The following is a 53010-nucleotide window of genomic DNA, read 5'->3' as shown; positions in this document are numbered from 1 at the left end:
ACCCGCCTCGCCCGGACAGCCCCGTCGTCACCCTCGTCAAGCCCACCAAAACAGCCCCAACCCCACGGACGAAGCCCTAAAACACCGGTATTGCGGTTAGCCGACTCAGCCGGCGGGCCGGGAGCTGGCCGACCGACCGGCGAAATCAACGGCCCGCGGGTCGGCCGGCGGGATCGGTCCGGACCGCGACCGCACCCGACTCGCGCCCGCGCCCGCACCCGCGCCGTCCCGCCATCCTTTCCGGCGGGGCGGCGCGGGTGTCGGTCTCCTCACTCCCCGAAGCGCCGCCGCCAGCGGACCTCGCCGTCGTGCCATTCATCGGTGGGGCTCAGCCCGGCCGCCGCAGCGACCGCGCCCGACACCCGGTGCCCCGGATGGATATGGGCGATCACCGTCCCCACGCCCTGCTCCTCCAGCCACCGGACCAGCCCCCGCGCTGCCTCCGTGGCGAACCCCCGTCCCTGCCACGGTGTCCCCACCACCCAGGAGATCTCGGCGACCGTCTCGTCCCGGAGGGTGCGGTGCGGGGTGACGGTCGCCTGGACCGTGCCGACCAGCCCGCCCGGCCCCTGCCGCTCCGTCAGTACCCAGTTGCACCAGGAGAAGGCCGGGTCGGGTGAGCCCGCGACCATCCTCGTGTACCGCACGCGCAGTTGCTCCGCCGTCGACGGCCTGCCGCCGATGAACGTGTGCAGGTTGGGGTCGGAGAGCACCCCCGCCATCTCCGCCGCGTGCTCGACGCGCAGCGGCAGCAGGGTCAGCCGCTCCGTCTCGATCACGCCGGTCCGTACGGAGCTCACGACGGCTCGCCCGGGCCCGGAGGGCGGAGCCACGACCGGGTCAGGACCGTGGGCAGCCGCCCGTGCCTGATCGCGAACTCCGGCAGGGAGATCCCGAACTCCTCGGAGAGGGCGTCGAGCGCCTCGTACTCGTCGTCCGGATCCAGCCCCGGATCCTCCGTCCCCGAAGTCCCGCCCGCGTCGAACCGTCCGTCGTACCCCTCCTCATAGTCCTCCTCGTACTCGGGGAACAGCTCCTCCGGATCGAGCGCGGCCGGAAGCTCCCCCCATTCCTCGATCTCCTCGCCGCGCACCGTGAACCCGTACACCCGCTCCCCGTCCTCGGCGTACGAGAGGTGGAACGCGCCCGGCGGCGCCGACGGCCCGCCGCCGCGCTCGCACCACACCGTGACCGACTCACCGCCCACCGACGCCGATTCGCCCAGCCCGCTCAGCCGGTCCGGCAGGAACGCCTCGGAGAGATGGGCACGGCTCTCGTAGACGAAGCTCCAGCCGTCCCCGCAGCGGCCCACCCGGGCGACGCGCCGAGGCTCCCCGCCCTCCGGGCCGAACAGGGCCGCCGCCACCTCGTCCTCACCGGCCGGCGGCAGCAGCGGCCCCTGGCCGATCAGGCCGGCCAGTGCCTCCGGCGAGAGCTCCCGTGCGAAGACGAAGCGATACGCGCTGTCCCGCCCGGCGCTCGCAGAGACGCCGGAGCTCGCAGAGAGACCGGAACGCCCGGAGTCCTCGAACTCCGGGCAGCCCTCGGAGTCCTCGGAGGCCCGGGACGCCTCGTCCGCGAGCCAGGCGAGCCCGTCGTCCCACGACGTGGCCCCGTCCTCAGCGGCGCCGGCAGCCTCCGCGACAGTTCCCGCTCCGGCATCCCGCCCCTCCGCGCCCCGGGGCGTCTCCAGCAGATACCGGCCACGCTCCGGAGTGATCACCGGCCCGAGCAGCGGATCGGTGAGCAGCCCGACCGGGGCGATGTGCTCGTCCCCGTACGGCTCCCAGTCGGCGACCGCGGTGGCGAGGGTGTGCCAGGCCGCTTCCGTGTCCCCCCAGCGTGCCTGTTCCCGTGCCGCGTCCACCGCCTCGCCGAACGGCCCGGACGCCTCGTACCGGAACGTGCGCCCCACGGTCGCCCACGGCGCCTCCCCGGCCGCGTACTCCCGGAGGAAGTCCTCCTCGTGCTCCCGCGTCCGCCCGCCGCTCAGCAGCGCCTCCATCTGGACGCGCAGATTCCGCGCGCGGGGCCTGCCGCACTCCTCCGCGTCCGTGAACACTTTCAACGAGCCGTCGACGGCCTCACCCCGCAGACAGGCCAGCCGCGCCTCCTCGACCTCCGCGTCCAGCTCGCGCGTCGTGTCGTTCCCGAACCCCGGCGTGTCCCGGTTCCCGTGGTGGAAGCTCCGGAACAGGGCCTGCATGAGGTCCATGAAGGACTCGTAACGGTCCGGGGAGTCGCCCGGCCGGCCCCGGTGGAGGTACGCGGCCCACTCCCCGTCGGCGTTCACCTCTCCCGGGTCGAGCAGGACCTCCGGCCCGTCCGCCGCCACGGAGAGCCGGAGCGCCCTGCCCCACAGCCCGGCCCGCAGCGCCGCCTCCTCCGTAGCCTCTTCCTCCGTCGCGGCCTCGCCAGGACCGGCCCCCTCGGTCCCCTGAGGGCCGCGCGGGCCCTCATACCAGCGCGTCCCCTCCGTCGTGCCCAGCAGCGGGACGTCCGTCCCGGCGGGGCGCCATCCGTCCGTGACGGCCAGGAACGACCGGAAGGTCGGCGGCAGCACCACATCCGGCCCGAGCCGCCGCTCCAGCGCGCCGATCCGCTCCGGATCGGCGCCCGCGAACCCGAGCCACGGCTCGCGCGGCACCTCCGTGGCCGAGGCCCCGCCCAGGCTCGGATCCGACTCCGCCCGCGCACCGGGGGAGCCGGCCCAGTCCGCGCTCCACCGCTCAAGGAAGGGACGCCAGTTGTAGGTCTTCATGCCGTTCATGGTGCCAGCGACCACTGACAATCACCCCGCGCCCGTCCACAGCCTGGGCCCGCTCGGCTGGCCGCGCCGAGCCCCCTCCCGTTAATCTGGTCGGGAGTACGAAACGGCGGTGGGGCCCGCCGTACCCGAACCGCGGTGCGACCACCGCCAACGGTCCCTACTCGCGATGGAGCGCGCCCCGACGCGGGCGCCCGGCGAGTGGGAGAGAGTGCCCCCGTGATGACCGAGCCCACAGATCCCGACGCCGAGGTCACGGCCACGACCGACCGGTCGGCACCCCCGCGCCGCCGCGGAGGGCCCACCGCACGGATATCGCGTACCTCGCTCCCCTCGCTGATCTCACCGGCGGTGGCCGTGGTGGCGCTGGGCGGCGCGATCGGCGCGTCGGCCCGCTACGGCGCCGCTCTCCTCTGGCCCACCGCCCCCGGCACCTTCCCGTGGACGACCCTCACCGTGAACGCGGTCGGGTGCGCGGTGATCGGCGTGTTCATGGTGGTGATCACCGAACTGTGGGCGGCGCACCCCCTCGTACGGCCCTTCTTCGGCACCGGCGTCCTCGGCGGCTTCACCACGTTCTCCACGTACGCGGTGGACATCCAGCGCCTGGTGGCGGACGGCCGGGCGGGCCTCGGCATGGCCTTGCTGGGACTGACGCCGCTCGCCGCGTTCGCGGCGGTGTGGAGTGCGGTGTGGGCGACCCGCCGCGTACTGGCATGGAGGCAGACATGACCGGACCGACCGGTACGGCGCTCCGACTGACGATCTTCCTCGGCGAGAGCGATCTGTGGCACCACAGGCCCGTCTACACGGAGATCGTCCACCGAGCCCACCGCGCGGGACTCGCGGGCGCCAGCGTCTTCCACGGCGTCGAGGGATTCGGCGCCTCCTCGATGATCCACACGCAGCGGCTGCTCTCGCTCAGCGAGGACCTCCCCGTGGCGGTCGTGATCGTCGACACCGAGGAACGGATCAGGGACTTCCTGCCCCAGCTCGACGAACTGGGCGGCGGGGGCCTGGTGACCCTGGACCGCTGCGAGATCATCCGCCACAAGGGCCCGGAGGCAACGGGATGAACTGGCTCCTGGTCGTCCTGGGCGCCGCGGTCGGCGCGCCTCTCCGCTATCTGACCGACCGTTCGATCCAGCGGCGCCACGACTCGCTCTTCCCCTGGGGCACCTTCACCGTCAACGTGACCGGCTGCCTCGTCCTCGGACTGGTGACGGGCGCGATCATCGCGGGCGCGGCCTCCTCCTCCGTACAGCTCCTCCTCGGTACGGGCTTCTGCGGCGCGCTCACGACGTACTCCACCTTCAGCTACGAAACCCTCCGCCTCACCGAGGACGGCGCTCACCTCTATGCCGCGGCCAACGTCCTCGCGAGCGTGGCGGCGGGCCTGGGCGCCGTCCACCTGGGCATCACGCTCGCGGAAGCGCTGTGGTCCTAGCCGCTCCCCCCGCAAGCTTTGCCCGCGCGCTACGGACCTCGCCAGATGTTGTCGAAGGCGGCGTCCTCGATGGCGCGCCGCTGCCGTACGGCCTCCAGCTCCATCACCGCGTCGTTGACGGCGGCGAGCACGGTCACGACCGAGTCGTCGGCGATCTCCGGCGCGTCCTCGCCCGGCGGCTCCCCGATCCCGAGCGCACCGGCGAGCGCGACGAGCACCGGCTCACCCGCGGCCCAGCGCCGCGCCGCGTGGCGCCGCTCGGGGGAGTCGGCCAGCGCGGTCCGGCCGGTGTCGACGGGGATCCAGCGGTGGCGCTGCCGGGTGAGCTGTCCCCCCGCCTCCAGAGCGGCGAAGTAGACATCGGCCAGCCCACGCCCCCGACGCCACAGCCAGTCCTCGACGGCCTCGTACGGAGCCTCCCGGACGAGCGCCGCCGCGGCCTCGTCCAACAGCCGGTCGGACAGCGTCCACCGGGCACCCGGCACGATGCGCTCGTCCTCCAGCGTGAGGGCCTGGACCTCGATCAGGTCGATCACCTCGGCCCCGGCGAGCACGAGCGACAGATCCCCCCGCTCCACGGCCCGGCCGGAGCCGACATCCAGGGTGACGGTCAACAGGTCCCGCGATGTGGTCATGAGCGGCTCCGTGTCAGAGGCACTGTGGCGATCCTGGCCGACTGTAGTGTCCCCGAGAACTTCCCGCGGACAGGGAACAGCCCCTCCGAACGGGGCTGTTTCGCCTGTTCGGAGGGGCTGTCGACAGCTCTTCGGGCGCCTTCGGCCTAGATGTCGAAGTACAGCTCGAACTCGTGCGGGTGCGGACGCAGCTGGATCGGCGCGATTTCCTTCGTGCGCTTGTAGTCGATCCACGTCTCGATCAGGTCCGACGTGAAGACGCCGCCCGCCTGCAGGTACTCGTTGTCCGCCTCCAGCGCGTCCAGGACGGCCGGGAGGGAGGTCGGGACCTGGGGGACGCCCGCGTGCTCCTCGGGGGCCAGTTCGTAGAGGTCCTTGTCGATCGGCTCGGCCGGCTCGATCTTGTTCTTGACTCCGTCCAGGCCCGCCAGGAGGAGCGCGGAGAAGGCCAGGTACGGGTTGGAGGACGGGTCCGGGGCGCGGAACTCGACGCGCTTGGCCTTCGGGTTGGAGCCCGTGATCGGGATGCGCATCGCGGCGGAGCGGTTGCGCTGCGAGTAGACCAGGTTGACCGGGGCCTCGAAGCCGGGGACCAGTCGGTGGTACGAGTTCACCGTCGGGTTGGTGAAGGCCAGCAGCGACGGGGCGTGCTTGAGGATGCCACCGATGTAGTAGCGGGCGGTGTCCGAGAGGCCCGCGTAACCCTGCTCGTCGTAGAAGAGCGGCGTGCCGCCCTGCCACAGCGACTGGTGGACGTGCATGCCGGAGCCGTTGTCACCGAAGATCGGCTTGGGCATGAAGGTCGCGGTCTTGCCGTTGCGCCAGGCGACGTTCTTCACGATGTACTTGAAGAGCATCAGGTCGTCGGCGGCGGCCAGCAGCGTGTTGAACTTGTAGTTGATCTCGGCCTGGCCGGCGGTGCCCACCTCGTGGTGCTGGCGCTCGACCTGGAGGCCGGACGCCTCCAGCTCCAGGGAGATCTCGGCGCGCAGGTCGGCGAAGTGGTCGACCGGCGGGGCCGGGAAGTAGCCGCCCTTGTAGCGGACCTTGTAGCCGCGGTTGTCCTCGACCGCACCGGTGTTCCAGGCGCCGGCCTCGGAGTCGATGTGGTAGAAGCCCTCGTTCGCGGTGGTGTTGAAACGCACGCTGTCGAAGACGTAGAACTCGGCCTCGGGGCCGAAGTACGCGGTGTCCGCGATGCCGGTGGAGGCGAGGTACGCCTCGGCCTTCTTGGCGATGTTGCGCGGGTCGCGGCTGTACTGCTCGCCCGTGATCGGGTCGTGGATGAAGAAGTTGATGTTCAGCGTCTTGTCCCGGCGGAACGGGTCCACCCGAGCGGTCGACAGGTCGGCGCGCAGCGCCATGTCGGACTCGTGGATGGCCTGGAAGCCGCGGATCGAGGATCCGTCGAACGCCAGCTCCTCGGCCGGGTCGAACGCCTTCGCCGGGATCGTGAAGTGCTGCATCACGCCAGGCAGGTCGCAGAAGCGGACGTCGACGAACTTGACGTCCTCGTCCGCGATGAACTTCGTGGCCTCGTCGGCGTTCTGGAACATCCAGCTCCTCCTCCTCCCGACCCGGGGAGGGGCGGGGGTTATCGGTCGTGCGGCCAGTGCGGTGGCACACGCTGGACCCGACCTTAGGTTTCCGGGATTTCTCCAGCATGACCCATTTGTTTCGTTGAAGTTAACCAGCCCGGGTGTGCGCCGGGCGTACGACGGCTCCGCCCGGGTACCCCGTACCTCCGGCGCCAACCCCGTCACGGTGCGCGGACACCGCCGCAGTACCGTGGACGGGTGGACAACAGGCAAGCAATCGGATCGTGGCTCTCGGGGCCCCGCGCGGCGGCCGAGAACATGGGCGTCGACTTCGGCTACCGGGGTGAGCGGCTCGGTCTGCCGGAGCACGGGCCCGGCTCCGTCGCCCCGCTCGGGCGGCGCTTCGGGGCGCTCTTCGTCGACTGGGGGGTCTGCGTGCTGATCGCATACGGCCTCCTCGCCGACGGTGACTGGCAGGCATCGGGGAACTGGGCGCTCGGCGTGCTCCTCGTCCTCAGCGTGCTCACCGTCGGCACGGTCGGTTTCACGCCGGGCAAGCGGCTGTTCGGCCTGCGCGTCATCGCGGTGAACGGCGGCCGGATCGGCTTCGGCCGGGTCCTCGTCCGTACGGTGCTGCTCTGCCTGGCCGTCCCCGCGCTGATCTGGGACCGCGACGGGCGCGGGCTCCACGACCAGCTCGGGCGCGCCGTACAGGTGCGTATCTGACCAACAGCAACAGGCGGCAACCGACAACAGGCTTGAACGACACGACAGGCTTGAAGCAGCAGGAGAGGGCGGCCCGGAGAGATCTCCTGGCCGCCCTCTGGTGTCTCCGGTGTGTCGGCTAGCGCATCTTTCCGCCGCGAGGCATCCGCATGCCCTTGGGCATCGGACCCTTCGGCAGCGGCATGTTGCTCATCAGGTCGCCCATCGCGCGCAGCCGGTCGTTGGCCGCGGTCACCTGCGGACCCGCCAGTACCCGGGGCAGCTTCAGCATGGTCGTACGGACCTTCTTCAGCGGCACCTGGCCCTCGCCGTCGCCGACGATGATGTCGTGCACCGGCACGTCCACCACGATGCGCGCCATCTTCTTCTTCTCGGCGGCCAGCAGGCTCTTCACCCGGTTGGGGTTGCCCTCGCCCACCAGGACGATGCCCGCCTTGCCGACCGCGCGGTGGACGACGTCCTGGCTGCGGTTCATGGCCACCGCCGGGGTCGTGGTCCAGCCGCGGCCGACGTTCTCCAGGACCGCCGCGGCCGCGCCCGGCTGGCCCTCCATCTGACCGAAGGCGGCCCGCTCGGCGCGCCGGCCGAAGACGATCGCCATCGCGAGGAACGCCAGGATGAATCCCAGGATCCCCAGATAGACGGGGTGATTGATCAGGAAGCCGATCGCGAGGAAGACACCGAAGGTGACGATTCCCACACCACCGACGACAAGCCCGACCTTCGAGTCGGCCCGCCGGGTCATCTTGTAGGTGAGAGCGATCTGCTTCAGTCGCCCCTGGTTCGCAGCAGTGTCTGCGTTGTCCTTCCTCGCCATGCCCAGAAGTTTACGTGGCGTGGGAGGTGGCGTCCGACACCGCCTCCAGTACGTGCTCCGTCTCGACCCGGTCCTTGGCCCTGCGGCGGTCCTCCAGGACGGCCGTCCAGGCGTTGCGGCGTGCCGTGCGCTGGCCGCCGCTCAGGAGCAGGGACTCCACGGCGCGCAGCGCGCCGGCCACGGAGGGCAGTGCGTACGGCAGGGCCACGGAGGCGCGCTTGGGTGTGGCTGCCGTCATCGCCTCGGTGACGGTGGTGGATCGTACCGGCGCGACCTGCATGATGGCGGTCCCCTCAGGAGCGATGAAGGCAGACAGGCGACCGAACGCGTGAGCGAACGGGTGGGTGGTGAGTGAGACGTCTGTTCGCGGAGTGTGCGTCCAGCGTCACTCATTGGTGTTACCAGGGTGTGACCGACCGGTCAAACGCGGATGAAACCCTGGGGAGAGGGAAGAGCGCGGGCCTCGAACAGGCGCGCGGCCCGTACCCCACCTCCGACCTGCGAGGAGCGTACGGACCGCGAACCGCCGGGCGCTACCGGCGAGTAGTCACTTGTGCGCCGATTCACACGGCCTGGGCGGCGGCGACCACCGCGTCACGCCGCTCGTTCGCCTGCTGGTACAGCCGGCCCGCGCGGTACGAGGAACGCACCAGCGGCCCCGACATGACCCCGGAGTAGCCGATCGCGTCGGCCTCGTCCTTCAGCTCCACGAACTCCTGCGGCTTCACCCAGCGTTCGACCGGATGGTGACGCGCGGAGGGCCGCAGGTACTGCGTGATCGTGATCAGTTCGCAGCCCGCGTCATGGAGCTGCCGCAGCGCCTCGCTGACCTCTTCGCGGGTCTCGCCCATGCCGAGGATCAGGTTGGACTTGGTGATCAGCCCCGCCTCGCGGGCCCGGGTGATCACTTCGAGGGAGCGCTCGTAACGGAAGCCGGGGCGGATCCGCTTGAAGATCCGCGGCACCGTCTCGACGTTGTGCGCCAGCACCTCGGGACGCGAGGAGAAGACCTCGGCGAGCTGCTCGGGCACGGCGTTGAAGTCCGGGATGAGCAGCTCGACCTTGGTGTGGCCGGTCTCGCGCTCCGCCGTGAGGGTGTGGATCTGGCGTACGGTCTCGGCGTACAGCCAGGCGCCGCCGTCCTCCAGGTCGTCGCGGGCGACGCCGGTGATCGTGGCGTAGTTCAGGTCCATCGTGACGACGGACTCGCCCACGCGCCGCGGCTCGTCGCGGTCCAGCGGCTCCGGCTTGCCCGTGTCGATCAGACAGAAGTCACACCGCCGCGTGCACTGCTCGCCACCGATGAGGAAGGTGGCCTCGCGGTCCTCCCAGCATTCGAAGATGTTCGGACAGCCGGCCTCCTGGCAGACCGTGTGCAGACCCTCGCTCTTCACGAGCTTCTGCAACTGTTGGTACTCGGGGCCCATTTTCGCCCGGGTCTTGATCCACTCGGGCTTGCGCTCGATGGGGGTCTGGCTGTTCCGGACCTCCAGGCGCAGCATCTTGCGTCCGTCGGGTGCGACAGCGGACACGTCCGGCACCTCTCTCTGCTGGCGCGGCATTCGATTCTTCGGCGAACACCAGGTTACGCCCGTTATTTGCGTGGTCTTACGTCTGCCCAACCCCGGGGTGAAGGGGTGCATTCCCCCGTACGGCCGGGGCCGGCGGGGCAGGGCGTGCTCGGCGCGTGCTAGGCGCTCACCTTCAGTGTCCCGCCGGCGGCCGGCGCGGTCTCCCGTACGGGCTCATCCACGGTCTCCCGTACGGGCTCACCCACGTTCTCCCGTACGGGTGCGCGCTCGATCACCCGCGGCGCCGGCTCGGCCCGCTCCAGGATGTCCCGCAGGTGTTTCTCCACCACCGGGACGACCTCCGCGACCGTGATCTCGCGGCCCAGTTCGTACGAGAGCGACGTCACGCCCGCGTCCCGGATCCCGCAGGGCACGATCCGGTCGAACCAGGTGTTGTCCGGATTCACGTTGAACGAGAAGCCGTGCATGGTCACGCCCTTGGCGACCCGGATCCCGATCGCCGCCAGCTTGCGGTCCTCGCGGCGCTGGCCCGCGTTGGACGGGGCGTACTCGGGACCGTTCAGCCGTGGGTCGAACTCCTCGTCCGCCAGCCGGGGATCGGCCCCGGCGCCCGTCCCGGGCGCGAGGTCCAGCGACAGCCCGCCGTGCGGGGAACCGTCCAGCGGGGCACGCTCCGCCACCGGGTCGCCGAGCACCCACACACCGCTGCGTCCCTCGACCCGGCTGGTCTCCAGGCCGAATTCGGCGGCCGTACGGATCAGCGCGTCCTCCAGGCGGCGCACATGCGCGACGACGTCCACCGGACGCGGCAGCTTCAGGATCGGGTAGCCCACGAGCTGCCCCGGGCCGTGCCAGGTGATCTTTCCGCCGCGGTCCACGTCGACGACGGGGGTGCCGTCGAGCGGGCGCTCGCTGTCCACCGTGCGCCGTCCGGCCGTGTACACCGGCGGATGCTCCAGCAGCAGACAGGTGTCGGGAACCTCGTCCGCGAACCGGGCCGCGTGGACCCTGCGCTGCTCCTGCCACGCCTCCTGGTACTCGACGGCCTCCGCGCCGAACCCGAGATGGACGTACCGCAGCTCACTCACGGCAGAGCCTCCTTACCACCGGCCGAGAAACCTTCGTCCTGCACGCATAGCGCCTCTGCCACTGTACGGCGGCCCCCGAGGCGACGACCGGGCAGGTGTACGGGGCTCAGGGCGCCGGGCCGAGGTCCGCTCCATCGCTCCGCCCCACGTCAGCAGCGCAAACGATCCTCACACGATCGGATGAATGTGGGGCGAACGAGGCAGTGAGACCGGTCACGGCTACTACATTCGCGCCGTTCCATAGGGCTGCTTCCCGGGCCCGGAAGGCAGGAGACCGTACAGCACATGTCGGAACGACCTCCGCAGCGCACCCCCAACCGCCAGCTCGCCGCCCTCATCGCCGAAGCCGGTTTCTCCCACGCGGGTCTCGCCCGCAGAGTGGACCAGCTCGGCCTGGAGCACGGCCTCGATCTGCGGTACGACAAGACGTCGGTGACCCGCTGGCTGCGCGGGCAGCAGCCGCGCGGCACCACGCCCGCACTCATCGCCGAGGTCTTCACCCGCCGGCTCGGGCGCCGGCTCTCCGCGCAGGATCTGGGGCTGGACGCCTGTGCCCCGGTCTACGCGGGCCTCGAATTCGCCTCGACGCCCGAGGAAGCCGTCGACATCGTCGGCGGACTGTGGCGCAAGGACTCCGGCAGCCACAACGAACTGCGCAAGATCGCGTTCACCCCGGCGGGTCTGGTGGTCCCCAGCCGCGACTGGCTGATCGGACGCGCGGACGAACGGGTGGCCCATCCGCTCGCCGCCGCGGGCTCCGCGGGTCCGGCCGGGAACGGGCCGGCCGGACCCGCCGCCACCGCCGGACCCGCCGGACCTGTCCCGTCCGCCGGACCTCTCCCGTCCGCCGGTCCGGCCGGGTCCGGTACACCCCCGGGACCCGTCCCCGGCCGCACCGGCGGCCCCGTACCGCAGCGCCCCGGTCGCGGGCCGGGGGCCGCCCGGGTGCCCGCCCAGGCCCAGGCGCACGCCCAGACGCACGGCAGACCCGCGGCCCCCGTCCCCGTCTCCTCCCTCGCTCCCGCGTCGTCGAAGGCCGCTGCCGCGCGGCTCTCCCCGGCCCCGCAGGCCACCGTCCCGCGCCCGCGCACCGAACGCGCCGTCGGCCAGCGCGTCACCGCCGGCGACATCGAGGCGCTGAGCTCCGTCGGTGATCTCTTCCGCACCCTCGACCACGCCTACGGCGGCGGCCACGCCCGCCAGGCCCTCGTGCGCTACCTGGAGCACGAGGCCGAACCGATGCTGCGCGGCCTGTACGGCGAGTCCACCGGCCGCAGACTCTTCGCCGCCGCGGCCGATCTGACCCGGCTGGCGGGCTGGACCTCGTACGACATCGCCGCGCATGGCCTCGCCCAGCGCTACTTCGTCCAGGCGCTGCGGCTCTCCCAGGCGGCCGGGGACCGGGTGTACGGCTCGTACGTCCTGATCACGATGAGCCGGCAGGCCGTCTACCTCGGCCACGGCCGCGAGGCCGTCCAGCTCGCCCGCGTCGCCCAGCAGGGCGTCGGCGCCGCCGCGCCACCCGTGGTCCAGGCGCTGCTGCACTCCGCGGAGGCACGCGGACACGGCGTGCTCGCCGAGGCGCGTGCCTGCGTCGCCTCGCTCGTACGGGCCGAACGCGCCCTGGACGCGGCGCGCCCCGGCGACGAGACGCCACGCTGGGCGCGCTTCTTCGACGAGGCGCAGTTCGCGGACGAACTGGCCCACTGCCACCGCGACCTCCAGCAGTACCGCGTCTCCGTCCAGCACGCCGAGCGCTCGCTCCAACTGCGCGCCCCCGAGTACGCCCGCAGCCGCCTCTTCTGCCGTGTCGTGCTCGCCTGCGGCCGACTGGGCCTCGGCGAGCTGGACCAGGCGTGCCTGCTCGGCGCGGAGGCCGCCCAGCAGGCCACGGAGATGCGGTCGGCGCGGGCGGTGGAGTACGTACGGGACTTCGAGCGGCGGCTGGAGCCGTACCGGGACGCCGCGGCCGTACGGAACTACCGCGACCGGGTGGCCGCGATCGGCTGAGAGCCTGTCGGGTGACCTCCGACCGGGCGGCCACGCCCGCGAGATGGTGAGCCGGTCCCGTCCGGGGAAGGTCGACGCCCGGACGGGACCGGAGCTGTGCGCCCGCTGGGCTTCTGGACGAGTCATTCCGAAGTCCCGTCTGCGGGGAGGTGCCATGCACGCACATCCGCGGCGTTGTCGTCGCGACGCTCCGCGTCGCTTCCCTCCTGCGCCTTGCGGCTGCGCTCGGCATCCGAAGGACCGTTCAATGCGCCGAGACGGAGCGAGCGCGGCGAGTGCGGTGCACCTGACACCTCCCCGCCCGCCCCAAGGGGCGGACGACGCTCCTTCGGAATGACTCGTCTAGGCGACCGCGGGCATCGGCGCTGTCTCGTACGCCGGGCGTACGCCCAGATCGCGCAGGATCGCGTGCGCCGCGCGGCGGCCCGAGAAGAGCGCCCCCTGCACGGTGTTGGTGTCCCGGTGGTCGCCGCACACGTACAGCCCCGACAGCACCCGCACCGGCCGGCGCAGGTCGTGCGGCGGGTCCATCGCGGGCACCGCCTCCGGGTCGTGGTGGACGGCCAGCAGCTCCCAGTCGTCGGTCGGCGTCCCGTACAGGCGCGCGAGGTGCGCCCGGACCGAACGGTCCAGCTCGGCGGCCGGGGGAGGGGTGCCGAGCACCGTCGACGAGATCAGCACCCGGCCCCGTGGCGCGCGCGACGGGTCCACCGCGCTCATCACTGCCGTGTGCGTCACGGGGCCTTCGCGGTCGGCGTCCAGCAGCAGCGCCGGTTCGGCCAGCGGGGGTTCGGGCGCCGTGTGGTGCACCACCGTCACGGCGTGGAAGTCCGGCACGCGCAGCCCCGGCAGCAGTTCGGCCGCCGCCCTGGCACCCGTCGCCAGGACGAGCGACCGGCAGGCGATCTCGCCGTGCTCCTTGGTCGTCACGCAGTTGATCGAGGTGTCCGTGACACAGACATCCGTACGGACGGTGCCCTCGGGCAGCGTCCGCGCCAGCAGTTCGGGCAGCGTCGCGGAGCCGCCCGCGGGGACGAAGAGCCGGCCCCGCGCGAACGCCCGCAGCGCGAGATCGGCGCACCGGCTCGACGTGCCCAGCTCCGGGTCGCAGAGCAGCGCGGTGAGCAGCGGCCGGATGAAGCCGTTGACCGTACGGGCGGGCAGCCCGCGCACCGCCAGCGCCTCCGCCGCGGTCCGTTCGGGGCGCGCCAGCAGCCGGGCCGTCGGCGTGGCCGCGAGGCGGCCCAGGGAGGCGCTGAGCCGCGCCTGGTCGACCGCGCCGCCCAGCGGCGGCCGGGGGGCGCTCGCCAGGGCGCGCGCAACGGTGAGTGCGCTCCGCGCGCTCCCGACCGCACCGGTGCGGTAGTTCCTGCCGTCGCTGTGCACGAGCACGCCCGGCGAGAACATCCGGACGGCGGCGCCTTCGAGCCCCGGTGTACGGAGCAGATCGGGGTAGGCGGCGGTGAGCAGCCGTCCGCCGCGGTCCAGTCGGAAACCGTCGACGTGGTCCGTGGCCATCCGGCCGCCGACGTGGGGAGCGGCCTCCAGGACGCTGACCGTGACGCCCGCGCTGGTGAGATGGTGCGCGGCGGACAGTCCGGCCAGGCCGGCTCCGATGATGACGACGTCTGCGTGGTGCGCGGTGCCGAGTGCGGTGCTGAGCACGTGCCCCTCCCCGAGGTCAGCGCGGCTGGGTGGGGGCCCGATGCCCGCATCAGGCCCCCGGAACGCCCTGGACGAATGAGTCCCTCCGAAGGGGCGTCGTCCCGTTCCCGGTTGAGCGTAGGGACGGATGGGCGCGGCGCGGACGCGCGCGGGCGGGGGCACCGATGCATGGGGGGTGCGTGGCGCCGCGCGGCGGGGCGGCGGAACGGAGCGGGAGGCTGCCCGGCGGCCCGGCCGGTGCGGGGGCGCGGCGCACCCGGCCGCGGGGGCCGTGCCACGCGCACCGGTACGGGAAGCCTCCCCGGACCTCTCCCGGCCCCCTCCCGGCGCCCCGGCGCCACCGGGAGGCCGCTCCCCGGCCGCTCCCCGTGCGCTCCCGGGCCGCGACGGACAGCGGCGCGGGCAGTCGCCCCGGGCCGCGCGGGCGGTCACCCCGGGCCGCGCGGGCGGTCACCCCGGGCCGCGCGGGCGGTCACCCCGGGCCGCGCGGGCGGTCACCCCGGGGCAGGCGGCCGCCGCACGGCCCGTACCGTTACGCCGCCGCCCGTACCGCCTCGTCGATCGTCGGGAACGCGAACGTGAAGCCCGACTCCTGCAGCCGGGCCGGGACCACCCGCTGGCTGCCCACGATGTCCTCCGCGAGACCGCCCACCACCAGTCGCAGCGCCGCGGCCGGGACCGGGAACGGGGTCGGGCGGTGCAGGACGCGGCCCATCGCCGCCGTCACCTCGCGGTTGGTGACGGGCTCCGGGGCCGTCAGGTTGACCGGCCCCTCCAGGCCGTCCGTGTCGATGAGATGCCGCAGAGCCGCCACCTCGTCGTGCAGCGAGATGAAGCTCCAGTACTGGTCGCCCGAGCCGAGCCGGCCGCCCAGGCCCGCGCGGAAGAGCGGGAACAGCCGCCCCCACGCGCCGCCCTTGCGCGCGACCACCAGACCGGTGCGGGGGAAGACCGTACGGATACCCGCCTCCTCCGCGGGCAGCGCGGCCTCCTCCCACTCCACGCAGAGCGAGGGCAGGAAGCCGTCCCCGGGCGGGGTGCTCTCGTCCACCTTCCGGTCGCCCGTGTAGCCGTAGAACCCGATGGCCGACCCGGAGACCAGCACCCGGGGCGGCGAGTCGAGCGAGGTCAGCGCCTCGGCAATGGTGGCCGTACCGAGGACCCGGCTGTCCCGGATCTCCCGCTTGTACGCGTCGTTCCAGCGGCGGTCCGCGACCCCCGCGCCGGCGAGATGGACGACCGCGTCGCAGCCGTTCAGCTTCCCCGCGTCGATCGTCTGCCGTACCGGGTCCCACGCGATCTCGTCGCCCGCGCGCGCCGCGTGCCGGACCAGCCGCGTCACCTCGTGCCCGTCCGCGCGCAGGGAGCTGACCAGAGCCTTGCCGATGAGCCCGGTGGAACCGGTGACCGCGATTTTCATGGGCCCATCCTGCCTCCGCGACCTCCCGTGGCACAGTTACGCCATGGTGGAACCCCGGATACGCCCCGCCGCACGCGCGGACGACGCGGCCCTCTGCGCACTCGACCGGGCGACCTGGTCGCCGCTGCACGCCGTCACGCCGAGGCCGAGCCCGCCGTACGGACCGTTCTTCGACACCCAGCACCGGCCGGAGGACTTCCTGGTCGCCGAGTGCGACGGCGGCGCCGGAATCGCCGGTGCCGGAACCGGCGGCGCCGAGGACCCCGTCGCCGGGTACATCCGCGTCGCCCGCCCCACCCCCCTCGCCAGCAACGCGCATGTACGGCAGATACAGGGCCTCGCCGTCCACCCCTGGGCGCGCCGCCGTGGCGTGGCGCGCGCCCTGCTGCGCGCGGGCGCGCTCCACGCGCGAAACCAGGGCGCGCGACGGCTGACCCTGCGCGTCCTCGGGCACAACACGGCGGCGCGTGCGCTGTACGAGGCCGAGGGGTACCGCGTCGAGGGGATCCTGCCGGGGGAGTTCCAGCTCGACGGGGTGTACGTCGACGACGTGCTGATGGGGCTCTCGCTGGAGTGAGCCGCAGTGGGTCACGGTGGGCCCGCAGTGAGCTTCAGCGGGCCGCAGTGAGCCGAAAGGGCCGTCCGGGAACAGTCCCCGCGCGCCTCACTCGCTCCCGAAGCGCTCCGTCAGCCGGGGGAACCGCTCCGCCAGCGCCGCGTCGTCCTCGAAGTCCAGCGGCGTGCCCTCCGGCTCCGCGCGCTGCGCCGCGATGCCCAGGGCGGGCGCCACCACCCCGGTGAGCTGTTCGTACGCCTCGTCCGCCGCGTACCCCAGTTCCTCGCCGTCCCCGTCGACGGTCTGGTCGAACGTGTCCAGCGTCTCGGCCAGGCTGTCCGGATCGTGCAGCGCGCCCTCGAAGACCTCCCGGCCCTGCCCGATGAGCCAGCAGCGGAAGTAGTCGAAGGCGTCGTCACTCGCGCCGCCGAGCAGGACGGCCGCCGCGCCCCACAGATCCCAGTGGTACGCGCGGTTGTAGCGCGACTCGAAGTGGCGCGCGAAGTCCAGCACGGAGTCGGGATCGAGCTGCAGCAGCCGCTCGACCAGCAGATCCGCATGGTCCTCGGGGTCGCCGTCGGCGGCCTCGCGCGTGCTGTCGACGATCTCCCAGAACTCCGTCTCGTCCATCACGGGTCAAGCATCGTGCCTGAGGGGAAGCGGCGCACGCGGAGCCGGGAGTTGCGGGGAACTCCGCTTCCCGCCGTGCCGCCCGTACTACCGGCCGTACAGGTCGCCCATCCGCGCCGCCGCCTCCGCGAACCGGCACCTCAGCGTCTCAGGCCCCAGGACCTCCGCGTCCGCGCCCAGCGCCAGCAACTGCTCGTACGCCACCTCCTCCGACTCCACGGGCAGCGTGAGCGTGATCCGGCCCCGCTCGTCCGCCGGGGGCGCCGCCTCGATCGCCGCGCTCGCCGCCGCGCGGTCCGTCACGTACGGGAGTCTGCGGGCGCCCTCGGGCGAGAGGCGCACCTCGATCTCCGCGCGCAGCAGGGAGCGCGCGAACTCCGCCGCGCGCTCCTCCCAGAACGCCGGCAGATCGAACGAGTCCTCTCTGGTGAAACGTTCCTGCGATGGCTCCACCGCGGTGAACCGGTCGATCCGGTAGACCCGGAACGTCCCCTCCGTACCGGCGCACACGTACCAGACACCCGCCTTCAGCACGAGACCGTACGGCGCCAGCTCCCGCTCCACCTCCTGGTCCTCGCGCCGGTAGCGCGCCGCGACCAGCCGGTCGTCCCAGACCGCCTCCGCGATCACCGGCAGCAGCTCCGGCGTCTGCGGCTCGTGGTACCAGCCGGGCGCGTCGAGATGGAAGCGCTGCGCCGCCGTGTCCTGCGCGTCCCGCAGCGACGGCAGCAGCGCCGCCGAGACCTTCAGCCGGGCGGCCGACGAGATGTCGTCCAGGCCCATCTCCCGCAGCGCTCCCGGCACCCCGGAGAGGAACAGCGCCTCCGCCTCGCCGCGCGCCAGCCCGGTCAGCCGGGTGCGGTAGCCGCCGACCAGCCGGTAGCCGCCGGACCTGCCCCGGTTCGCGTACACCGGGATCCCTGCCTCGGAGAGGGCCTGGGCGTCCCGGGTGATCGTGCGCTCGGACACCTCCAGCTCGCGGGCCAGTTCGCCCGCGGTCATGGAGGGTCTGGACTGGAGGAGCAGGACCATCTTGATCAGGCGGGCAGCACGCATACGTCCATGATGCAGGGAGCCCCCGCCACTCAGTGACAGGGGCTCCCCAACCTGCTATGGGGCTGCGCAGGGCCGTCAGAGACCGTAGCGCTCGCGTGCCTCCGCGATCCGCTCCGGCTTGACCTCGCCGCGCCGCGCGAGCTGCGCCAGCGCCGCGACCACGATCGACCGCGCGTCCACGCCGAAGTGCCGGCGCGCCGCCTCCCGGGTGTCCGAGAGCCCGAAGCCGTCCGTGCCCAGCGAGCTGTAGTCCTGCTCCACCCACTGGCTGATCTGGTCCGGCACCTGCCGCATCCAGTCGCTGACCGCGAGCACCGGGCCCGGCGCGCCTTCGAGCGCGCGCGTCACGTACGGCACCTTCTCCTCGCCGCGCAGCAGGGCCTCGTCGGCCTCCATCGCGTCCCTGCGCAGCTCGGTCCAGGACGTGGCGGACCAGACATCGGCCGTCACCCCCCAGTCGGCGCCGAGCAGTTCCTGCGCCTCCAGGGCCCAGTGGATCGCCGTACCGGAGGCCAGGAGCTGGATCGCCGGGGCGTCGGCCGCCGCCGGGGCGCCCTCCTTGAAGCGGTACAGGCCCTTGATGATGCCCTCCTCGACGCCTTCCGGCATCGCGGGCTGGGGCATCGGCTCGTTGTAGACCGTCAGGTAGTAGAAGACGTCCTGGTCCTCGCCGGGTACGGGCTCGCCGTACATCCGCCGCAGACCCTCCTTGACGATCACCGCGATCTCGTACGCGAACGCCGGGTCGTAGTTGAGCGAGGCCGGGTTGGTGGCCGCGATGAGGTGCGAGTGGCCGTCGGCGTGCTGAAGGCCCTCACCCGTCAGGGTCGTCCGGCCCGCGGTGGCGCCGACGATGAAGCCCTTGCCCATCTGGTCGGCGAGCTGCCACATCTGGTCGCCGGTGCGCTGCCAGCCGAACATCGAGTAGAAGATGTAGAACGGGATCATCGTCTCGCCGTGCGTCGCGTACGACGTGGCGGCGGCGATGAAGTCCGCCATCGAACCGGCCTCGGTGATCCCCTCGTTGAGGATCTGGCCGTCCTTGGCTTCCTTGTAGTACATGATCTGGTCGCGGTCGACCGGGTCGTACGTCTGGCCCAGCGGCGAGTAGATGCCGGCCGACGGGAACAGCGCCTCCATGCCGAAGGTGCGCGCCTCGTCCGGGACGATCGGGACCCAGCGCTTGCCGGTCTCCTTGTCCCGCATCAGGTCCTTCATCAGCCGGACGAACGCCATCGTCGTCGCCACGGACTGCTTGCCCGAGCCCTTGGCGACGGCCTGGAACGGCTTCTCGGACGGCTGCGGCAGCGCGACGGTGTGCAGCCGGCGGGCCGGGGCGGGGCCGCCCAGCGCGGCGCGCCGCTCCTGGAGGTAGCGCACCTCGGGGGAGTCCGCGCCGGGGTGGCCGTACGGCACCAGGCTCTCGTCGAGTTGCGCGTCCGGGATGGGCAGGTCCAGCAGGTCGCGCATGGTGCGGAACTGCTCGCCCGAGAGCTTCTTCATCTGGTGGTTGGCGTTGCGCGACTCGAAGCCGGCGCCGAGCGTGTAGCCCTTCACCGTCTGCGCGAGGATCACGGTCGGCGCGCCCTCGTGGGACAGTGCCGCACGGTAGGCCGCGTACACCTTGCGGGCCTCGTGGCCACCGCGCGAGGTGAAGAAACACTCGGCGATCTTCGCGTCGGACAGCAGCTTCGCCAGCTCGACGAGGGCCGGCTCGGCGCCGAAGAAGTGCTCGCGGATGTACGCGACGTCCCGCGTGGCGTACGTCTGGAACTGGGCGTCCGGCACCTGGCGCAGCCGGCGTACCAGCGCGCCCGTGGTGTCCAGCGCGAACACCTCGTCCCAGGCGGAGCCCCACAGCGTCTTGACGACGTTCCAGCCGGCGCCGCGGAACTGCGCCTCCAGCTCCTGCACGACCCGGAAGTTGGCGCGGACCGGGCCGTCGAGGCGCTGGAGGTTGCAGTTGATGACGAAGGTCAGGTTGTCCAGCCGCTCCCGGGCCGCGAGGGCGAGGGCCGCCGTCGACTCGGGCTCGTCCATCTCGCCGTCACCGAGGAACGCCCAGACGTGCGAGGCGGACGTGTCCTTGATGGAGCGGTTGGTCAGGTAGCGGTTGAAGCGCGCCTGGTAGATCGCGGAGAGCGGGCCCAGCCCCATGGAGACGGTGGGGAACTCCCACAGCCACGGCAGCCGCCGCGGGTGGGGGTAGGAGGGCAGGCCCCGGCCGCCGGACTCCTGGCGGAAGTGGTCCAGGTCCGTCTCGGTCAGCCGGCCGTCGAGGAAGGCGCGGGCGTAGATGCCGGGGGAGGCGTGGCCCTGGATGTAGAGCTGGTCGCCGGAGCCGGGGGACTCCTGGGACTCCTTGCCGCGGAAGAAGTGGTTGAAGCCCGTCTCGTACAGCCAGGCCGCGGACGCGAAGGTGGCGATATGGCCGCCGACGCCGTAACGGGCGCCGCGGGTGACCATCGCCGCCGCGTTCCAGCGGTTCCAGGCGGTGATCCTGGACTCCATCTCCAGATCGCCGTCGAACGCGGGCTCGGCGGCGGTCGGGATGGTGTTCACATAGTCGCTCTCCAGCAGCTCGGGCACCGGGACCCCGGCGGTTCCCGCGTGCTGGAGGGTGCGCCGCATCAGGTACGCGGCGCGGTGCGGGCCCGCGTGTTCGGTGACGGCGTCGAGGGAGGCCGCCCATTCGGCGGTCTCCTCGGTGTCACGGTCCGGGAGCTGGTCCAGCTCGCTCGGAAGCTTGCCTACGGGGTCGGGCATCATCGCCGCCTTCCGGACAGGAGGGGGGTGGAGAAGTGGTCATGTCTGGCAGGACAGGACGCTGGGCTGGGTGCAGCCCGTCGTCGACTGTAAAACGCTGATCGATGATCGATCAAAGGGTTGAACGGCAAAACTTCTCGATCTCAAGGAATTGGCATCCCGTGCCGCGTGAAAGGGCACGGAGTGACGGACGGTAATTCATGACAGAGGGGGTGAAATCAGGCACGGGGCGCGCATCCGAGCACATGGTCCTTCACCAGTGAGCCGATGCCCGGGTCCCGTCTGCGGAACGCTTCGACCAGCTCCTGGTGCTCCTCGGCGTACGACTTCTGCACGGTGCCGAGCCAGCGGATCGACAGCGCCGTGAAGACCTCGATACCGAGCCCTTCCCAGGTGTGCAAGAGCACTCCGTTACCGGCGGCCCGCACCAGCTCCCGGTGGAAGCCCACCGTGTGCCGTACCTGCGCGGTCCCGTCGGCCGTACGGTCCGCCGCGTACAGGGCCGTCACATGCGGCTCCAGCGCGGAACAGTCCAGGGCCAGCCGCTCGGCGGCCAGCTCGGCGGCGATCTGCTCCAGACCGGCCCGTACGGGATAGCTCTCCTCCAGATCGGCCGCGGTCAGGTTCCGGACGCGTACGCCCTTGTTCGGCGCCGACTCGATCAGCCGCAGCGACTCCAGCTCGCGCAGCGCCTCCCGTACGGGGGTCTGGCTGACCTGGAGTTCCGTCGCGATCCGACGCTCGACGATCCGCTCGCCCGGCTTCCAGCGACCGCTGACGATCCCCTCCACGATGTGCTCGCGGATCTGTTCGCGCAGCGAGTGGACGACGGGGGGACTCATGAAGGGCTCCTCGGGCCGGGCCGGACGTTGTCCGGACGTTGTCTGGACAATACGGCGCCCCCGCCCGGAGAACAGTCTCCGGACGGGGGCTGTGCCTTGGTGCGGCTGTCTGGTACGGCCCGGGTCAGAGACCCAGCTCCACCTCGAACTCGCCCGCTTCGAGGATGGCCTTGACCGCCGTCAGGTAGCGGGCGGCGTCGGCGCCGTCCACCAGACGGTGGTCGTAGGAGAGCGCGACGTACGTCATGTCGCGCACCGCGATGGTCTCGCCGAGGTCCGGGTGGTTGATGACCACCGGGCGCCTGACCGTGGCGCCGATGCCCAGGATGGCGACCTGGTTCGGCGGCACGATGATCGTGTCGAAGAGCGCACCGCGCGAGCCGGTGTTGCTGATGGTGAAGGTCGCGCCCGCGAGGTCGTCCGGGGTGATCTTGCTCGCCCGGACGGCCGCCGCCAGCTCCGCGGTCTTCTTGGAGATACCGGCGATGTTCAGGTCGCCCGCACCCTTGATGACCGGGGTCATCAGACCCTTCTCGGAGTCCACCGCGATACCGATGTTCTCCGAGTCGAAGTACGTGATCGTGGACTCGTCCTCGTTGATCCGGGCGTTGATGACCGGGTGGGCCTTCAGCGCCTGGGCCGCCGCCTTCACGAAGAACGGCATCGGGGACAGCTTCACGCCCTCGCGGGCGGCGAAGGAGTCCTTCGCCTGCGCGCGCAGCCGCATCAGCTTGGTGATGTCCACCTCGACCACCGAGGTGAGCTGGGCCTGCGTGTGCAGCGCCTTCATCATGTTGTCGCCGATGACCTTGCGCATACGGGTCATCTTGACGGTCTGACCGCGCAGCGGGGACGCCTCCAGCTTCGGCGCCCTGGACGCCGCGGGGGCGGCGGCCGGGGCCGGAGCGGGGGCAGCGGCGGCGGCCTTGGCGGCCTCCGCGGCGGCGAGGACGTCCTGCTTACGGATCCGGCCGCCGACGCCGGTGCCCTTGACGGACGCCAGGTCGACCGCGTTCTCCGAGGCCAGCTTGCGGACCAGCGGCGTGACGTACGCGCCGTCGTCGCCCGCGGGAGCGGCCGGGGCGGCGGGTGCGGCAGGGGCCGGGGTGACCGGCGCCGGGGCGGCCGGGGCCGGAGCGGCGGCCTGAGCCGGCGCGGGGGCGGCGGGGGCGGGGGCGGGAGCCGGGGCGGCGGGCGCGGCCGGAGCGGGCGCCGGAGCCTTCGGGGCCTCCTGGGCGGGTGCGGCCGGAGCCGGAGCCGCCGGAGCCGGGGTCGGAGCGGCGGCCGGAGCCGGCGCGGCCGGGGCGGCGGGAGCGGCCGGAGCCGCGCCCGGGGCGCCGATGACGGCCAGCTTCGCGCCGACCTCGGCGGTCTCGTCCTCGCCGACCACGATCTCCAGCAGCACACCGGCGACCGGGGCGGGGATCTCGGTGTCGACCTTGTCGGTGGAGACCTCAAGCAGCGGCTCGTCCTCCGCGACCTCCTCGCCGACCTCCTTCAGCCAGCGGGTGACGGTGCCCTCGGTGACCGACTCGCCCAGCGCGGGCAGCGTGACATCGGTACCGGAGGCGCCACCGGCCGGGGCGGCTGCGGGTGCGGCCTCGGCCGCGGGGGCCGGAGCCTCGGCAGCCGGAGCCGGGGCGGGCTCGGCGGCAGCGGCGGGGGCCGGCTCGGCCACGGGGGCCGGCGCGGCCTCCGTCGGCTGGGCCGCCTCGTGGCCGCCCGTACCGTCGTCGATGACGGCCAGCTCGGCGCCGACCTCGACGGTCTCGTCCTCGGCGACCTTGATGGCCGCCAGCACACCGGCGACGGGCGCCGGGATCTCGGTGTCGACCTTGTCGGTCGACACCTCCAGCAGCGGCTCGTCGGCCTCGACGCGCTCGCCCTCGGCCTTCAGCCAGCGGGTGACAGTGCCCTCGGTGACGCTCTCGCCGAGCGCCGGCAGGGTTACGGAAACCGACATGGTTTCAGTTGCTCCTCATGGTGGTGTCTCCCCAGCTCGCGCGGAGCGCCGAGCGAGGGGAAGTGCGGAAGTGGTCGTCGCGCCCGGACCTGGTGCCCCTCGCCATCAGTCGTGGGAGTGCAGCGGCTTGCCGGCCAGGGCCAGGTGGGCCTCGCCGAGCGCCTCGCTCTGGGTCGGGTGCGCGTGGATGAGCTGCGCGACCTCGGCCGGCAGAGCCTCCCAGTTGTAGATGAGCTGAGCCTCGCCGACCTGCTCGCCCATACGGTCACCGACCATGTGGACACCGACCACGGCACCGTCCTTGACCTGGACGAGCTTGATCTCACCGGAGGTCTTGAGGATCTTGCTCCGTCCGTTGCCCGCGAGGTTGTACTTGAGGGCGACGACCTTGTCCGCGCCGTAGATCTCCTTGGCCTTCGCCTCGGTGATGCCGACGGAGGCGACCTCGGGGTGGCAGTACGTGACCCGCGGCACACCGTCGTAGTCGATCGGGACGGTCTTCAGACCCGCCAGCCGCTCGGCGACGAGGATGCCCTCGGCGAAGCCCACGTGCGCGAGCTGGAGGGTCGGGACGAGGTCACCGACCGCCGAGATCGTCTCGACGTTCGTGCGCATGTACTCGTCGACGACGACATAGCCGCGGTCGATCGCGACGCCCTGCTCCTCGTAACCGAGCCCCTGCGAGACCGGGCCGCGGCCGATCGCGACCAGCAGCACCTCCGCCTCGAAGGTCTTGCCGTCGGCGAGCGTGACGCGGACGCCCGTCTCCGTGTACTCGGCCTTCTCGAAGAACGTACCGAGGTTGAACTTGATCCCGCGCTTGCGGAACGCGCGCTCCAGCAGCTTGGAGCTGTTCTCGTCCTCGACCGGGACCAGGTGCTTCAGACCCTCGACGACGGTGACGTCCGTACCGAAGGACTTCCACGCGGAGGCGAACTCGACGCCGATGACGCCGCCGCCCAGGATGATCGCGGACTGCGGGACGCGGTTCAGGTTCAGCGCGTGGTCCGAGGAGATGATCCGGTCGCCGTCGATCTCCAGGCCCGGGAGCGACTTCGGTACGGAACCGGTCGCGAGGAGCACATGGCGGCCCTGGACCCGCGAGCCGTTCACATCGACGGACGTGGGGGAGGAGAGCCGGCCCTCGCCCTCGATGAAGGTCACCTTGCGGGAGGCGACCAGCCCCTGGAGCCCCTTGTACAGGCCCGAGATCACGTCGTCCTTGTACTTGTGGACCCCGGCGATGTCGACACCCTCGAAGGTGGCCTTGACACCGAACTGCTCGCTCTCGCGTGCCTGGTCGGCGATCTCGCCGGCGTGCAGCAGGGCCTTCGTGGGGATGCAGCCGTTGTGCAGGCAGGTGCCGCCCAGCTTGTTCTTCTCGATCAGTGCGACGTCCAGACCAAGCTGCGCTCCGCGCAGCGCCGCGGCGTAACCGCCGCTACCGCCGCCGAGGATCACTAGGTCGAAAACGGTGCTGGCGTCGTTCGCCACGTCACGTCCTCCATGCATGTGCGCCGGGCGCGGTCTCACATTGACCGGGCGGCGGCTGGTCTTCGGCCGCTATGTCTTCGGCCCTGTGGTGGGGGCCCTGTCCTGCCGATTACCCATCTTTGCACGGTGCGCCGCCCGACGGGGTCGGGGGTCACGGTGCGAGCGGCACTCCCCGCCCGCACCATGACCCCCGACGCCACCACCGGCTCCGGATCAGCCCAGGTCGCCCGAGGCGGTACGTTCCGCCAGCCGCACCAGGGTGCGCACCGAGGAGCCCGTGCCGCCCTTGGGGGTGTAACCGTACGGGGCGCCCTCGTGGAAGGCCGGGCCCGCGATGTCCAGGTGGGCCCAGGTGATGCCCTCGCCGACGAACTCCTTCAGGAAGAGGCCCGCGACCAGCCCGCCGCCCATCCGCTCGCCCATGTTCGCGAGGTCGGCGGTGGGGGAGTCCATGCCCTTGCGCAGGTCGGCGGGGAGCGGCATCGGCCAGGACGCCTCGCCCGCCTCCCCGGCGATCTCGTGCAGGGACGTACGGAACGCGTCGTCGTTCGACATGATCCCGAAGGTGCGGTTGCCCAGCGCCAGCACCATCGCGCCGGTCAGGGTCGCCACGTCGACGATCGCGTCCGGGTTCTCCTCCGAGGCGCGGGTCAGCGCGTCCGCCAGCACGAGCCGGCCCTCGGCGTCGGTGTTGAGGACCTCGACGGTCTTGCCGCTGTACATGCGCAGCACGTCACCGGGGCGGATCGCCGACCCCGACGGCATGTTCTCGGCCAGCGCCAGCCACCCGGTGACGTTGACCGGCAGGCCCAGCCGCGCGGCGGTGACGACCGAGGCGAACACGGCGGCGGCGCCGCTCATGTCGCACTTCATCGTCTCGTTGTGCCCGGCCGGCTTCAGCGAGATGCCGCCCGAGTCGTACGTGATGCCCTTGCCGACCAGCGCGAGCGTCTTCTCCGCGTCGGGGTGCGTGTACGCGAGCTTCACCAGGCGCGGCGGGTTCACCGAGCCCTGGCCGACGCCGAGGATGCCGCCGAAGCCGCCCTTGGCGAGGGCCTTCTCGTCGAGGACCTGGACCTTGATGCCGTGCTCCTTGCCCGCGGCGGTGACCACGGCGGCGAAGGACTCGGGCGTCAGATCGTTGGGCGGGGTGTTCACCAGGTCACGGGCGCGGTTGACCTCCTCGGCCAGCGCGATCGCGCGCTCGGCCGCCGCCTTGTGGGCCTTGTCACGCGGCTTCGCGCCGACCAGCGCGACCTCGCCGAGCGGCTGCTTGGGCCCGTCGCCCTTCTTCGCGTTCTTCCCGCCGCCCTGGTAGGCGGTGAAGGCGTACGCGCCGAGCAGCGCGCCCTCGGCGATCGCCTCGATGTCCAGGGCCGCCTCGACGGGCAGCGCGAACGCGGCCTTCTTGACGCCGGAGAGGGCACGCGCCGCGGCGCCGGCGGCCCGGCGCAGCGTCTCGGTGCCGTACGTCTCGTCCTTCTCCGGTACGGGGCCGAGGCCGACCGCGAGGACGACCGGGGCCTTCAGACCGCCCTGCGCGGGCAGCTTGGTCACCTCGCTCTCGCCGCCGGAGGCACCGAGGGTCTCCAGAACGGCGGCGAGCTTTCCGCCGAACGCCTTGTCCACGTCCTCGGCGCCCGGAGCCGCCACCGGCCCCTTGGGGCCCTTCGCGACGCCGACGACGATCGCGTCGACGCGCAGGGTCGCCGCGCCGGCAGGCTTAAGAGTGAGAGCAGTCACGGTGGTGAAATCTCGCTTCCATTGAGTTCTTGACGGCCGGGGGTTGCGCCGGCCGTCCCCGCCGCGTCGCCCGTACGGCCGCGCGCGGCGTGGACGAGCCTACGCTCGGTGATGGACGGCCCTCACAGCGGCGGCGGTTCACTCGTCTGTGGGGGTGTTCCCGACGTTTTGGTACGACGCCCCGTCATGACTCGGTACGGCGCCCCGTCATGACGGGGTACGGCGCCGCGCCCCGGCGGCCCCTGCGGGGTGTCAGCCCAGCGTCAGCGCGACGAGCACGGCCGTCGCGGCGGTCTCCGCGAGCGCGCCGAACACATCGCCGGTGACCCCGCCGAACCGCCGTACGCAGTGCGCCAGCAGCAGCCCCGCCGCGCCGAGCCCGGCCACCACCGCCAGCGCGTGGTGCACGGCGCCCGCCACCCCGAAGAGCCCGCCCGCCGCCGCGCCCGCGCCGGTGACCAGCACCGCCGCGCACCAGGCGGCCCGGAGGGGCACCGTGCCCGCCACCGCGGCGCCCAGCCCCTCCGGCCGGGCCGGGGGTACGCCCCTGCGGCAGCCTAGGGTGAGCGCGAGCCGGGCGGCGAGCCCGGCCAGGACGACCGCCACCGCGCCCCGGGCCGGACTCTCCCCGTACAGCTCCGCGACCGCCGCGACCTGCGCGAACAGCGCCAGCAGCAAGGTGATCACACCGAACGGTCCGATGTCCGACCGCTTCATGATCCGCAGGGCGTCCTCGGCTGGCCTGGCGCTGCCCAGACCGTCCGCCGTGTCGGCGAGCCCGTCGAGATGCAGCCCCCGCGTGAGGACGGCGGGCACGGCGACGGCCGCCACCCCGGCCAGCAGCGGCGAGGCGCCCGCGAGCAGCGCCACCGCCCCGGCCACCGCCGCGCAGCCGCCCACGGCGAGCCCGGCGGCCGGGGCGCTGAGCATGCCGGCGCGGGCGGCCGTACGGTCCCAGCGCGCCACGCGGACGGGGAACACGGTGAGGGTGCCGAACGCGAAGCGCAGGCCGTCGGCGAGCGAGGCACGGTCGTTCGTGGAGGTCATCGCGGGAAGGGTAGCCGGACCACGGCGGCACCCCGGGGGCGGGCGGGCGGAGCCGGAAGGCGCCGGGGTCACGGCAGCCGCACCACGAAAGGCGCCGAACCGCCCAAAGGGTGGTGAAGTGGCTGAATTGCGCGTACGCGGCTATCCGGGAGCAGGTGGCATGGGGCACTGGTTCCAGCAGAACATCACCGAGCCGGGCAAGCTCCCCACCCTGCTCGCCCTCGCCTCCTTCGTCCTCACCTTCCTGCTGACGCGTACGGTCACCCGGCTCATCCGGGCCGGGAAGGGCCCGTTCCGGAACATCACGCCCGGCGGTGTCCACCTCCACCATGTGGTGCCCGGTGTGATCCTCACCGTGATCGGCGGCTTCGGCGCCGTCGGCAGCGGACGCCACGGCGTGACCGCCTGCGTCTGCGCGGTGGTCTTCGGCGTCGGCGCGGGGCTCGTCCTCGACGAGTTCGCGCTGATCGTCCACCTCCACGACGTCTACTGGAGCGAACAGGGCCGCCGGAGCGTGGAAGTGGTCGTCCTCGCCGCCGCGCTCGCGCTGCTCGTCCTCAGCGGGTTCTCACCGTTCGGCGTCAACGCCCTCACCCCCGACCAGCAGCAGAACCGCGGCTCCGCGATCCTCACGATCCTGGTCAACTTCGTCTTCGTGCTCGTCACGCTCTTCAAGGGCAAGCTCCGGATGACCCTCATCGGCACGCTCGTGCCCTTCGTCGCGCTCATCGGCGCGATCCGCCTCGCGAGGCCGGGATCGCCGTACGCCCGCCGCTTCTACCGCCGCCGCCCCAAGGCACGGGCCAGGGCGGAACTGCGCGCGTGCCGCCGCGACCGGCGCTGGGCGGGCCCCCGCCGCCGCGTCCAGGACTGGATCGGCGGCACCCCGGACCGGCCCGAAAGACCCTGAAACCTCACCGGGGCCGCCGTCCGTGCAACCGCCGCACGCCGCGCCGCCGCCACTCCAGGGCGCCGGTCAGCGCCAGCACCGCCGCCGTCGCCGCCAGATGCTCCCGGCCCGCCAGATTGTCCTTGACCAGGCACTCCCCGATCAGTACCAGGAGCAGCGCCCCGGCCGTCCACCAGGCCCGGTAGCGCCAGCACAGGAACAGCGCGAGCCCCACCACCGCCGCCGACGGGCCCGTGTCGACGATCTCCGCGTCCGACGCGGGCAGCCCGGGGAAGACCCGCGGCCCGAGCGCGATACCGATCCGCGCGTACAGCGTCCCGGCCAGCGTCGCCACGTACGCGATCACCAGGGTCCGCCACCGGCCCAGACAGATCTCCGCCACCCCGAACACCAGCAGGATCTGCGCCAGCGCGCCCCACACCGGCAGGTCCAGCGCCGGCACGAACAGCGACAGCGGCGTACGGAGCAGAGCCGCCCCGAGCGGATCCTCGGCCCGTACCGCACCGAGGTCCATCACCGGCCGGTACCCCCACGACCGGTTCTGCACGATCTGGAGCAGCGCCGTCAGCGCCACCGCCGCCAGCGTCATCGGGACGGCCCGCGCCCGCCGCTTGGACAGCGTGATCCGCACCGTCGTCAGCAGCGGCGCCCACTCCCGGCGGGCGAACCGGCGCAACCGGGTACGGAGCGCCGCCCCCCTCGCCCCACCTGTCACCGGCGGCTCTCCAGCCGTCGGCGATGCAGCCACCCGGGCAGCCCGGGCGCCTCCAGGAACCCCTCGGCGCGGCCCGCCGCGAGCCCGATGCGCAGCAGGTCCGCGCTCTTCTCGAAGAGCAGGAAGCGCGGCTCCCAGATCGGCCGGTACTTGGCGTTGGCGCGGTACAGCGACTCGATCTGCCACCACCGGGAGAAGAAGCTGAGCAGCGAACGCCACAGCCGTAGCACGGGCCCCGCCCCCAGTTTCGCGCCCCGCTCGAAGACGGACCGGAACATCGCGAAGTTCAGCGAGACCTGCGCGATCCCGATCTCGCCCGACCGCTGGAGGAGTTCGATCACCATGAACTCCATCAGACCGTTCTCGCCGTCCCGGTCACGGCGCATCAGGTCGAGCGAGAGGCCGTTCGGACCCCACGGCACGAAGCTCAGCACCGCCCGCAACGCGCCGTCCCTGTCCAGGCATTCGAGCATCACGCACCGCCCGTCGCCCGGATCGCCCAGCCGCCCCAGCGCCATCGAGAAACCCCGCTCGGTGGCACCGTCACGCCAGTCGTCCGCACGCCGCAGCAGCCCGGCCATCTCCTCGGCGGGGATGTCCTCATGACGCCGGATCCGGACCCGGTAACCGGCCCGCGCGACCCGGTTGTACGCCTGCCGCACCGTCCGCATCGCCCGCCCCTCCAGCGCGGCGGCCTTCCCCGCCGGACGCCCCGCGAGCGCCCAGTCCGCGGTCTCCACCAGCGCCTCGTCGCCCAGCTCCAGCGCGTCCAGGCCATGCCGGGCGTAGATCGTTCCGGCCTCCTCGCTCGCCCCCATCACCGCCGGGATCCAGCCGTGCTCCCGCGCCTGCGCCAGCCACGGTGTGATCGCCCCCGGCCATGCCTCCGGATCCCCGATCGGATCCCCGGACGCCAGCGACACCCCGCCCACCACGCGGTACGCGACGGCGGCCTTCCCCGTCGGCGACCACATCACGCTCTTCTCGCGGCGCAGCGCGAAATACCCCAGCGAGTCCCGCTCGCCGTACCGGTCGAGCAGCACCCGCAGCCGCGCCTCGTCCTCCACCGTCAGCGGATCCACCGCGCGCCGCGCGCGGAACGCCGCGTACACCACCGCGAACAGCAGCAGCGTCGAGAGGACGTTGATGACGACATCCACCCAGCCCGGTGTGGCGATCCCCGGAAACCGCGCGTCGTCCGCCGCCAGCGAGACCAGCCGCATCGTGCCGTACCGCCACCGCTCCGGGAACGACGAGCCGCCGTGCCCCGTGTTCGTGACGGTCACCAGCAGCGCCGCCAGCAGCGAGGCCGCCGCCAGCCCGCCCACCGCCACCACCGCGGCCAGCCGCGGATTGGCCCGGTCACCCCTGGCGTAGAACTCGCGGCGCCCCAGCAGCAGCGCCCCGACGAACGAGGCCGTCAGCCCCAGCGAGACCCAGTTCTGCGCGTAGTGCCGGATCTCCGCGAACGTCATCGCGAACGAGAACAGCAGCAGGAAGAGCCCCGAGACGACCAGATTGAGAATCCACGCCGCCCGCTTGCGGCGGCGCATCGTGATCGCCAGGAAGAGCGTGAAGACCCCGGACGCGAACCCCGCCGTCAGCAGGTACGGGGTGAAGTAGTTGTCGACGTTGTGCCGGCGCAGATCCTGGCCGAGCGAGACCCACACCGCGCTCAGGAAGTTGATGAAGGTGACGGTCCGCAGATACCAGACGGCATACGCGGCGGCCCGCAGCGAACGGACCGTGCCCCGGCCCGGGGTGTCCCGCGGATCCGGGGCGCTCGCCCGGGTCGATCGGTCGGCAAGCACGTGGACTTCTCCCATGAAACGCGATCATATGGGGCATCGCGCTCCATGCCGGGTGATGCGGCGGCCCGTCCCGGCCGCCGCATCCGATGCCCTACTCCGTCGTGGTCACCCCGTCGGACCCGGCGACGCCACCGGCGTCCCCGGCCACCTCCGCGGCCTCGGGTTCCGGCCTCTCCGGCAACTCCGCCGCGAGGGCGGCGGCCGCCTGGACAAGGGGAAGCGCGAGCAGCGCCCCGGAACCCTCCCCCACAGTGACGCCCTGGTCGAGCAGCGGGTTGAGCGCCATCCTGTCCAGCGCCTTCGCCTGCGCCGGCTCCCCGCTCAACTGGCCCGCGAGCCACCAGTCAGGAGCCCGGAACGCCGCCCGCTGCCCCACGAGCGCACACGCCGCCGACACCACACCGTCCAGGATCACCGGCATCCGGCGCACCGCACTCTGCAACAGGAACCCCGTCATCGCCGCCAGATCCGCGCCGCCCACCGCCGCCAGCAGCTCCACCTGATCGCCGAGCACCGGCCGCGCCCGGCGCAGCGCGTCCCGCACCGCCGCGCACTTGCGCATCCACGCCAGATCGTCGATCCCCGCGCCGCCCCGCCCCGTCACCACGGACGCGTCCGTCCCGCACAGCGCCGCGATCAGGGTGGCCGCCGCCGTCGTACCACCCACACTGAGATCGCCGAGCACCACCAGATCCGTCCCCGAATCCGCCTCCTCGTCCGCGATCGCCATCCCGAGCCGTACGGCACGCTCCGCCTCGTCCGCCGTCAGCGCGTCCTCGACATCGATCCGCCCGCTGCCGCGCCGCACCCGATGACGTACGACCTCCTCCGGCAGCAGCGCCGGATCGCAGTCGAGACCGGCGTCCACGACCCGAACCGACACCCCCGCCCGGCGGGCCAGCACAGCCACCGGGCTCGCCCCGTCCAGCACCGCCCGCACCAGCACATGCGCACTGCCCGCGGGCCGGCCCGACACATCGAGAGCGGCGACACCGTGATCCCCGGCGAACAGCACCACCCGCGGCCGCTCCACCGCCCGCACCGGAACGGACCCCTGCGCGGCCGAGAGCCACTCACCCAACTCGTCGAGGCGCCCGAGCGCCCCGGGTGCCACGACCAGCCGCTCCCGGCGATCCTCGGCGTCACGCCGGGTACCGCTGTCGGGGCGCTCGATCAGATCGGAGAAGTCATCGAGACTAAGCGAACTCATCCGGCGACACTACATTTTTGAAGGCTCGGTTCGCCTCCGGGGCGCTTCATGCCGCTGTCGACGGTCGACCGTGCTCGGTTCGCTCGTTCCTCACGAACCTGCGCGCGCTCTCCCTTTCGACAGCGGCGCGCCCCTTCGGCCCACTCGCCGGCCAGGCGGGGAGGCGGGCGGAGGACTCGGTACCGCGGCAAGGTGACCGCACCGGTTGTCCGGCCCCGGGGTCAGCGCAGGGTGACCGCTTGTCCGGCGACCACCAGGAGCACCTGCTCGCACTCCTGCGCCACCGCCGCGTTCAGCCGGCCCAGTTCGTCGCGGAAGCGGCGTCCCGTTCGGGTGGCCGGGACCACCCCCGCGCCCACCTCGTTCGTCACCGCCACCACCGTGCGCCGCGTCGCCCTGACCGCCGCGACCAGGTGGGCCGTCCGCTCGCGCAGCGTCTTCTCGCCGCCCGACGACCACGCCGCGTCGTCCCACGCGTTCACCCGGTCCATCGCGTCCGTCAGCCACAGCGACAGGCAGTCGATCAGCAGCGGCGGGCCCTCGGCCTCCAGCAGCGGGACCAGGTCGCAGGTCTCCGCCGTGCGCCAGGAGCCGGGGCGGCGCTCGCGGTGGGTGCGGACGCGCTCCTCCCACTCCGTGTCGCCGCCCCGGGTGCCGCCCGTCGCCACGTACAGCACCCCGGGGAACGCCGTCAGCCTGCGCTCCGCCTCCCAGGACTTGCCCGAGCGCGCCCCGCCCGTCACCAGCGTGCGCCGCGGCACCTCGGGTACGGGGTGGTACGCGCCCACCGTCAGCGTCGTCCCGTCGGGGACCGCCCGCGCGCCCGCCGCCGCCAGCCGCCGTACCAGCTCAGGGCCCGGTGGCACGTCATGGTCGAGATGGACGGCGACGACATCCGTGTCCGGGCCGATCGAACCGGCCGCGCGCAGCCGCGCCACCGCGTCGGGCCGTCCGACGACATCGGCGGCGACCATGTCGTACGGTGCGGACGCGGCCTGCGTACGGCCGTTGCCCGCGGTCACCCCGGCCGGCGCGCCGCCCGGCGGGAGATGGAGCAGCCGCTCGCCGCCGGGGCCCGTCACCTCGTACCCCGTGCCCGGCGCGTCCATCGCCACCGCCCGTACCCGGTGGCCGCTGAGCATCGTCAGCACCCGGCCGTCCGCTACCCGTCCCGCCGACGGCAGCCCCGCGGGCAGCTCCACGGCCGGGCCGTCGTGCGGATGGGTGAGCAGGACCTGCCGTACCCCCGCCAGGGAGTGGCCCGCGCGCGCCGCGGCGAGCGCGGCACCCGGGGTCAGGTCCAGCAGCAGCACACCGTCCACCAGGAGAGCGGTCGCGGCGCGGGCCCACGGGCCGCGGGCGGTCGCGCAGGCGGCGCAGGGGCAGTGGGGTCGGGGGAGACCGGTGGGGGCACCGGTGCCGAGCAGAGTCAGTTCCACAGGGATGATCCTGCCGCGTCAGCGCGTACGGTGCGCGCCCGGCTACGCTGCGGGCAGGTAGATCGATCAGTTCCGCGGGAGCCGGGAGGCGCACATGGCGTGGATGTGGCGGTTCGAGAAGGCCGACGGGACGGAGGTCCCGCCGGCCGTGGAGCCGGAGGAGTTCACGACGCAGGGGGACGCCGAGTCATGGGTCGGTGAGGTCTGGAGAGAACTTCTGGACGGAGGCGCGGACCAGGTGTCGCTGTTCGAGGACGGCAACAAGATCTACGGTCCGATGAGTCTCCAGGCCGAGCCGAGCTGACCCGTACGCCGGTGAGCCGGTGAGCCGGTGAGCCGGTGAGCCGACGGGCCGTACCCGCGCGTGACCTCGCGCGGGTACGGCCCGGTACGTGTCACATCTCGCCGAGCGTGACCTCCACGGTCTTCGTCGCGCCGCCCCGGGTGAAGGTAACCTTCACCCGCTGCCCCGGCTTGTCCGCCGCGAGGACCTCGGAGAGCGAGGCGATCGTCGTCACCCGTACCCCGCCGACCTTGGTGATGATGTCCCCGGCCGCGATCCCCGCGCCCGCCGCCGCGCCGCCCTTCCGCGCGGTGACGACCGCGACGCCCGCCGGCTGGAAGTCGGGGCCGACGACCGTACGCCCGGTGATGCCGAGCGCGGCCCGGCCCGAGTCGACGACCCGGCCGTGCTTGATGATCTGGTCGGCGACCGTCTTGACCATCGACACGGGGATCGCGAAGCCGATCCCCGGCGCGGTGCCGTTGTTCAGCTCCGGATCCGTCGCGGCCAGGGTCGGGATGCCAATCACCTGGCTGTCCAGATTGACCAGCGCGCCGCCGCTGTTGCCCGGGTTGATCGCCGCCGACGTCTGCACCATGTTGGCGATGGTGGCCCCCGTACCGCCGCCCGCCCCGCCCTCGCTGACGGTCCTCCCGACCGCCGAGACGATGCCCTGGGTGACGCTGCTCGACAGCCCGAGCGGGGAGCCCATCGCGAGCACGATCTGACCGACCGCCACCTTCGCGGAGTCGCCGAACGTCGCGGCCCTCAGCCCGCGCGGGACCGTGTCCAGCTTGATGACGGCGAGGTCCTGCTCGGGGAAGCTGGAGACCAGTTCCGCACGGAGCGGCTGCTCGCTGTTGGCGACGGTCACCGTGAAGCTCCGGCGGCTGCCGACCACATGGGCGTTGGTGACGATATGGCCCTGCCCGTCGTAGACGACGCCCGAGCCCAGGCTGTTCCCGGCCTCGATCTGGACGACCGACGGCAGGACGTTCCTGATCACGGTCTCGTAGTCGCTCTGGAGGTCGTTCCCGGAGCGCTGGGTGAGCGGCGCGGGCTGTGCGGAGTGCGCGGCCCGCGCCGGCTGCCGGTCGGCGACCTGTGCCGTGCCGGCCGGGGAACAGCCGGCGGCCAGGGCGACCGCGCAGAGCGCGGCGGTCAGGGACAGCGGCAGCCGGTACGCGGGGCGGCGACGGCGGCGAGAGGGGAGGGAAGCGTCCATGCCGGGATTATCCCGTTTGTCCGCCTGTTCGGCTCGCGCTGCGCCGCCGCCGTCCGCTCGGCGCGAGCCGGACAGGCGGGCGGCGGCGGCTCAGCGGGCCGCCGCCAGGAACTGCGTCGCCGCCAGCTCCCCGTACAGCGGATCGTTCGCCACCAGCTCCTCGTGCGTCCCCACCGCACGCACCCGCCCCGCGTCCATCACCACGATCCGGTCCGCGAGCGTCACCGTCGACAGCCGGTGCGCCACCACCAGCACCGTCACCTCCCGCGCCGCCTCCGCCACCACATCGCGCAGCGCCAGCTCGTTGACCGCGTCGAGCTGCGACGTCGCCTCGTCCAGGAGCAGCAGCCGCGGCCGGCGCAGCAGCGCCCGCGCGATCGCCACCCGCTGGCGCTCACCGCCCGACAGCTTCGAACCGCGGTGACCCACCAGCGTCTCCAGACCGTCCGGCAGCCGGTCGACGAGCTCGTCCAGCCTCGCCCGTACGAGCACCTCCCGGATGCTCTCCTCGGAGGCGTCCGGCGCGGCGAAGACCAGGTTCTCGCGGAGCGTCCCCGCCAGCACGGGCGCGTCCTGCTCGACATAGCCGATCGCGGCGCGCAGCTCCGTCAGCGGCCACTCCCGTACGTCCCGGCCGTCCACCAGCACCCGGCCGCCGGTCGCCTCGTAGAACCGCTCCACCATCCCGAAGACGGTGGTCTTGCCCGCGCCGGACGGGCCGACGAAGGCGGTCATCCCCGGCCCCGGCACCTCGAAGGAGACCCCGTGATGGACATACGGAAGGTCCTCGCGGTACCGGAAGGTGACGTCCTCGAAGACCACGGACGCGGGCCCGGTGGCCGTCGCGGGCCCGGCCGCGGCCGAAGGCTCCAGCGTCTCCGTGCCCAGCCGCTCCGCCTCCACGATCCGCGCCACCGCCGCCGACCCCACCTGGTACTGCGTCACCGCTCCCACCAGCTTCGAGACCGGGTCGATCAGATAGAACAGGAAGAGCAGGAACGCCACCAGCGTCGATACGGAGATGGCCCCCGAGGCCACCCGCGCCCCGCCGATCCCCAGCACCGCCAGGAACGACACCTGCACGGCGAGACCGACCGAGGACCCGGCCACCGACTGCCACTTCGCCGCCCTGACCCCGTGCAGCCACGCCTCCTGGGCCGCCGCCCCCACCACGGCGGTCTCCCGCTCCTCGGCGCCCGAGGCCTTGACCGTACGGAACGCCCCGAAGGCCCGCTCCAGCACCGTCGAGATATGGCCCACGGCCTCCTGCGAGCGCTTCGTCGCCCGCGAGATCCGCGGCATCACCAGCGCGACCGCGCCGCCGATCACCACGATCACCCCCAGCGTGACCCCGAGCAGCACCGGGTCCAGCCAGCCCATCAGCGCGATCGTCGCCACGAACGCCAGCCCGCCGGTGGCGGCCGAGACGATCGACTGGGTCGTCACCGCGCGCAGCAGCGTGGTGTCCGAGGTGATCCGGGACATCAGATCGCCCGGCTGGGTCCGCTCCACCTCGGGGAGCCGCAGCCGCAGCAGCCGGCCTATCAGGGAGCGGCGCGCGGCCAGCACGACGGACTCGGCGGTCCGCTCCAGCAGATACGAGCCGACCGCCTCGATCGCCGTACCGAACACCACCAGCGCCGTCAGCACCAGCAGGATGCCGGTGATCGACGCGTCACCGCCGAGCCGGTCCACCAGCTCCCGCGCCGCGAGCGGCTGCGCCAGCCCGCTCGCCGCCCCCAGCAGCGCGAGGAACGCGCCGAGGGCGACGGTCCTGCGATGCGGCCGGAAGTGCCGGTAGAGCGCCTGCCAGGTCTCCCGGGCCGGCAACGGGGGTGTCACGGCTCTGTCGCTCTTGATCTTCTTGTCCTTCTCGGCGCCGCTCGCGGGGCTCACTGTCGTCACTCCGGTGAGGACGCGGTGACGGCCCGATCACCTGAGACGGTCATGGCGAAGTCCCGTCCGGCGGGCACCTCAGCCGCGTACACCGCACAGGTGCAGCAGCGCGGCCATCCCGCGGTACGGGTCCGTGCGCCCCGCCCGGTCCTCCGCCGCCAGCAGCCGCTCCAGCGCGTCACCGGCGGGCGGCGGCGCGTCGTCGGCCGCCCCGTCCGTGAAGACCCGTACGCCGTACCAGACGTGCAGCGGCGCGGCGATCCCCGCCAGCGTCGCCGTCAGCGCCTCCAGCCGGTCCGCCCGTACGCGCAGGCCCAGCCGGTTCGTGTACGTGTCCGCGTCGAAGGCGTCCAGCGCGGCCGCCCAGTCGCCCGCCACGCCGGGCCGCATCGCCAGGCTGTTCCCGTTCCGTACCAGCAGCGACAGCAGCCCGCCCGGGGCCAGCATCCTGGCCAGCCCGGCGAGCAGCGCGTCCGGTTCGTTCACGTACATCAGCACACCGTGGCACAGGACGACGTCGAAGCTGCCGGGCAGGAAGTGCACCCCGGTCTCCAGGCCGTCGCCCTCGATCAGCCTGACCCGCTCACGTATCCCCGCCGGCTCCGTGGCCAGCGCCTCACGCGCCGCGGCCAGCATCCCGGCGTCCGACTCCAGCCCCGTCACGGTGTGCCCGCCGCGTGCCAGCCGCAGGGCCTGCGTGCCCTGGCCCATGCCCACGTCGAGCACCCGCAGCCGCCGACCGACCGGGAAACGCCCGGCTATCTGCTCGTCGAGCTGGCGGGCGACCAGCTCCTGACGGACCACGTTGCGCAGCCCCCCGAGCCCGGCGAGCCAGCTCGCCGAACCGCCCGCGAAGCCGGAGACCTCAGCGCTCAGGGCCGCTCTCCACGCTTGACCTGCGGCTTGGGCAGCCGCAGCCGGCGCATCTGGAGCGTACGCATCAGGCCGTAGGCCACGGCGCCGCGCTTGGGGGTGTCGGGGAAGCGCTCGGCGAGCTGCTTCTTCAGCCGCAGCCAGATACCGATCGAGTCGACGACGATCATCACGATCACACCGAGCCACAGCAGCAGCGCGATGTTCTGGAGCGAGCCGACCCGGACCATGCTCAGCACGAGGATCACCACCGCGAGCGGCAGGAAGAACTCGGCGACGCAGAAGCGCGAGTCGACGTAGTCACGGACGAAGCGGCGCACCGGCCCCTTGTCACGGACCGGCAGATAGCGCTCGTCACCGTTGGCCAGTGCCTCGCGCTGCCGGGCCAGATCCACGCGGCGCGCCTCGCGCTGCTGCTTCATGGCCGACTTGCGGTCGGTCGGCGTGGTGCTGGCACGCCGACGCTGCGACTGTGCCTCACTGCGCTTGGGGGTCGGGCGGCCCTTCGGGGCCTGCGGGTCGCGGGGCGTGGAGAGGTCCGCCGTCACCTTGGTGGCGGTGGCCTTCTCTTCCTTCGAGCGGCTTCGGAACACAAAGCCCAAGGGTACGGGGTGTCGCGGTTCGACCCCACCCCGGTGGGGAACGATCCCGCAACGGCGTGCGTCTGTACTGGGACAGACCAGACTTTGCGCCGGTATCCCCGATGGTCATCTACTCCTTGCGCCTGAGAGCGGGGCGGAGCAGTCGTCCTTGGGGAGGAGCGCATCGGAGCTGGAACAGTGCGGTAATAGAGGCAGGGCCCGTACTGTGGGTTCTGTTGGAGTGCTGGAGTCGTAGTCCGTCAGAAGGGGGCGCGCGAAGCCCATGAGCGGTGTCATGAAGCGTATGGGGATGATCTTCCGCGCGAAAGCCAACAAGGCCCTTGACCGGGCCGAGGATCCGCGCGAGACCCTTGACTACTCGTATCAGAAGCAGCTCGAACTGCTGCAGAAGGTACGCCGCGGCGTCGCCGACGTCGCGACGTCCCGCAAGCGCCTGGAACTGCAGCTCAACCAGTTGCAGGGCCAGTCGAGCAAGCTGGAGGACCAGGGCCGCAAGGCGCTGGCGCTCGGCCGGGAGGACCTGGCCCGCGAAGCCCTGTCCCGCCGCGCCTCGCTCCAGCAGCAGGTCACCGACCTGGAGACGCAGCACCAGACCCTCCAGGGCGAGGAGGAGAAGCTGACCCTCGCCGCGCAGCGCCTCCAGGCCAAGGTCGACGCCTTCCGTACGAAGAAGGAGACGATCAAGGCCACCTACACCGCCGCCCAGGCGCAGACCCGGATCGGCGAGGCCTTCTCCGGCATCTCCGAGGAGATGGGCGACGTCGGCATGGCGATCCAGCGCGCCGAGGACAAGACCGCCCAGCTCCAGGCGCGCGCGGGCGCCATCGACGAGCTGCTGGCCTCCGGTGCCCTGGACGACCACTCCGGGCTCGCCAAGGACGACATCGCGACGGAACTGGACCGCATCTCCGGCGGCTCGGACGTCGAGCTGGAGCTCCAGCGCATGAAGGCCGAACTGGCCGGCGGCTCCCCCCAGAAGCAGGCGATCGAGGGCGGCACCGGCGACACTCAGGACGCGCCTCCCAGCCAGCACAAATTCGACAAGCAGTAGGGATTCGTCATGATCGTACGGATCATGGGGGAGGGCCAGGTGAAGCTGGCGGACAGCCACTTCACCGAGCTCGACAAGCTGGACGACGAACTGCTGGCCGAGGTCAGGAGCAGCGATGAGGACGGCTTCCGCCGCACCTTCCACGCGCTGCTGGCCAAAGTGCGCGAACTGGGCGAACCGCTCCCCGCCGACGCGCTCGAACCGTCCGAACTGATCCTGCCGTCACCGGACGCCACGCTGGAGGAGGTCAGGGCGCTCCTGAACGACGACGGCCTGATTCCCGCTTCTTTCTGAAGGGCTCGGTTCGCCTCCGGAGTGCGTGCTGTTCATCAGCGGTCTCCGGCCGCGGGCGGCGGTGAGGTTGCCCTGCTGACCGGCGGCGGTGCGGGGAGACCGTCCTCGCCCGCGGTCCGGGGCCGTTCTGCGGCATGGTGCTCTCCGGCGCACCATGGAAGGCGGGGGCGGGGACCCGACGGACAGGGGACCCGACGGACACAAGGGGGGCCCGGTCAGTGGGAGGTACGAGTCCGATGGGCACGTTCATGGACATCCACCACGGCATGCAGGACATCACCGGTGACCAGCTCCGGGAGGCCCACAACGCCGACCTCGCCGTCGAGAGCCAGGAGAACGTCCACTTCCGGCACGCCTGGGCCGACCCGGCCTCCGGCGATGTCTTCTGTCTCTCCGAGGCACCCTCGGCCGAGGCGGTGCAGCGCGTCCACGAGCGCGCCGGCCACCGGGCGGACGAGGTCCACCCCATACCGTTCGCCGTGTGAGACCACTCTCCCCCGGCGGGCACCGGGAGCCCGGCGCGCACCGTACCGTTGGCTGACGTGACCTCTCTCGGCAGCGCCTTCGCACGTACGCGCGGCTGGGCGCGCACGCATCCGCTCGCCGCCGATGGTGTGCTAGCCGCGGGGGCCCTGGTCTGCATGGTCCTCGGCTCGTTCGCCGGGCCGCATCGCGGGGACGGCGTTCCCTCCTTCGAGGCGCGTACCCCGACCACCCTCAGCCTGGTGCTCGTGGTGCTCGGCGCGGGCACGCTGGTCTTCCGGCGCCGTGCGCCCATGCTCGTCCTGCTGGGTGCCGGTGTGCTGACCATGATCGAGCTGACCACCACCCGGCCGCCCGCCACGGTCTTCATGTGTGCCGTGCTGGCGCTCTACACCGTCGCCGCCCGCACCGACCGCCCCACCACCTGGCGCGTCGGGTTCGCCACCATGAGTGTCCTCACCGCGGTGGCGATGGGGCTCGGGCCAGGGCCCTGGTATTCGCAGGAGAACCTGGGGATCCTCGCCTGGACGGGGATGGCGGGGGCCGCGGGCGACGCCGTGCGCAGCCGCCGCGCCTTCGTCGACGCCATCCGGGAACGCGCCGAGCGTGCCGAGCGCACCCGGGAGGAGGAGGCCCGCCGCCGGGTCGCCGAGGAGCGGCTGCGGATCGCCCGGGATCTGCACGATGTCGTCGCCCACCACATCGCGCTGGTCAATGTGCAGGCGGGCGTCGCCTCCCACGTCATGGACAGGCGGCCCGACCAGGCGAAGGAAGCCCTCGGCCATGTACGGGAAGCCAGCCGCTCCGCACTGAACGAGCTGCGCGCCACCGTCGGCCTGCTCAGACAGTCCGGCGATCCGGCGGCCCCCACGGAGCCCGCCCCGGCGCTCGCCCAGCTCGACGGGCTGCTCGACACGTTCCGCCACGCGGGCCTGCCCGTGGAGTTCGCGGCGAACGGCGCGGTGACCCCCGGGCGCGAGCTGCCCGCCGCCGTCGATCTCGCCGCGTACCGGATCATCCAGGAGGCCCTGACCAATGTGCGCAAGCACGCGGGCGGGGGAGCGAAGGCCGAGGTCAGCGTCGTACGGGTGGGCCCCACCGTGGAGATCACCGTCCTGGACAACGGTACGGGCTCCGCCGCCGCCGGCGACCCACCGGCGACGGACACCCACAGCGGCGGCCACGGCCTCGTCGGGATGCGCGAGCGCGTCACCGCCCTCGGCGGCACGCTCGCCTCGGGACCCCGCTACGGCGGCGGCTTCCGGGTCCAGGCGATACTGCCGGTCATGAACCGTACGGGAGACAACGCGTGACGATCCGGGTGCTGCTCGCCGACGACCAGGCCCTGCTGCGCAGCGCGTTCCGCGTGCTGGTCGCCTCCGAGCCCGACATGGAGGTCGTCGGTGAGGCCGCCGACGGCGGGCAGGCCGTCGCCCTCGCCCGCGCCCTGCGCCCCGACGTCGTCCTCATGGACATCCGGATGCCCGGTACGGACGGCCTCGCCGCCACCCGTACGATCAGCGCCGATCCGGAGCTGGCCGGCGTGTATGTCGTCATGCTGACCACCTTCGAGGTCGACGAGTACGTGGTGCAGTCGCTGCGCGCCGGGGCCTCCGGCTTCCTCGGCAAGGGCGCCGAGCCCGACGAACTGCTCAACGCCATCCGGATCGCCGCCGCGGGCGACGCCCTGCTGTCGCCCACCGCGACCAAAGGGCTGATCACCACCTTCCTCGCGCAGAGCGCCGGACAGCCGGAGGGCCAGGAGACGGTGGCCCGCCACCGGGAGCGGCTGGCGGCGCTCACGGTGCGCGAGCGGGAGGTGCTGGTCCTTGTCGCGGGAGGCCACTCCAACGACGAGATCGGGGAGCGCCTGGAAGTCAGTCCGCTGACTGTCAAGACCCATGTGAACCGTGCGATGGCGAAACTCGGCGCCCGGGACCGTGCCCAACTCGTCGTCATCGCCTACGAATCGGGCCTTGTACGTCCAAGGGTGGAGTAGGACACCGGGTCCGACTACTCCAGGCGCGGTATGCGGCGCATAAGGAAAGGCACCTTGGGGCGACGGATCCGGCTCTCGAATGGTTGATCGTATGGAGAGGGCCGTTGCCGTCCTCCGTCGGAGGCGCAGGCCGTGCCGCACGGCCGGACCGCACCGCCCGCCTGCCGCGTACACCACAGAAGAGAGACCCCATGTCCTGGCTGGCAAAATTCAGCCTCGCGCAAAGGGCCCTGATAGGGCTGATGTCTATCGTCGCGCTGCTCTTCGGAGCGATCGCGATACCGCAGCTCAAGCAGCAACTGCTGCCCTCCATCGAACTCCCGATGGTCTCGGTGCTCGCTCCCTACCAGGGCGCCTCCCCGGATGTGGTCGAGAAGCAGGTTGTCGAACCGCTTGAGAACTCCATCAAGACCGTCGACGGCATCAAGACCGTCACCTCCACCGCCAGCGAGGGCAACGCCGTCGTCATGGCGAGCTTCGACTTCGGCGACAGCGGTACGAAGCAGCTCGTCGCGGATGTCCAGCAGGCCGTGAACCGCGCCAGGGCGCAGCTCCCGGCCACGGTCGACCCGCAGGTCATCGCCGGCTCGACGGACGACATCCCGACCGTCGTCCTCGCCGTCACCTCCGACAAGGACCAGCAGGCGCTCGCCGACCAGCTCGACCGCTCCGTCGTCCCGGCCCTCCAGGACATCGAGGGCACCGGCCAGGTCACCGTCGACGGCGTCAGGGACCTCCAGGTCTCCGTCACGCCCGACGACCGGAAGCTCGCCGCGGCCGGTCTCAACGCCATGTCGCTCTCCGAGGCCCTCAAGGCGGGCGGCGCGACGATGCCGGCGGGCTCCTTCACCGAGGACGGCAAGAGCCGTACGGTGCAGGTCGGCGGCGGCTACACCTCCCTCAAGCAGATCGAGGACCTGCGGATCGCGCCCGCGGCGGGCGGAGTCGGCGGCCCCGCCGGAGCCGGTGCGGGTACGGCACCGTCCCCCGTACGCCTCGGTGACATCGCCGAGGTCGAGCAGACCCGGTCCGCCGCGACCGCGCTGACCCGTACGAACGGCAAGCCCAGCCTCGCGGTCAACGTCACGATGGACAAGGACGGCAGCGCCGTCGCCATCTCGGACGCGGTCGAGGAGAAGCTGCCCGACCTCCGCAAGGACCTCGGCTCAGGCGCCACCCTCACCGTCGTCAGCGACCAGGGCCCCGAGGTCTCCAAGTCCATCTCGGGCCTGACCACCGAGGGCGCGCTCGGCCTGCTCTTCGCGGTCCTGGTGATCCTGGTCTTCCTCGCCTCGCTGCGCTCCACCATCGTCACCGCGGTCTCCATCCCGCTCTCGATCGTCCTCGCGCTGATCGTGCTGTGGACCCGTGACCTGTCGCTCAACATGCTCACCCTCGGCGCGCTGACCATCGCGATCGGCCGTGTCGTCGACGACTCGATCGTCGTCCTGGAGAACATCAAGCGGCACCTCGGCTACGGCGAGGAGCGCGAGAAGGCGATCCTCTCCGCGGTCCGTGAGGTCGCGGGCGCGGTCACCGCCTCCACGCTCACCACCGTCGCGGTGTTCCTGCCGATCGGTCTCGTGGGTGGCATGGTCGGCGAGCTGTTCAGCTCGTTCTCGCTCACCGTGTCGGCGGCCCTGATCGCCTCGCTGATCGTCTCGCTCACCGTGGTCCCGGTGCTCTCGTACTGGTTCCTCAAGCCGCCGAAGGACGTCCTCGGGGTCGACCCCGAGGAGGCGCGCCGGCTGGCGGAGGAGAAGGAGACCAGCAGCAGGCTCCAGCGGCTGTACGTCCCGGTCCTGCGGTTCGCGACCCGGCGCCGGGTCGCCAGCCTGGGCATCGCGGTCGTCGTCCTGCTCGCCACCTTCGGCATGGCGCCGCTGCTCAAGACCAACTTCTTCGACCAGGGCGAGCAGGAAGTCCTCTCCATCAAGCAGGAGCTGGCGGCCGGCACCAGCCTGGAGTCGGCGGACGCCGCGGCGAAGAAGGTCGAGAAGGTCCTCGCCGACACGGACGAGGTCAAGGACTACCAGGTCACCGTCGGTTCGTCCGGCTTCATGGCGGCCTTCGGCGGCGGTACGGGCTCCAACCAGGCGTCGTACCAGGTGACTCTGAAGGACGCGGCGGCGTCCGAACGGACCACGAAGCACCTGGAGAAGGAGCTGGCCAAGCTCGACGGCATCGGCACCACCACGATCGGCGCGGGCGGTGGCTTCGGCGACCAGAACCTGAGCGTCGTCGTCAAGGCGTCCGAGGCGGACACGCTCAACAAGGCGGCGGAGCAGGTACGGGACGCGGTCGCCGGTCTCGACGATGTCACCGATGTCGAGAGCGACCTGGCGCAGAGCATCCCCCGTATCTCGGTCAAGGCCAACTCCAAGGCCGCGGGCGCCGGTTTCAACGACGCCACGCTCGGTGCGGCCGTCGGCCAGGCGGTACGCGGCACCCCGTCCGGCACGGCGATGCTGGACGACAGTGAGCGCGATGTCGTCGTCACCTCCGACAAGCCCGCCACGACGATCGCGGAGCTGAAGAACCTGCCGCTCGGCCCGGTGAAGCTCGGCCAGATCGCCGATGTCGCGCTGGTGCCGGGACCGGTCTCGATGACCCGGATCGACGGCGCGCGCGCCGCGACGATCACCGCCAGGCCGGTCGGTGACAACACCGGCGCGGTCAGCACCGAACTCCAGACGAAGATCAACGCCCTGGACCTGCCCGAGGGAGCCACGGCCACCATCGGCGGCGTCTCGGCGGACCAGGACGACGCGTTCATGCAGCTCGCCCTGGCCATGCTCGCGGCCATCGCGATCGTGTTCATGGTCCTGGTCGCGACCTTCCGGTCGCTGGTCCAGCCGCTGATCCTGCTGGTCTCCGTCCCGTTCGCGGCCACGGGCGCGATCGGGCTGCTGCTCGTGACGGGCACGCCGCTGGGCATCCCGGCGATGATCGGCATGCTGATGCTGATCGGCATCGTGGTGACCAACGCGATCGTCCTGATCGACCTGATCAACCAGTACCGCGCCCAGGGCCTGGGCGTCGTGGAGGCAGTCGTCGAGGGTGGCCGCCACCGGCTCCGCCCGATCCTGATGACGGCGCTGGCCACGATCTTCGCGCTGGTCCCGATGGCCCTCGGGGTCACGGGCGAGGGCGGCTTCATCGGCCAGCCGCTCGCCGTGGTCGTGATCGGCGGTCTGCTGTCGTCGACGCTGCTGACGCTGCTGCTGGTGCCGACGCTGTACGCGATGGTGGAACTCCGCAAGGAGCGCCGTGCGAAGAAGAAGGCGGCGAAGAGGTCCACGACCGAGAACCCGCCCGCCGCGACGGACGCGGACGCGGAGCAGACCCCGGAGCCGGCGAACGCCTGACCCCGGTCCCGAGTGCGGTGCAGTGCCCCGGAACGGCCGCGTCCAGCGGCTCGCTCCGGGGCACTGCGCTGAGCCGATGACGGGCGGACTGATCCGGACGTCGCCCCCGATGACGTGCGGTACGGTCGAAGGGGCCGCCGCCCACCGAGGGTGTCAACGCGCCCCGGCGCAGGCGGAGGCAGCCGGAACTGACGGAGCCTCACCGAGGAGGGGCCATGCCCGACGCGTACGAGAGCCCGGCCGGGGAGAGCCCGGCCGACATCGCACGCGCCCGCTACGCACTCTACGTGGAGACGCTCCGGGCCCGGATGCCCACCGAGCAGTTCGACCTGCTCATGGAGATCATCCGTATGTGGGCCGAGGCCGGGGGCGGCACCGTACGGCTCCGGCTGGACGACGCCGAACGGGAGTTGTTCACGCCGGAGGTCCAGCAGGAATTCCTCAACCTGATGGGCCTGATCGGCGCGATGCAGCCCGGTCACGAGGACCGGGCCGACCATGTCGTCGCCCATCTCGGTGACGGCGAGCACACCAAGGGCGCCATGTCCCTGGTCCCGCCCGAGGTGGCCGCCGATCCGGCCAAACTGCGCGCCATGCGGGACAAGTTGGAAGCCCAGCAGAGCAGACGCCGCAGCGATGAACAGACGGTCGAGGGCATCGCCCGTGCGAGTGGAATGTCCCCGGAGGCGGACGGCGCCAAAGGCGACGGCGGCGAGGACGACGACACCGCCCCGTAAGCCCCCTGAGACCGTGGAACCCCCTGAGAGCCCGTCAGCCGCGCGCTCCATGCTGCTCCGCCCTCCGCGCCGCCAGGACCGCCACCCCGCCGCACACCGCCATTCCCACGAACACCGGCACCGCCGACCCCGCCCCGCCCAGACCCGCCAGCGGAGCCACCACCGCGCCCACCGCGCTCTGCGCCGTACCCAACAGGGCCGACCCGGTGCCCGCCGCGTCCGGGACCCGCGCGACCGCCAGCGACGCCGCGTTGGCGAGCACCAGCCCCAGGCCGCCGCAGAACACCGTCACGAGCGGCAGATACGTGGCGAGCGTCAGCGCCCCCGCCCCGGCCGTCGCGAGCAGCGCCAGCGCCGCCGCCCACAGCGCGTGCAGACCGCGACGCAGCAGCCGTTCCGGCGCGACGCGGCCCACCAGTCGCGCCGCCACCGCGCCGGAGAGCGCCAGGACCAGCGCGCCGCCCGAGAAGACCACGGACGAGATGCCGACGCCCAGCCTCAGCACGTTCTGGAGCAGGAACGGCGACCCCGCGACGTAGCAGAACAGCGCGCCGAAGGCGAAGGAGAACGCGAGCGCGTAGCCGGTGTACGCCCGGTCGCCCGCCACCGTGCGCACCGTACGGAGCAACGCCCCGCGCCCGCCCGTGCGGCGCCGCTCCGGCGGCAGGGTCTCCGGTACGGCGACCGCCACGCAGGCCAGGGCCAGCAGCGACACCCCCGCCAGCGCCCAGAACACCCCGCGCCAGCCGACCGCGCCGATCACCGCGCCGCCCACGAGCGGGGCGAGGACCGGCGCGAGACCCGCCAGCGTCATCAGCACCCCCAGCAGCCGCGCCGCCGCCGCGCCGGTCGCGATGTCCGCGACCACGGCCCGCCCGACGACGACGCCCGCCGCCCCGCTGAACCCGGCGGCCAGCCGGAGTGCGATCAGCGGGCCGAGCCCGGGGGAGAGGGCGCAGAGCGCGGTGGCCACGGTGCAGAGCGCCGCGCCCGCGAGCAGCGGGACCCGCCGCCCGTACCGGTCGGAGAGCGGACCGAGCACGAGATGGCCGAGCACCATGCCGACCAGGAACGCGGTGAGCGTGAGCTGCACGCCGGAGGCGTCCGTACGCAGCTCGGCGGCCATCCGGGGAAAGGCCGGCAGATACATGTCGGTGGAGAGCGGACCGACGAAACAGAGCAGGACGAGCGCGGCGGTGAGCCGGTGACGGGGCACGGTGCGACGACCTCTGATGTCCGGAAGGAAAGGCAGGGAAGGAAAGGCAGGGAAGGAAAAGGGGGAAACGGATCCGGGACATGCAGGGGATTGTGTGGAGCGGGACGGGGCGGACCTGGACAAGGCGCGCGTGCTCCGGTCGACCGGCTGCCATGGCGGAGCGGGGGCGTGGCCCCGTAACTCGGAACGCCTGGCCGGTGTGACCGTCACTTTACGGCAGGAAGCGGAACGGGCGGTGTACGGGGAGGAGTCCTCCTTCCCGTACACCGCCCGTCTGTGCCGTCCATGGCCGCGGTACCGCCTACGGCAGCGCCAGCATCCGCTCCAGCGCGAGCTGTGCGAAGTCCGCCGTCTCCTTGTCGACCTGGATGCGGTTGACCTCGTTGCCCTCGGCCAGCGACTCCAGGGTCCAGACCAGGTGCGGCAGGTCGATCCGGTTCATCGTGGAGCAGAAGCAGACCGTACGGTCGAGGAAGACGATCTCCTTGCCCTCCGGGGCGAAACGATTCGCCAGGCGCTGTACGAGGTTCAGCTCCGTACCGATCGCCCACTTCGAGCCGGCCGGGGCCGCCTCCAGCGCCTTGATGATGTACTCCGTGGAGCCGACGTGGTCCGCCGCCGCCACGACCTCGTGCTTGCACTCCGGGTGCACCAGCACGTTCACGCCCGGGATCCGCTCCCGTACGTCACGCACGGAGTCCAGCGAGAAACGCCCGTGCACCGAGCAGTGGCCGCGCCACAGGATCATTTTGGCGTCCCGCAGTTCCTGCCGGGTGAGGCCGCCGTTCGGCTTGTGCGGGTTGTAGAGGACGCAGTCGTCGAGCGACAGCCCCAGGTCGCGCACCGCCGTGTTGCGCCCCAGGTGCTGGTCGGGCAGGAAGAGCACCTGCTCGCCCTGCTCGAAGGCCCAGTTCAGCGCGCGCTCGGCGTTCGAGGATGTGCAGATCGTGCCGCCGTGCTTGCCGGTGAACGCCTTGATGTCCGCCGAGGAGTTCATGTACGAGACGGGCACGACCCGCTCGGCTATGCCCGCGTCGGTCAGCACGTCCCAGCACTCGGCGACCTGCTCCGCCGTCGCCATGTCCGCCATGGAGCAGCCCGCCGCGAGATCCGGCAGGACGACCTTCTGGTCGTCGCCGGTCAGGATGTCCGCGGACTCGGCCATGAAGTGCACACCGCAGAAGACGATGTACTCGGCGGCCGGCCGCGCCGCCGCGTCCTTGGCGAGCTTGAAGGAGTCGCCGGTCACATCGGCGAACTGGATGACCTCGTCGCGCTGGTAGTGGTGGCCGAGGACGAACACCTTCTCCCCGAGCTTCTCCTTCGCCGCGCGGGCGCGCGCCACCAGGTCCGGGTCGGACGGGGAGGGCAGGTCGCCGGGGCACTCCACACCGCGCTCGCTGCGCGGGTCGGCCTCCCTGCCGAGCAGCAGCAGAGCGAGGGGCGTCGGCTGGACGCCGAGATCCTGGACGGGGACGGCGGGATCCTGAACGGGCTGGGCCGTGGTCACGTCACGCACCCTTTCTTCTCGGCAGACGAGCCTTTTCGTCTCATTGACGCTATCTATCATAGCCGCTTCATGTCACGTTGACGATGGCCATAGCGTCGATGTGACGCATTCCGGTGCGGCGTCCGGTGTGCGAGCATGAAGGCAGGGAAAGACACACGCCGGTGCCCGGAATGAATCCGTGGCCGAGCAGGTTGCACTGTCGGCAAGCAGTCCGTACAACCCGGGAGAGAAGCAGATGTCCGTATCGGACGAGACCACCACCGTGAGCGACGGCATCCTCCTGTCCGACGCCGCCGCGGGCAAGGTGAAGGCACTGCTGGACCAGGAAGGCCGGGACGACCTCGCCCTGCGCGTCGCCGTCCAGCCCGGCGGCTGCTCCGGCCTCCGCTACCAGCTGTTCTTCGACGAGCGCTCGCTCGACGGCGATGTCGTCAAGGACTTCGACGGCGTCAAGGTCGTCACGGACCGGATGAGCGCCCCGTACCTGGGCGGCGCCTCGATCGACTTCGTCGACACGATCGAGAAGCAGGGCTTCACGATCGACAACCCGAACGCGACGGGCTCCTGCGCCTGCGGTGACTCCTTCAGCTAGGACCCACAGCCAGGACGCACCGCGACAGCGGTCGCACGCAAGGCGGCGGCGCTCCCCCTCGTGGGAGCGCCGCCGCCGTTTCGCGATACGCGGCCTCAGCGGCGCGCGATCTTCTCGCCCGTCGTGGTGTCCACCACCTGCCGGTCGCCCAGCGGCTTGTCCAGGGTCACCTTGACGGACTGCTCCTTGGCCAGCGCGATGCAGACCCGCTCGGGATCGGGGTCGGTGACGACCAGCCGCACCTTCACCGCCGTGCCGCTCTCGTCCGCCGTCGCCGCGTACGTGCTGCACACGCCGGCCGTGAAGTGCACGGTCAGGGTCCGCCCGGCCGCCTCGTACGACGTGGCGCGCGGCGCCGGGGCCGCGCCCGGGTCGGCCGCGCCGGGGCCACCGGGCAGCTCCTGGTGCGCGGGCGGGGGCTTCGGCGCCGCCTTCTTCAGGAACTTCGGCGCCACGGCGGGGTGCGTGACCGTGTACGGCGCGGAGCCGTCGCCCGGCGCCACCTCGAACAGCCAGGACGGTACGAGCGCCCCGCGCCCGTCCACCGAGCGCACCGCGAGCCCGAAGACCGTCCTGGTGATCTCCACGGACTCCGGGGACTTCACCGGGTCCGTGGCCGCCGCGCCGCTCTTCGGCGCGCACGGGAGAGCGGGCGGTACGTCCTTCCCCGTGGCCGCCGCGTTCTCCTCCAGCGGTACGGGCGTCGCGCAGCCGCCGATCCGCCCGGCGCCGGAACCGGTGCCCGAACCCGCGCCGTCCGCCGCCCTGTTCAGCTCCTTCAGCGCCTCCGCCGCGCTGATCACCGGGTACGCGTCACTCCGCTCCGGGGGCGTGAGCTGACCGTAACCGCCGGTCACCCGGCCGTCGGGGTCCACCTGGACCGCCGTCGACCAGCCGTAGGTGGGCAGCCCGCCGATCACCGGATCCGCGTTGACCACCCGGACCGCGCCCATCAGCCGGCTCGCGTCGATGTCCGCGTCGTCCTGGCGCAGCGCCTTCAGTACCGGCGCCGCTGCCTTCTTCGCCGCCGCCTCGCCGACCGCGCCGTCCTCGCTGCCGGGCGCGAAGGAACCACCGGACGCGCCCGGCCCCGTACCGCCACCGCTCGGGCAGCTCCTGCCCTTGAGGCAGTTGTCGCCGCCCGGCGCCGCGCCGAACCGCGCGAACGTCCACGCCCCCGGCGCCTGCTTGGCGACCCGCAGCAGCGGCCCCGAACCGTCCTTGTCCGTACCGACCTTCCAGGACGTCCCGTCCGACCGGGGCGCGCCATTCATCCCGAACGCCTTCGCCAGCCGGGCCACGTCGGCCGCGGGGACCGTGCCGCTCGTACGGTAGACGCGGGCGGTGTCCGGGCCCGCGGGCAGCTTGCCCGTGGCGCGGTAGACCACCCCGCGCGGGTCCGGTTCGCCGGGCGCGACGCCGGGCGGCGGGGAGTCCGCGGCGCCCGCGCCCGGCTCCGCCGCCGGGGCGTCCAGCGCGAGCGGCGGCGGGTTACCGTCGTCCGCGCCGCCACCGGCCTTGCTGTCGCCGCTGCCACCGCTTCCGCCGCCGGAGCTGCCGAAGGCGCTCGTGGCGAAGTACGCGCCCCCGCCTCCCGCGATCAGGACCGCCGCCGCCACCGCGGCGACGGCGAACGGCGAACGCCTGCCGATTCCGTGCGGGCGGTCAGCGCTGTCGGCTGTGTTCTGTTCGGGCCGCTCCGTGCTGGTCACCGCTGCGCTCCTTCGACTCCGTGTGCGTTGCCCTGGCACCGGTGGGACGGAAGAGGGCGGCAGGCGGTTCCCCGATACGGCCGTCCGGGGCAGGGGCGGGGCAGAAGTTACGCCGTCCGGGGGCAGCGGCCGGATCCGGACATCGAATCGGCCGTTTCTCCGGGCGGTGAGACATTCCTCCGTGTGGTCCGAACTGGGGGCTTAGAGGAGAGTGCGGGGAACCGGTAGCGTGAACTGTCCACCGTTCTCCCTCATCAGGAGCGTTCACGCCGTGCGAATCGCAGTCACCGGCTCCATCGCCACCGACCATCTGATGACCTTCTCCGGCCGTTTCGCGGACCAGCTCGTCGCGGATCAGCTCCACACGGTCTCCCTCTCCTTCCTGGTCGACAACCTTGAAGTACGCAGGGGCGGTGTCGGCGCGAACATCGCCTTCGGCATGGGTCAGCTCGGCACCCGCCCCATCCTCGTCGGCGCGGCCGGCCAGGACTTCGACGAGTACCGTGCCTGGCTCGACCGGCACGGCGTCGACACCGACTCCGTACGGATCTCCGAGGTGCTGCACACCGCGCGCTTCGTCTGTACGACGGACGCCGACCACAACCAGCTCGGCTCCTTCTACGCGGGCGCGATGAGCGAGGCCCGTCAGATCGAGCTGAAGAAGGTCGCCGACCGCGTCGGTGGTCTCGACCTCGTCGTGATCGGCGCCGACGACCCGGAGGGCATGCTCCGGCACACCGAGGAGTGCCGTACGCGCTCCATCCCGTTCGGCGCGGACTTCTCGCAGCAGATCGCCCGCATGGAGGGCGAGGAGATCCGCACCCTCCTCGACGGCGCCACGTACCTCTTCTCCAACGAGTACGAGAAGGGACTCATCGAGGCCAAGACGGGGTGGAGCGACGCCGAGATCCTGTCCCGCGTCGGCCACCGCGTCACGACGCTCGGCAAGAACGGCGTCCGGATCGACCGCGTCGGCGACGAGCCGATCATCGTCGGCTGCCCGGAGGAGGAGACGAAGGCCGACCCGACCGGCGTCGGCGACGCGTTCCGCGCCGGGTTCCTCTCCGGTCTCGTCTGGGGCGTCGGCCTGGAGCGCGCGGCGCAGGTCGGCTGCATGCTCGCGACTCTGGTCATCGAGACGGTCGGCACCCAGGAGTACACCCTGGCCAGGACCCGCTTCATGGAGCGCTTCACCAAGGCGTACGGCCACGACGCGGCGGCAGAGGTCCGGGCCCACCTGGCCTAGTCGCAATACCGGTGTTTTAGGGCTTCGTCCGTGGGGTTGGGGCTGTTTTGGTGGGCTTGACGAGGGTGACGACGGGGCTGTCCGGGCGAGGCGGGT

46 protein-coding genes are annotated in these 53010 nt (G+C 72.2%); 17 read left to right on the top strand and 29 right to left on the bottom strand.

Going from position 1 to position 53010, the window contains the following annotated elements; all coding sequences use genetic code 11:
• Positions 1–269: 269 nt before the first annotated feature.
• Positions 270–800, bottom strand: a complete 531-nt coding sequence (locus ACIQ7D_RS34855) for a GNAT family N-acetyltransferase (RefSeq protein ID WP_403944804.1) — start codon at positions 798–800, stop codon at positions 270–272.
• Positions 797–2761: an SMI1/KNR4 family protein gene (locus tag ACIQ7D_RS34850; protein WP_403944801.1), complete on the bottom strand. Its 1965-nt coding sequence runs from the start codon at positions 2759–2761 to the stop codon at positions 797–799. The genes ACIQ7D_RS34855 and ACIQ7D_RS34850 overlap by 4 nt, the downstream gene beginning before the upstream one ends.
• A 228-nt stretch (positions 2762–2989) precedes the next feature.
• Between ACIQ7D_RS34850 and ACIQ7D_RS34845 the strand changes: the two genes are divergently transcribed.
• Genes ACIQ7D_RS34845 through crcB form a run of 3 tightly spaced genes read left to right on the top strand, consistent with a single transcriptional unit; the run spans position 2990 to position 4214 of the window.
• The gene (locus ACIQ7D_RS34845) at positions 2990–3499 is read left to right on the top strand and encodes a fluoride efflux transporter FluC (protein WP_403944798.1); all 510 of its coding nucleotides are present in this window, start codon (positions 2990–2992) and stop codon (positions 3497–3499) included.
• Entirely contained in the window at positions 3496–3843 is a 348-nt protein-coding gene (locus ACIQ7D_RS34840; protein WP_403944795.1) for a DUF190 domain-containing protein, read from the top strand. Before ACIQ7D_RS34845 ends, ACIQ7D_RS34840 begins: the two co-directional genes overlap by 4 nt.
• Entirely contained in the window at positions 3840–4214 is a 375-nt protein-coding gene (crcB, locus tag ACIQ7D_RS34835) for a fluoride efflux transporter CrcB (protein WP_403944793.1), read from the top strand. The genes ACIQ7D_RS34840 and crcB overlap by 4 nt, the downstream gene beginning before the upstream one ends.
• A 29-nt stretch (positions 4215–4243) precedes the next feature.
• On the opposite strand, the gene ACIQ7D_RS34830 is transcribed toward crcB, so the two are convergent.
• Positions 4244–4849, bottom strand: coding sequence for a GPP34 family phosphoprotein (locus ACIQ7D_RS34830; RefSeq protein WP_403944790.1), 606 nt, complete (start codon positions 4847–4849; stop codon positions 4244–4246).
• A 146-nt stretch (positions 4850–4995) separates the two neighbouring features.
• Positions 4996–6405: a type I glutamate--ammonia ligase gene (gene glnA, locus ACIQ7D_RS34825; protein ID WP_403944788.1), complete on the bottom strand. Its 1410-nt coding sequence runs from the start codon at positions 6403–6405 to the stop codon at positions 4996–4998.
• A gap of 240 nt (positions 6406–6645) precedes the next feature.
• Between glnA and ACIQ7D_RS34820 the strand changes: the two genes are divergently transcribed.
• On the top strand, positions 6646–7113 hold the full coding sequence (locus tag ACIQ7D_RS34820; RefSeq protein WP_403944785.1) for an RDD family protein: 468 nt from the start codon (positions 6646–6648) through the stop codon (positions 7111–7113).
• 118 nt (positions 7114–7231) lie between these two features.
• Here ACIQ7D_RS34820 and ACIQ7D_RS34815 read toward each other — a convergent pair whose 3' ends face one another.
• From ACIQ7D_RS34815 to lipB, 4 genes are all read right to left on the bottom strand, one after another.
• The gene (locus tag ACIQ7D_RS34815) at positions 7232–7930 is read right to left on the bottom strand and encodes a DUF4191 domain-containing protein (protein ID WP_403944783.1); all 699 of its coding nucleotides are present in this window, start codon (positions 7928–7930) and stop codon (positions 7232–7234) included.
• A gap of 10 nt (positions 7931–7940) precedes the next feature.
• Positions 7941–8168, bottom strand: coding sequence for a hypothetical protein (locus tag ACIQ7D_RS34810; RefSeq protein WP_403944811.1), 228 nt, complete (start codon positions 8166–8168; stop codon positions 7941–7943).
• Between the two features lie 325 nt (positions 8169–8493).
• Positions 8494–9462 carry a lipoyl synthase gene (gene lipA, locus ACIQ7D_RS34805; protein WP_403944781.1) on the bottom strand — a complete coding sequence of 323 codons (969 nt, stop codon included), beginning with the start codon at positions 9460–9462 and terminating at the stop codon, positions 8494–8496.
• 158 nt (positions 9463–9620) lie between these two features.
• Positions 9621–10550 (bottom strand): lipoyl(octanoyl) transferase LipB, encoded by a 930-nt coding sequence (lipB, locus tag ACIQ7D_RS34800; RefSeq protein WP_403944778.1) that lies wholly within the window; start codon positions 10548–10550, stop codon positions 9621–9623.
• A 285-nt stretch (positions 10551–10835) separates the two neighbouring features.
• Between lipB and ACIQ7D_RS34795 the strand changes: the two genes are divergently transcribed.
• Complete coding sequence (locus ACIQ7D_RS34795; protein WP_403944776.1) at positions 10836–12560, top strand: regulator; 1725 nt, start codon at positions 10836–10838, stop codon at positions 12558–12560.
• A 342-nt stretch (positions 12561–12902) separates the two neighbouring features.
• Here ACIQ7D_RS34795 and ACIQ7D_RS34790 read toward each other — a convergent pair whose 3' ends face one another.
• Together ACIQ7D_RS34790 and ACIQ7D_RS34785 are read right to left on the bottom strand one after the other, a co-directional pair.
• The gene (locus ACIQ7D_RS34790; protein ID WP_403944773.1) at positions 12903–14225 is read right to left on the bottom strand and encodes an FAD-dependent oxidoreductase; all 1323 of its coding nucleotides are present in this window, start codon (positions 14223–14225) and stop codon (positions 12903–12905) included.
• A 532-nt stretch (positions 14226–14757) separates the two neighbouring features.
• Positions 14758–15645 carry a TIGR01777 family oxidoreductase gene (locus tag ACIQ7D_RS34785; protein WP_403944771.1) on the bottom strand — a complete coding sequence of 296 codons (888 nt, stop codon included), beginning with the start codon at positions 15643–15645 and terminating at the stop codon, positions 14758–14760.
• A gap of 43 nt (positions 15646–15688) precedes the next feature.
• Between ACIQ7D_RS34785 and ACIQ7D_RS34780 the strand changes: the two genes are divergently transcribed.
• Entirely contained in the window at positions 15689–16222 is a 534-nt protein-coding gene (locus ACIQ7D_RS34780; RefSeq protein ID WP_403944770.1) for a GNAT family N-acetyltransferase, read from the top strand.
• 87 nt (positions 16223–16309) lie between these two features.
• Here ACIQ7D_RS34780 and ACIQ7D_RS34775 read toward each other — a convergent pair whose 3' ends face one another.
• From ACIQ7D_RS34775 to ACIQ7D_RS34740, 8 genes are all read right to left on the bottom strand, one after another.
• On the bottom strand, positions 16310–16831 hold the full coding sequence (locus ACIQ7D_RS34775; RefSeq protein WP_403944809.1) for a DUF4240 domain-containing protein: 522 nt from the start codon (positions 16829–16831) through the stop codon (positions 16310–16312).
• A gap of 87 nt (positions 16832–16918) precedes the next feature.
• Positions 16919–17887, bottom strand: a complete 969-nt coding sequence (locus ACIQ7D_RS34770; protein WP_403944768.1) for a helix-turn-helix transcriptional regulator — start codon at positions 17885–17887, stop codon at positions 16919–16921.
• A 75-nt stretch (positions 17888–17962) separates the two neighbouring features.
• The gene (gene aceE, locus ACIQ7D_RS34765) at positions 17963–20653 is read right to left on the bottom strand and encodes a pyruvate dehydrogenase (acetyl-transferring), homodimeric type (RefSeq protein ID WP_403944766.1); all 2691 of its coding nucleotides are present in this window, start codon (positions 20651–20653) and stop codon (positions 17963–17965) included.
• Between the two features lie 218 nt (positions 20654–20871).
• A complete protein-coding gene (locus tag ACIQ7D_RS34760; protein WP_403944764.1) occupies positions 20872–21495 on the bottom strand; it encodes a GntR family transcriptional regulator in 624 nt (207 codons plus the stop codon).
• A 124-nt stretch (positions 21496–21619) separates the two neighbouring features.
• Entirely contained in the window at positions 21620–23458 is a 1839-nt protein-coding gene (gene sucB / locus ACIQ7D_RS34755; protein ID WP_403944762.1) for a 2-oxoglutarate dehydrogenase, E2 component, dihydrolipoamide succinyltransferase, read from the bottom strand.
• A gap of 105 nt (positions 23459–23563) precedes the next feature.
• Entirely contained in the window at positions 23564–24952 is a 1389-nt protein-coding gene (lpdA, locus tag ACIQ7D_RS34750; RefSeq protein WP_403944760.1) for a dihydrolipoyl dehydrogenase, read from the bottom strand.
• 213 nt (positions 24953–25165) lie between these two features.
• The gene (locus tag ACIQ7D_RS34745) at positions 25166–26695 is read right to left on the bottom strand and encodes a leucyl aminopeptidase (RefSeq protein ID WP_403944758.1); all 1530 of its coding nucleotides are present in this window, start codon (positions 26693–26695) and stop codon (positions 25166–25168) included.
• A gap of 252 nt (positions 26696–26947) precedes the next feature.
• Positions 26948–27742, bottom strand: coding sequence for an adenosylcobinamide-GDP ribazoletransferase (locus ACIQ7D_RS34740; protein ID WP_403944756.1), 795 nt, complete (start codon positions 27740–27742; stop codon positions 26948–26950).
• A 160-nt stretch (positions 27743–27902) separates the two neighbouring features.
• Between ACIQ7D_RS34740 and ACIQ7D_RS34735 the strand changes: the two genes are divergently transcribed.
• Positions 27903–28652 (top strand): hypothetical protein, encoded by a 750-nt coding sequence (locus ACIQ7D_RS34735; protein ID WP_403944808.1) that lies wholly within the window; start codon positions 27903–27905, stop codon positions 28650–28652.
• A gap of 4 nt (positions 28653–28656) precedes the next feature.
• On the opposite strand, the gene ACIQ7D_RS34730 is transcribed toward ACIQ7D_RS34735, so the two are convergent.
• The 4 genes from ACIQ7D_RS34730 to ACIQ7D_RS34715 form a co-directional block, all read right to left on the bottom strand.
• Positions 28657–29367: a hypothetical protein gene (locus ACIQ7D_RS34730; protein WP_403944754.1), complete on the bottom strand. Its 711-nt coding sequence runs from the start codon at positions 29365–29367 to the stop codon at positions 28657–28659.
• A complete protein-coding gene (locus tag ACIQ7D_RS34725) occupies positions 29364–31193 on the bottom strand; it encodes a phosphatidylglycerol lysyltransferase domain-containing protein (RefSeq protein WP_403944752.1) in 1830 nt (609 codons plus the stop codon). The genes ACIQ7D_RS34730 and ACIQ7D_RS34725 overlap by 4 nt, the downstream gene beginning before the upstream one ends.
• Before the next feature lie 76 nt (positions 31194–31269).
• Positions 31270–32388 carry a nicotinate-nucleotide--dimethylbenzimidazole phosphoribosyltransferase gene (cobT, locus tag ACIQ7D_RS34720; RefSeq protein ID WP_403944749.1) on the bottom strand — a complete coding sequence of 373 codons (1119 nt, stop codon included), beginning with the start codon at positions 32386–32388 and terminating at the stop codon, positions 31270–31272.
• 221 nt (positions 32389–32609) lie between these two features.
• Positions 32610–33827, bottom strand: a complete 1218-nt coding sequence (locus ACIQ7D_RS34715) for a bifunctional adenosylcobinamide kinase/adenosylcobinamide-phosphate guanylyltransferase (RefSeq protein WP_403944746.1) — start codon at positions 33825–33827, stop codon at positions 32610–32612.
• Positions 33828–33921: 94 nt separating this feature from the next.
• Here ACIQ7D_RS34715 and ACIQ7D_RS34710 point away from each other — a divergent pair, with 94 nt between their 5' ends.
• On the top strand, positions 33922–34131 hold the full coding sequence (locus ACIQ7D_RS34710) for a hypothetical protein (protein ID WP_403944745.1): 210 nt from the start codon (positions 33922–33924) through the stop codon (positions 34129–34131).
• Positions 34132–34222: 91 nt separating this feature from the next.
• Here the strand turns inward: ACIQ7D_RS34710 and ACIQ7D_RS34705 are convergent, their stop codons facing one another.
• From ACIQ7D_RS34705 to ACIQ7D_RS34690, 4 genes are all read right to left on the bottom strand, one after another.
• On the bottom strand, positions 34223–35335 hold the full coding sequence (locus tag ACIQ7D_RS34705) for a S1C family serine protease (protein ID WP_403944744.1): 1113 nt from the start codon (positions 35333–35335) through the stop codon (positions 34223–34225).
• A gap of 90 nt (positions 35336–35425) precedes the next feature.
• Entirely contained in the window at positions 35426–37165 is a 1740-nt protein-coding gene (locus tag ACIQ7D_RS34700) for an ABC transporter ATP-binding protein (protein ID WP_403944806.1), read from the bottom strand.
• Between the two features lie 144 nt (positions 37166–37309).
• Positions 37310–38035 (bottom strand): class I SAM-dependent methyltransferase, encoded by a 726-nt coding sequence (locus ACIQ7D_RS34695; protein WP_403944741.1) that lies wholly within the window; start codon positions 38033–38035, stop codon positions 37310–37312.
• Between the two features lie 68 nt (positions 38036–38103).
• Positions 38104–38697 (bottom strand): DUF3043 domain-containing protein, encoded by a 594-nt coding sequence (locus ACIQ7D_RS34690; RefSeq protein ID WP_384920766.1) that lies wholly within the window; start codon positions 38695–38697, stop codon positions 38104–38106.
• Positions 38698–38968: 271 nt separating this feature from the next.
• On the opposite strand from ACIQ7D_RS34690, the gene ACIQ7D_RS34685 reads away from it, so the two are divergent.
• The 7 genes from ACIQ7D_RS34685 (at position 38969) to ACIQ7D_RS34655 (ending at position 46638) form a co-directional block, all read left to right on the top strand.
• Entirely contained in the window at positions 38969–39757 is a 789-nt protein-coding gene (locus ACIQ7D_RS34685) for a PspA/IM30 family protein (protein WP_403944740.1), read from the top strand.
• Positions 39758–39766: 9 nt separating this feature from the next.
• The gene (locus tag ACIQ7D_RS34680; protein ID WP_385003811.1) at positions 39767–40051 is read left to right on the top strand and encodes a hypothetical protein; all 285 of its coding nucleotides are present in this window, start codon (positions 39767–39769) and stop codon (positions 40049–40051) included.
• Positions 40052–40287: 236 nt separating this feature from the next.
• The gene (locus ACIQ7D_RS34675) at positions 40288–40536 is read left to right on the top strand and encodes an SCO4226 family nickel-binding protein (protein ID WP_403944738.1); all 249 of its coding nucleotides are present in this window, start codon (positions 40288–40290) and stop codon (positions 40534–40536) included.
• Positions 40537–40593: 57 nt separating this feature from the next.
• A complete protein-coding gene (locus ACIQ7D_RS34670) occupies positions 40594–41847 on the top strand; it encodes a sensor histidine kinase (RefSeq protein WP_403944735.1) in 1254 nt (417 codons plus the stop codon).
• Complete coding sequence (locus ACIQ7D_RS34665; protein ID WP_403944733.1) at positions 41844–42533, top strand: response regulator; 690 nt, start codon at positions 41844–41846, stop codon at positions 42531–42533. Before ACIQ7D_RS34670 ends, ACIQ7D_RS34665 begins: the two co-directional genes overlap by 4 nt.
• Positions 42534–42724: 191 nt before the next feature.
• Positions 42725–45901 (top strand): efflux RND transporter permease subunit, encoded by a 3177-nt coding sequence (locus ACIQ7D_RS34660; RefSeq protein ID WP_403944732.1) that lies wholly within the window; start codon positions 42725–42727, stop codon positions 45899–45901.
• A gap of 215 nt (positions 45902–46116) precedes the next feature.
• Positions 46117–46638: a hypothetical protein gene (locus ACIQ7D_RS34655; RefSeq protein ID WP_403944731.1), complete on the top strand. Its 522-nt coding sequence runs from the start codon at positions 46117–46119 to the stop codon at positions 46636–46638.
• 34 nt (positions 46639–46672) lie between these two features.
• Here the strand turns inward: ACIQ7D_RS34655 and ACIQ7D_RS34650 are convergent, their stop codons facing one another.
• Both ACIQ7D_RS34650 and nadA read right to left on the bottom strand, forming a co-directional pair.
• Complete coding sequence (locus ACIQ7D_RS34650; RefSeq protein ID WP_403944729.1) at positions 46673–47854, bottom strand: multidrug effflux MFS transporter; 1182 nt, start codon at positions 47852–47854, stop codon at positions 46673–46675.
• Positions 47855–48155: 301 nt separating this feature from the next.
• The gene (nadA, locus tag ACIQ7D_RS34645) at positions 48156–49364 is read right to left on the bottom strand and encodes a quinolinate synthase NadA (RefSeq protein WP_403944727.1); all 1209 of its coding nucleotides are present in this window, start codon (positions 49362–49364) and stop codon (positions 48156–48158) included.
• 235 nt (positions 49365–49599) lie between these two features.
• Between nadA and ACIQ7D_RS34640 the strand changes: the two genes are divergently transcribed.
• Complete coding sequence (locus ACIQ7D_RS34640; protein ID WP_329826308.1) at positions 49600–49956, top strand: iron-sulfur cluster assembly accessory protein; 357 nt, start codon at positions 49600–49602, stop codon at positions 49954–49956.
• A gap of 95 nt (positions 49957–50051) precedes the next feature.
• On the opposite strand, the gene ACIQ7D_RS34635 is transcribed toward ACIQ7D_RS34640, so the two are convergent.
• Positions 50052–51668, bottom strand: a complete 1617-nt coding sequence (locus ACIQ7D_RS34635; protein WP_403944724.1) for a hypothetical protein — start codon at positions 51666–51668, stop codon at positions 50052–50054.
• A 271-nt stretch (positions 51669–51939) separates the two neighbouring features.
• Between ACIQ7D_RS34635 and ACIQ7D_RS34630 the strand changes: the two genes are divergently transcribed.
• Positions 51940–52914, top strand: coding sequence for a carbohydrate kinase family protein (locus ACIQ7D_RS34630; protein WP_403944722.1), 975 nt, complete (start codon positions 51940–51942; stop codon positions 52912–52914).
• Positions 52915–53010 lie beyond the last annotated feature (96 nt).

It is taken from the genome of Streptomyces sp. NPDC096310 (assembly GCF_044763125.1).
Classification (GTDB): Bacteria; Actinomycetota; Actinomycetes; order Streptomycetales; family Streptomycetaceae; genus Streptomyces.
Note: the sequence above shows the minus strand (reverse complement) of the source record. Positions and strands in the feature narration are given on the sequence as shown.

Coding starts and splice junctions, on each gene's coding strand:
- ACIQ7D_RS34850 (WP_403944801.1), bottom strand. CDS start 2,761: ATGAAGACCTACAACTGGCGTCCCTTCCTTGAGCGGTGGAGCGCGGAC.
- ACIQ7D_RS34845 (WP_403944798.1), top strand. CDS start 2,990: ATGACCGAGCCCACAGATCCCGACGCCGAGGTCACGGCCACGACCGAC.
- ACIQ7D_RS34840 (WP_403944795.1), top strand. CDS start 3,496: ATGACCGGACCGACCGGTACGGCGCTCCGACTGACGATCTTCCTCGGC.
- crcB (WP_403944793.1), top strand. CDS start 3,840: ATGAACTGGCTCCTGGTCGTCCTGGGCGCCGCGGTCGGCGCGCCTCTC.
- ACIQ7D_RS34830 (WP_403944790.1), bottom strand. CDS start 4,849: ATGACCACATCGCGGGACCTGTTGACCGTCACCCTGGATGTCGGCTCC.
- glnA (WP_403944788.1), bottom strand. CDS start 6,405: ATGTTCCAGAACGCCGACGAGGCCACGAAGTTCATCGCGGACGAGGAC.
- ACIQ7D_RS34815 (WP_403944783.1), bottom strand. CDS start 7,930: ATGGCGAGGAAGGACAACGCAGACACTGCTGCGAACCAGGGGCGACTG.
- ACIQ7D_RS34810 (WP_403944811.1), bottom strand. CDS start 8,168: ATGACGGCAGCCACACCCAAGCGCGCCTCCGTGGCCCTGCCGTACGCA.
- ACIQ7D_RS34795 (WP_403944776.1), top strand. CDS start 10,836: ATGTCGGAACGACCTCCGCAGCGCACCCCCAACCGCCAGCTCGCCGCC.
- ACIQ7D_RS34785 (WP_403944771.1), bottom strand. CDS start 15,645: ATGAAAATCGCGGTCACCGGTTCCACCGGGCTCATCGGCAAGGCTCTG.
- ACIQ7D_RS34780 (WP_403944770.1), top strand. CDS start 15,689: ATGGTGGAACCCCGGATACGCCCCGCCGCACGCGCGGACGACGCGGCC.
- ACIQ7D_RS34775 (WP_403944809.1), bottom strand. CDS start 16,831: ATGGACGAGACGGAGTTCTGGGAGATCGTCGACAGCACGCGCGAGGCC.
- ACIQ7D_RS34770 (WP_403944768.1), bottom strand. CDS start 17,887: ATGCGTGCTGCCCGCCTGATCAAGATGGTCCTGCTCCTCCAGTCCAGA.
- aceE (WP_403944766.1), bottom strand. CDS start 20,653: ATGCCCGACCCCGTAGGCAAGCTTCCGAGCGAGCTGGACCAGCTCCCG.
- ACIQ7D_RS34760 (WP_403944764.1), bottom strand. CDS start 21,495: ATGAGTCCCCCCGTCGTCCACTCGCTGCGCGAACAGATCCGCGAGCAC.
- sucB (WP_403944762.1), bottom strand. CDS start 23,458: ATGTCGGTTTCCGTAACCCTGCCGGCGCTCGGCGAGAGCGTCACCGAG.
- ACIQ7D_RS34740 (WP_403944756.1), bottom strand. CDS start 27,742: ATGACCTCCACGAACGACCGTGCCTCGCTCGCCGACGGCCTGCGCTTC.
- ACIQ7D_RS34735 (WP_403944808.1), top strand. CDS start 27,903: ATGGGGCACTGGTTCCAGCAGAACATCACCGAGCCGGGCAAGCTCCCC.
- ACIQ7D_RS34725 (WP_403944752.1), bottom strand. CDS start 31,193: ATGGGAGAAGTCCACGTGCTTGCCGACCGATCGACCCGGGCGAGCGCC.
- cobT (WP_403944749.1), bottom strand. CDS start 32,388: ATGAGTTCGCTTAGTCTCGATGACTTCTCCGATCTGATCGAGCGCCCC.
- ACIQ7D_RS34710 (WP_403944745.1), top strand. CDS start 33,922: ATGGCGTGGATGTGGCGGTTCGAGAAGGCCGACGGGACGGAGGTCCCG.
- ACIQ7D_RS34705 (WP_403944744.1), bottom strand. CDS start 35,335: ATGGACGCTTCCCTCCCCTCTCGCCGCCGTCGCCGCCCCGCGTACCGG.
- ACIQ7D_RS34685 (WP_403944740.1), top strand. CDS start 38,969: ATGAGCGGTGTCATGAAGCGTATGGGGATGATCTTCCGCGCGAAAGCC.
- ACIQ7D_RS34680 (WP_385003811.1), top strand. CDS start 39,767: ATGATCGTACGGATCATGGGGGAGGGCCAGGTGAAGCTGGCGGACAGC.
- ACIQ7D_RS34675 (WP_403944738.1), top strand. CDS start 40,288: ATGGGCACGTTCATGGACATCCACCACGGCATGCAGGACATCACCGGT.
- ACIQ7D_RS34660 (WP_403944732.1), top strand. CDS start 42,725: ATGTCCTGGCTGGCAAAATTCAGCCTCGCGCAAAGGGCCCTGATAGGG.
- ACIQ7D_RS34655 (WP_403944731.1), top strand. CDS start 46,117: ATGCCCGACGCGTACGAGAGCCCGGCCGGGGAGAGCCCGGCCGACATC.
- ACIQ7D_RS34640 (WP_329826308.1), top strand. CDS start 49,600: ATGTCCGTATCGGACGAGACCACCACCGTGAGCGACGGCATCCTCCTG.